Annotated in this window: 42 protein-coding genes, 2 tRNA genes and 1 pseudogene (1 of these 45 running past the window's edge); 28 read left to right on the forward strand and 17 right to left on the reverse strand. The window is 65.2% G+C overall.

The genetic code is table 11. The annotated features are described in order from the left end of the window. Positions 1-271: 271 nt before the first annotated feature. Both HNP98_RS15600 and HNP98_RS15605 read right to left on the reverse strand, forming a co-directional pair. Positions 272-586, reverse strand: coding sequence for a 2Fe-2S iron-sulfur cluster-binding protein (locus HNP98_RS15600; protein WP_173811100.1), 315 nt, complete (start codon positions 584-586; stop codon positions 272-274). Between the two features lie 82 nt (positions 587-668). Further along, the gene (locus tag HNP98_RS15605) at positions 669-1,685 is read right to left on the reverse strand and encodes an NAD(P)/FAD-dependent oxidoreductase (RefSeq protein WP_173811101.1); all 1,017 of its coding nucleotides are present in this window, start codon (positions 1,683-1,685) and stop codon (positions 669-671) included. Positions 1,686-1,922: 237 nt separating this feature from the next. Here HNP98_RS15605 and HNP98_RS15610 point away from each other — a divergent pair, with 237 nt between their 5' ends. From HNP98_RS15610 to HNP98_RS15670, 13 genes are all read left to right on the forward strand, one after another. Further along, positions 1,923-3,227: a hypothetical protein gene (locus tag HNP98_RS15610; RefSeq protein ID WP_173811102.1), complete on the forward strand. Its 1,305-nt coding sequence runs from the start codon at positions 1,923-1,925 to the stop codon at positions 3,225-3,227. A 160-nt stretch (positions 3,228-3,387) separates the two neighbouring features. Continuing rightward, positions 3,388-3,846 carry a hypothetical protein gene (locus HNP98_RS15615; RefSeq protein ID WP_173811103.1) on the forward strand — a complete coding sequence of 153 codons (459 nt, stop codon included), beginning with the start codon at positions 3,388-3,390 and terminating at the stop codon, positions 3,844-3,846. A 172-nt stretch (positions 3,847-4,018) separates the two neighbouring features. Next, positions 4,019-5,485, forward strand: a complete 1,467-nt coding sequence (locus HNP98_RS15620; RefSeq protein ID WP_173811104.1) for a hypothetical protein — start codon at positions 4,019-4,021, stop codon at positions 5,483-5,485. Positions 5,486-5,519: 34 nt separating this feature from the next. Next, on the forward strand, positions 5,520-9,104 hold the full coding sequence (locus HNP98_RS15625) for a hypothetical protein (RefSeq protein ID WP_173811105.1): 3,585 nt from the start codon (positions 5,520-5,522) through the stop codon (positions 9,102-9,104). Then, positions 9,085-10,014 carry a hypothetical protein gene (locus HNP98_RS15630; protein WP_173811106.1) on the forward strand — a complete coding sequence of 310 codons (930 nt, stop codon included), beginning with the start codon at positions 9,085-9,087 and terminating at the stop codon, positions 10,012-10,014. Before HNP98_RS15625 ends, HNP98_RS15630 begins: the two co-directional genes overlap by 20 nt. A 96-nt stretch (positions 10,015-10,110) precedes the next feature. Then, positions 10,111-11,553, forward strand: a complete 1,443-nt coding sequence (locus HNP98_RS15635; RefSeq protein ID WP_173811107.1) for a hypothetical protein — start codon at positions 10,111-10,113, stop codon at positions 11,551-11,553. Positions 11,554-11,950: 397 nt separating this feature from the next. Next, entirely contained in the window at positions 11,951-12,613 is a 663-nt protein-coding gene (locus HNP98_RS15640; protein ID WP_173811108.1) for a hypothetical protein, read from the forward strand. 319 nt (positions 12,614-12,932) lie between these two features. Then, positions 12,933-13,304: a hypothetical protein gene (locus HNP98_RS15645; protein ID WP_173811109.1), complete on the forward strand. Its 372-nt coding sequence runs from the start codon at positions 12,933-12,935 to the stop codon at positions 13,302-13,304. Positions 13,305-13,415: 111 nt separating this feature from the next. Then, the gene (locus HNP98_RS15650; protein WP_173811110.1) at positions 13,416-15,770 is read left to right on the forward strand and encodes a TonB-dependent receptor; all 2,355 of its coding nucleotides are present in this window, start codon (positions 13,416-13,418) and stop codon (positions 15,768-15,770) included. Positions 15,771-16,041: 271 nt separating this feature from the next. Further along, entirely contained in the window at positions 16,042-17,700 is a 1,659-nt protein-coding gene (locus HNP98_RS15655) for a PepSY-associated TM helix domain-containing protein (RefSeq protein WP_173811111.1), read from the forward strand. A gap of 97 nt (positions 17,701-17,797) precedes the next feature. Next, entirely contained in the window at positions 17,798-18,262 is a 465-nt protein-coding gene (locus HNP98_RS15660; RefSeq protein WP_173811112.1) for a hypothetical protein, read from the forward strand. Positions 18,263-18,496: 234 nt separating this feature from the next. Then, entirely contained in the window at positions 18,497-19,273 is a 777-nt protein-coding gene (locus tag HNP98_RS15665) for a hypothetical protein (protein WP_173811113.1), read from the forward strand. Further along, positions 19,273-19,851: a recombinase family protein gene (locus HNP98_RS15670; protein WP_173811114.1), complete on the forward strand. Its 579-nt coding sequence runs from the start codon at positions 19,273-19,275 to the stop codon at positions 19,849-19,851. Before HNP98_RS15665 ends, HNP98_RS15670 begins: the two co-directional genes overlap by 1 nt. A 69-nt stretch (positions 19,852-19,920) precedes the next feature. Here HNP98_RS15670 and HNP98_RS15675 read toward each other — a convergent pair. Continuing rightward, a tRNA-Arg gene (locus tag HNP98_RS15675) sits at positions 19,921-19,994 on the reverse strand. Positions 19,995-20,091: 97 nt separating this feature from the next. Further along, positions 20,092-20,817 (reverse strand): TVP38/TMEM64 family protein, encoded by a 726-nt coding sequence (locus tag HNP98_RS15680; protein ID WP_173811115.1) that lies wholly within the window; start codon positions 20,815-20,817, stop codon positions 20,092-20,094. A gap of 142 nt (positions 20,818-20,959) precedes the next feature. Here HNP98_RS15680 and HNP98_RS15685 point away from each other — a divergent pair, with 142 nt between their 5' ends. The 5 genes from HNP98_RS15685 to HNP98_RS15705 all read left to right on the forward strand — a co-directional run bounded on the left by HNP98_RS15685 (position 20,960) and on the right by HNP98_RS15705 (position 27,851). Continuing rightward, on the forward strand, positions 20,960-22,099 hold the full coding sequence (locus HNP98_RS15685; protein WP_173811116.1) for a trans-sulfuration enzyme family protein: 1,140 nt from the start codon (positions 20,960-20,962) through the stop codon (positions 22,097-22,099). Between the two features lie 149 nt (positions 22,100-22,248). Continuing rightward, positions 22,249-22,950 (forward strand): SGNH/GDSL hydrolase family protein, encoded by a 702-nt coding sequence (locus HNP98_RS15690; protein WP_173811117.1) that lies wholly within the window; start codon positions 22,249-22,251, stop codon positions 22,948-22,950. 89 nt (positions 22,951-23,039) lie between these two features. Next, the gene (locus tag HNP98_RS15695) at positions 23,040-23,777 is read left to right on the forward strand and encodes a hypothetical protein (protein ID WP_173811118.1); all 738 of its coding nucleotides are present in this window, start codon (positions 23,040-23,042) and stop codon (positions 23,775-23,777) included. Between the two features lie 190 nt (positions 23,778-23,967). After that, positions 23,968-24,696 carry a hypothetical protein gene (locus HNP98_RS15700; protein ID WP_173811119.1) on the forward strand — a complete coding sequence of 243 codons (729 nt, stop codon included), beginning with the start codon at positions 23,968-23,970 and terminating at the stop codon, positions 24,694-24,696. Between the two features lie 320 nt (positions 24,697-25,016). Continuing rightward, positions 25,017-27,851, forward strand: a complete 2,835-nt coding sequence (locus HNP98_RS15705; RefSeq protein WP_173811120.1) for a TonB-dependent receptor — start codon at positions 25,017-25,019, stop codon at positions 27,849-27,851. A gap of 86 nt (positions 27,852-27,937) precedes the next feature. Here HNP98_RS15705 and HNP98_RS15710 read toward each other — a convergent pair whose 3' ends face one another. Together HNP98_RS15710 and HNP98_RS15715 are read right to left on the reverse strand one after the other, a co-directional pair. Then, complete coding sequence (locus tag HNP98_RS15710; RefSeq protein ID WP_173811121.1) at positions 27,938-29,071, reverse strand: TlpA disulfide reductase family protein; 1,134 nt, start codon at positions 29,069-29,071, stop codon at positions 27,938-27,940. Positions 29,072-29,199: 128 nt separating this feature from the next. After that, positions 29,200-30,222 carry an OmpA/MotB family protein gene (locus tag HNP98_RS15715; RefSeq protein WP_173811122.1) on the reverse strand — a complete coding sequence of 341 codons (1,023 nt, stop codon included), beginning with the start codon at positions 30,220-30,222 and terminating at the stop codon, positions 29,200-29,202. A gap of 288 nt (positions 30,223-30,510) precedes the next feature. Here HNP98_RS15715 and accD point away from each other — a divergent pair, with 288 nt between their 5' ends. From accD to HNP98_RS22375, 8 genes are all read left to right on the forward strand, one after another. After that, positions 30,511-31,425, forward strand: a complete 915-nt coding sequence (gene accD, locus HNP98_RS15720) for an acetyl-CoA carboxylase, carboxyltransferase subunit beta (RefSeq protein ID WP_173811123.1) — start codon at positions 30,511-30,513, stop codon at positions 31,423-31,425. Positions 31,426-31,532: 107 nt separating this feature from the next. After that, positions 31,533-32,264 (forward strand): OmpA family protein, encoded by a 732-nt coding sequence (locus tag HNP98_RS15725; RefSeq protein WP_173811124.1) that lies wholly within the window; start codon positions 31,533-31,535, stop codon positions 32,262-32,264. A 165-nt stretch (positions 32,265-32,429) separates the two neighbouring features. Continuing rightward, positions 32,430-32,705, forward strand: a complete 276-nt coding sequence (locus HNP98_RS15730) for a YMGG-like glycine zipper-containing protein (protein ID WP_173811125.1) — start codon at positions 32,430-32,432, stop codon at positions 32,703-32,705. Between the two features lie 195 nt (positions 32,706-32,900). Beyond that, a complete protein-coding gene (locus HNP98_RS15735; RefSeq protein ID WP_217425798.1) occupies positions 32,901-33,617 on the forward strand; it encodes an OmpA family protein in 717 nt (238 codons plus the stop codon). 70 nt (positions 33,618-33,687) lie between these two features. Next, complete coding sequence (locus tag HNP98_RS15740) at positions 33,688-34,509, forward strand: endonuclease III domain-containing protein (protein WP_317171126.1); 822 nt, start codon at positions 33,688-33,690, stop codon at positions 34,507-34,509. A gap of 126 nt (positions 34,510-34,635) precedes the next feature. Next, positions 34,636-35,619 (forward strand): radical SAM protein, encoded by a 984-nt coding sequence (locus tag HNP98_RS15745; RefSeq protein ID WP_173811126.1) that lies wholly within the window; start codon positions 34,636-34,638, stop codon positions 35,617-35,619. A gap of 198 nt (positions 35,620-35,817) precedes the next feature. Then, positions 35,818-36,351 (forward strand): gamma carbonic anhydrase family protein, encoded by a 534-nt coding sequence (locus tag HNP98_RS15750; RefSeq protein WP_173811127.1) that lies wholly within the window; start codon positions 35,818-35,820, stop codon positions 36,349-36,351. A 262-nt stretch (positions 36,352-36,613) separates the two neighbouring features. Next, a complete protein-coding gene (locus HNP98_RS22375; RefSeq protein WP_217425799.1) occupies positions 36,614-37,009 on the forward strand; it encodes an NINE protein in 396 nt (131 codons plus the stop codon). Positions 37,010-37,033: 24 nt separating this feature from the next. Here the strand turns inward: HNP98_RS22375 and HNP98_RS15760 are convergent, their stop codons facing one another. Continuing rightward, positions 37,034-38,341: a hemolysin family protein gene (locus tag HNP98_RS15760; RefSeq protein WP_246275166.1), complete on the reverse strand. Its 1,308-nt coding sequence runs from the start codon at positions 38,339-38,341 to the stop codon at positions 37,034-37,036. 175 nt (positions 38,342-38,516) lie between these two features. On the opposite strand from HNP98_RS15760, the gene HNP98_RS15765 reads away from it, so the two are divergent. Next, positions 38,517-40,685, forward strand: coding sequence for a protein-disulfide reductase DsbD family protein (locus tag HNP98_RS15765; RefSeq protein WP_173811129.1), 2,169 nt, complete (start codon positions 38,517-38,519; stop codon positions 40,683-40,685). Between the two features lie 62 nt (positions 40,686-40,747). Here the strand turns inward: HNP98_RS15765 and HNP98_RS15770 are convergent. From HNP98_RS15770 to dnaE, 6 genes and pseudogenes are all read right to left on the reverse strand, one after another. Continuing rightward, positions 40,748-40,865 (reverse strand) — tRNA-Glu (locus HNP98_RS15770). Between the two features lie 151 nt (positions 40,866-41,016). Then, positions 41,017-42,951: an SPFH domain-containing protein gene (locus HNP98_RS15775; RefSeq protein WP_173811130.1), complete on the reverse strand. Its 1,935-nt coding sequence runs from the start codon at positions 42,949-42,951 to the stop codon at positions 41,017-41,019. 140 nt (positions 42,952-43,091) lie between these two features. After that, positions 43,092-43,475 (reverse strand): hypothetical protein, encoded by a 384-nt coding sequence (locus tag HNP98_RS15780; protein WP_173811099.1) that lies wholly within the window; start codon positions 43,473-43,475, stop codon positions 43,092-43,094. A gap of 228 nt (positions 43,476-43,703) precedes the next feature. Next, positions 43,704-44,033 carry a thioredoxin gene (trxA, locus tag HNP98_RS15785; RefSeq protein WP_068235800.1) on the reverse strand — a complete coding sequence of 110 codons (330 nt, stop codon included), beginning with the start codon at positions 44,031-44,033 and terminating at the stop codon, positions 43,704-43,706. A 161-nt stretch (positions 44,034-44,194) separates the two neighbouring features. Continuing rightward, a complete protein-coding gene (locus HNP98_RS22540; protein ID WP_317171127.1) occupies positions 44,195-45,688 on the reverse strand; it encodes a helix-hairpin-helix domain-containing protein in 1,494 nt (497 codons plus the stop codon). Further along, positions 45,665-49,132, reverse strand: a pseudogene (dnaE, locus tag HNP98_RS22545) (DNA polymerase III subunit alpha); the annotation flags it as partial. The gene HNP98_RS22540 and the pseudogene dnaE, both read right to left, overlap by 24 nt. Positions 49,133-49,508: 376 nt before the next feature. Here dnaE and HNP98_RS15795 point away from each other — a divergent pair. Continuing rightward, positions 49,509-50,570: a fatty acid desaturase family protein gene (locus HNP98_RS15795; RefSeq protein WP_173811132.1), complete on the forward strand. Its 1,062-nt coding sequence runs from the start codon at positions 49,509-49,511 to the stop codon at positions 50,568-50,570. A gap of 67 nt (positions 50,571-50,637) precedes the next feature. Here HNP98_RS15795 and HNP98_RS15800 read toward each other — a convergent pair whose 3' ends face one another. The 4 genes from HNP98_RS15800 to HNP98_RS15815 form a co-directional block, all read right to left on the reverse strand. Beyond that, entirely contained in the window at positions 50,638-52,101 is a 1,464-nt protein-coding gene (locus HNP98_RS15800) for a M20 family peptidase (protein WP_173811133.1), read from the reverse strand. 25 nt (positions 52,102-52,126) lie between these two features. Next, the gene (locus HNP98_RS15805; protein ID WP_173811134.1) at positions 52,127-54,364 is read right to left on the reverse strand and encodes a LysM peptidoglycan-binding domain-containing protein; all 2,238 of its coding nucleotides are present in this window, start codon (positions 54,362-54,364) and stop codon (positions 52,127-52,129) included. Between the two features lie 86 nt (positions 54,365-54,450). Continuing rightward, positions 54,451-57,396: a TonB-dependent receptor gene (locus tag HNP98_RS15810; RefSeq protein WP_173811135.1), complete on the reverse strand. Its 2,946-nt coding sequence runs from the start codon at positions 57,394-57,396 to the stop codon at positions 54,451-54,453. A 147-nt stretch (positions 57,397-57,543) separates the two neighbouring features. After that, positions 57,544-57,671 carry the 3' end of an O-methyltransferase gene (locus HNP98_RS15815; protein WP_173811136.1) on the reverse strand. It continues 526 nt past the right edge of the window, so only the last 128 of its 654 coding nucleotides appear in the window; its start codon lies off the right edge, out of view — the gene reads right to left on this strand; the stop codon is at positions 57,544-57,546.

Raw genomic sequence — 57,671 nt, forward strand, 5'->3', positions numbered from 1 at the left:
CTTGCTTCACGGGGCGGAACGAGTTTGGCTGTGTAGGAACTCCAAAGGTCGGGCCGCCCCGTTTTTATGCCTCAAATTTTAGTAGGGTAGAGTAGCCCTGTTCCTCACCACATAAAAAATCCCCGCCAAGTAACTGGCGGGGATTTTTTATGTGGTTGCCTGTAGCGCGAACTTTGTAGTTCGCGACTTTCGCTTCGCCCTATCGGTTGCTGCACGGCCATCGGCAGGACGAAGCGAGCGCCGCGAACTACAAAGTTCGCGCTACAGCGCATTACCCGGCGATGCGCACCACCAAGCCGTCGGTGTGGGGCGCGAGGCGAATCTGGCAGCTCAGGCGCGAGCCTTCGTACACGTGGGGCAGGGTTTCGAGCATGTCCAGCTCGGCGTCCTGGGGCTCGGGGAGGGCGGGGCCGGCCAGCACCTCCACGTGGCAGGTGGCGCACAAGGCCATGCCGCCGCACGTCGCCTGAATGGGGTAGTCGTTGGCTTTCAGCAACTCCATCAGGCTCAGGCCCATGTCGGTGGGGGCCTCCAACTCGCGGCGCTGGCCGGGGGCCTCTTCCACGTAAATGCGGATGTCTTCCATTTTTTAGCTGTTAGCTTAATAGCTATTAGCTGTTAGCCGGCAACTTGAAAAAGCCAGCAGCCAACAGCTAATGGCTAACAGCTTAAAGAGTGGGCACCCCGTTCACCGTCGTGTACTTGAGGGTGTATTTCTTGTCGGGGTAGATGTATTTGAACGCGCCCTGGCACATCAGCGCGGCCTCGTGGAAGCCGCAGAGGATGAGCTTGAGCTTGCCGGGGTAGGTGTTGATGTCGCCGATGGCGAACACGCCGGGGGTGGAGGTGCTGTAATCCAGCGTGTTCACTTGTACCGCGTCGTTCTCCAGGCCCAGGCCCCACTCGCCGATGGGCCCCAGCTTGGGCGTGAGGCCGAAGAGCGGCACGAAGGCGTCGAGCGGCACGGTTTCGGCCGTGCCGTCGTTGCCCGTGATGGTCACCTCCTGCAAGTGACCGTTGCCGTGCAGGTGCGTCACGTTGCTGCTCAGCACGAGCTTGATTTTGCCGGCTTCGTGCAGCTTCTGCACTTTCTCGGCCGAGTCGGCGGCGCCGCGGAAGGTGGTGCCGCGGTGCACCAGCGTCACGTCCGAGGCCACGTTGGCCAGGAAGTTGGTCCAGTCGAGGGCGGAGTCGCCGCCGCCGGCAATCACGATTTTCTTGCCGCGGAAGTGCTCGGGGTCGCGCACCATGTAGTGCACGCCCTTGCCGCCCTCGAAGCGCTCCAGGTTTTCGACGGCCGGCTTGCGGGGCTCGAACGAGCCGAGGCCCCCGGCAATGGCCACGGCCTTGCACTGAATTTCGGTGCCGTCGGTGGTGTAGAGCTGGAAGGTGCCGTCGTCGAGCTTGGCGAAGCGCTCCACCCGCTCGCCCATCGTGAAGGTGGGGTGGAAGGGCTCAATCTGCTTCATAAGGTTGGTTACCAGGTCGCCGGCCAGCACCTCGGGGAAGCCGGGGATGTCGTAAATCGGCTTCTTGGGGTAGATTTCGGTGAGCTGGCCGCCGGGCTGGGGCAGGGCATCGACGACGTGGCAGCGGAGCTTGAGCAAGCCGGCTTCAAACACGGCAAACAGGCCGACCGGGCCGGCCCCGACGATGCAGATATCGGTGGAAATTACGTTGGGCATAAACGAGCTAAGTACCTGAAACAAGCGGCCGCAAAGGTAGCCCCCGCGGCCGGGGCCGCCAATGGCCCCGTGCGAATACAACAACCCGGGGCCCGAAATCGTTGGCTGTTTTGGCGTTGGCCGCGTCGGTTTGGCCTGCTATGTGCAGGGAGCGGCCGGGCCGCGCGCCGGCCCTACCTTGGGCCCGCAAACCCGCGCGGTGCCCGTTGCCTCTTCCTTCAGTCCGTTTCCCGGCGCATGATTTCAGCTTCGATTCTTAGAAAATACGCCCTGCTGCCGCTGAGCGGGCTGGCCGTGGCCTGCGGCTCCGGCGGCGAGCCCGTCAAAATTGCCGGGGGCAAGCCCGCCGCTGGGGCCCCGGCGGCGGCCGATAAAATCGGTCAAATCAACGTGTTGGTAGATGCTTCGGGCGGGATGCAGGGCTTCATGCACGCCAACGCGCCCGGCGAGCCCGGCAGCAACTTCCAGCAAACGGTGGCCGCGCTGCTCTCCGACGTGAACGGCCAGCACGGGGCCCCGGCGGCCTACTACTTCGTGAAGGAAGCCACTGGCGCCGACCCGCGCATTTTGGTGCCCACCAGCTACGGGGCCCTGACGAGCGCCGTGAGCACCGGCATCCAGCGGCCCGCCCTGGGCACCGAGCTGCCCCTGATGCTGGCCGAGGCCCTGAAGCTGCACGCCCAACGCCCCGGCACGGTGAGCCTCATCGTGTCCGACTTCATCTACAGCCCCAAGAATTCCGGCGAAACCTGGCGCGTGAAAACCGACGTGAAGGACGCCCTGGCCACCGCCGACGCGGCCCGGCTGGCCGTGTCGGTGTTTGCCAACACGTCGGAATACCGGGGCAATTTCTACCCCGGCAACCGCACCCGGCCCCAGCCGCTGCACGGCGAAAAGCTGCCCTACTACATCTGGGTGCTCGGGGCCCCCGCGCTGGTGGCCCAGGTCGACGGCACGCTGCTCAAGCGGCTGGCCGGCCAGCCCCAGGCGCACTTCAACACCCGGTTTGCGCCGCCCTACACGGCCCTCGACCACTTCCAAAACAAGGGCGAATGGTATAAAACGGAGCCCGTGGCCGGCGTGCCCACCCTGGGCTTCACCAAGAGCGTGTCGCGCAAGGAGCCCGCCGAAGTCGTGTTCGGCCTCGACCTGAAAGCGGTGCCCGCCGAGTGGCAAAAAGCCGCCGCCCAGGGCCTACGCCTCGACGCCGCCGCCACCGATGCCACGCTGCTGCGCACCTGGCCCGTGGCCCAGGAGCCGGCCGCCGCGGGCAAGCCGTACTTGCAGCAGTACACGTACTTAGCCAAAATTCGGGTGAACCAGATTCCTGGGGCGGGGGCCCTGATGCACCTCACGCTGCCCCGCCAGCAGCCCGCCTGGGTGGCCCAAACCTCCACCGCCAACGACAGCAATATTACCAAGCAAGGTCCAAAAACCTTCCTCCTCGCCGACGTGCTGCAAGGCGTGGCCGACTACTTCGCCGACCAGCCCAGCGCCCAGCTCTCGCTCGATTTGCCCATCCGCGTGCAGCGCGCGGAATAGGACAGCGTACTTGCATTAAGCCGTCATGCTGAGCGCAGCCGAAGCATCTCTACCACTCACTAATCAAGTTTTACTGCTGCGGTAGAGATGCTTCGGCTGCGCTCAGCATGACGGCTTAATACCAACAGCCAATTTTAAAAATAGCCAACCCAAACCACCTATGTTCCAACAGCTTTTCACTTCGCTCTACCAGGCTTTGCTGGGCACGCCGGCGCCGTCGTCGCTCATCCCCGTGTACCAAAAAAGCATTTTCCCCGGCGTGGGCCTCAGCACGTTTTTCGCCGTGGCGCTGGGCATGGCCCTGGTGTACTACGTGGTGCTGAACCGACTGATGACCACGGCGTTGTTCAAAACTTCGCACTGGCTGCTGTTCGTACTGCTTACCGCCGTGGCGGCGGCGCTGCTGGCCTATTCGCAGGCGCACTCGGTCGTCACGGAGAGCCTCAACAGCAGCGGCGTGGCTTTGGAGGGCATCGAGCAGTCGGCCTACAACCGCTACGTGCTGGGCTTTTTGTGCGTGAATGCGCTGTTCGGGGCCTTGTTTTTCGTGTTTTGGTCGTTCGTGGTGAAATCCTTTTCCACCAGCGCCCGCACCACGCCGGTGCGCTGGCCCAATTAGGGCCCCGGGCGGGGGCGGGCTGCCGGCTTTTCGCCGGCTGCCCGCTAATCGTTGCGGCGGTTTGGGGGCCCTAAGCGCTGGTTCAACGATTCAACGATTATCGGGCAGCCGGCGAAAAAGCCGGCAGCCCGGGCCGGGGCCGATCCTTTATCTTCTATCCCATTCTACCTCAATGGCTAAACTGTTTTTATTCGGCATCGGCGGCACGGGCTCGCGCGTTATCCGCTCGCTGACGATGCTGCTGGCGGCGGGCGTCGAAATCAAGAACTGCGACACGGTGGTGCCCATCATCATCGACCCCGACGCCCGCAACGGCGACATGAACCGCACCGTGGAGCTGCTCAAAACTTACGCCCGGCTGCGCAGGGCCCTGGAGCCGGCCCCGGCGGTGGGCGACTTCTTCCACACTGACATCAAAACGCTCTCGGCCATTGCCCAGAGTGGTAGCGGCGACGTGAAGGACGCCTTCGTGTACGACTTCGGCAACATCAACGAGAGCTTTCGCGACTACCTGCACTACGACCGGATGCCGGTGGAAAGCCGCCACCTGGTGGACCTGCTCTTCACGCCCGAAAACCTGGCCAGCCCGCTCACCGTGGGCTTCAAGGGCAGCCCCAACGTGGGCTCGGTGGTGTTGAACGGGCTGATGGGCTCGGCCGAAATTCAGGCCTTTGCCAACAACTTCAACGAGCAGGACGGCGACCGGGTGTTCTTCATCAGCTCCATCTTCGGGGGCACGGGGGCGGCGGGTTTCCCGCTGCTGCTCAAGAACCTGCGCAACCCCGACCTGAGCAGCGGCCAGCGCCTGCCCAACGAAAAAGCCCTGCGCGAGGCCCCCATGGGCGGCCTCTCGGTGCTGCCCTACTTCAAGGTGAACCCCAGCGCGGAAAGCGCCATCGACTCGCGCTTTTTCATCACCAAAACCAAGGCGGCCCTCAGCTACTACGAAACCAACCTGCGGGGCCTCAACTCGTTGTACTACCTGGCCGACCCGGTTACGAAGAGTTACGACAACCAGGAGGGCGGCGCCAACCAAACCAACGGCGCCCACTTCATCGAGCTGGTGGGGGCCCTGGCGGTGTTCGATTTTATGGCCCACAGTAAGTCGGAGCTGCAAGGCCAGGAGCTGTTTTTCGAGTACGGCCTGGAGAAGGACGACCGGCCGGTGCGCTTCGGCTCGCTCGATGCCGACAAGAGCATGCAGCTGCTGGGCCGGGCCCTCACGCGGTTCCAGCTCTTCGCCACCTTCCTCACCTACGGCCTGCCCGGCACGATGGACGCCGTGTTTGCCAAAACCCTGCAACTGCCGGCCGAGTGGAAGCACGACGACTTCTACCGGGCCCTGCGCGAACTGCTCGACAACCCCGCCTACGGCTTCACGCCCTGGCTGAAAGAGCTGAGCGCCAACGACCGCGCCTTTGCGCCGTTCCAGCTCGGCTCGGCCGATTATAACGACCTAGTGTACGGCCAGCGCGTCGAAACTGGCTTTTTCGACAAGGGCATCGTCACCAACTCGCTGCGCAAGTCGCTGGACGACAGCGCCACCAAAGTGAGCCACCCCACCAAGCCGGGCCAGTTTGTGGAGCTGTTCAGCAAGGTGATGCGCGAGACGGTGGACAGCAAAATCAAGGGTTTTTAGCCGTTGAAAATCATTAGTCGATAGATCTAACCTTATGAGCACCATCCTTCGCCTGCACCAGCAGGGCAAATCGTTGCTTCGCGGCTGGCAGCAGTCCGACCGCATCAGCGACAACCAGATTAAGACCATTGCCGACCCCGATGGCGGCTCGGCGCACGTCACGAGCACGTCTATTCCGACGCCGTTTGGGCAGCTGCACTTGCTGGCCGAGGCGTTCGAGTTTGTGCGCCACGAACCGAACGGCACCTCCGTGTACCACCACTTGGTGACGCACTGCCTGGACTTGCTGGAGCTGCTGTTCTTTAAGCAACAGTTTGCTAATTACAGCCTTACGCTGCTGCCCTGGCACAAAGATGATCAGTTGCGGGCCCTGCAAAGCAACGAGGCCACCCGCCTGATGGGCCGCACGCTGGGCCTGTACCTGAACGACCCGCAGTTTGCGGGCGTCGAAACGTTGTTCCTGATTTTTGGGGAGGCGCGGGGCAGCGGGCGGCGCGAGCTACTGGGGCTCACCTCGCCGTTCACGCTGGTGTTTGCGCGGCAGGGGCTGCGGGCGCTGGATATTCAGCGGGTGAACGGCACGGGGCGCTACTTCGACCAGGCCGTGGTGCCGCTGGCCAATAGGGCCCCCGAGTTCCAGAAGTTTCTGTACGGCTGGTTCGACGTGAACAAAAACCTGCGCGATAAGACGTTTGCCAACAGCCTGTTCCGCTACTTGCAGGACACCGACCGGCAGCGCGTGAACGACGTGGCGGGCCAAAACCTGAACTCCACCGAGTTCCTGGCCGACTACGAGCCACTGCCCTACGAGGGCGGCACGGTGCGCATCAAAGGGGCCGAATTGTACCAGGCGCGCATCTCCCAAAAGCCCGGTACCAGCGACTGGTTCATCGCCGCCACCCGGGTGCTGGAGGGCCCCGCGCCGCTCGTGCTCAAGCCCGACCTCGACCTGACGGGCAGCAACTACTACGGCGGCACCAAGGGCGCGGCCGGCATGGGGGCCCAAATCGGCTGGGCCGACGCCGAGGCCAACCTCTCGGCCCGCGTGCTGCCCGCGCTGGGCATCACCTACCCCTACCTCACGGTGAACGACCTGCTGGAAGACTTCCTCGTGGAGCTGCCCTACGGCCTGAACCGCGACAAATTCGCGGCCGGCCGCCAGCCCGTCATTTACGCGCCGGGGGCCCGCAAGGCGTACCAATACACTGATTTTGACACCGATGCGGACTTGCAGTTCCCGTTTCTGCTGCCATTGAAAAAGCAGTTTTTCACCTTCTTCACTCCCGAAGATGTGAACCGCCTGGTGCAGTTCACGGTGGAAATGAACTACGTGACCGTGACGCTGACCGTGCCCGTGCAGCACGGCCAGCCCGTGATTTACGAGCGCCATTACTACCGCAAGCTGCCCAGCGCCGTGAGCCAGCGCCCCGAAAACGGCTTTCTGGTGGAGACGCTCGTAAATCTGGGCGTGTTCCCGTTCTACAAGCACGAGCGGGCCGAAATCAACAACACCTACGAGGTGATGCTGGTGGACGACAACCCCGGCGCGACCCTGGTGGACCTGCATTTCCACGACGCGCAGGGGCCCCGCGGGGCCGAAAAGCAGGTGCGCGTGGCCCGCAACCCGTTCGGGGCGGCCAGCATCTACTACCAGCTGCGGCAGGCGCCGTTCGACTTTGTGGAGCTGGAATGCCCGCTGCCCGATGCGCCCGGTACGCCCTTCCGCACGGTACGCAACGTGGTGGTGCCCCGCTGGAAAGCGGTGACGAGCGGCCCGGCCGCCTTCACGTTCGCCGTCGATTTTGGCACCACCAACAGCCACGTGGCCCTGATGCGCGGCGCCGACACCACGCCCGAGCCTTTCCGCATCGCCACCGAAGACGAGCTGCAAGTCATCACCCTGAACCAGCCGCTGAAACGGGCCAACGCCCTGCCCGAGCGCTACAGCAACAGCTTCGGCAGCCTGGCCTACGCCCGCACGGTGCAAAACCGCGAGTTCGTGCCTGCCTTTATCGGCGTGGACGGGGCCGATTATGCCTTTCCAATTCGGACGGCGACCTGCGAAACGCCGATTTTCGCGGGCCAGATCACCCAGCTGTTTGGCAACGTCAACATCGGCTTCAACATCAACCGCGACGAGCTGAACGCCGCCGCCGGCCACTACCGCACCAACCTGAAGTGGGAAACCAGCGGGGCCGACAACGAGGCCGGCCAGCGCCGGATGCGCGCCTTTCTGCGCGAGATGCTGCTGCTCATCAAGCACAAAACGGCCCTCAACAACGGCGACGTGAGCAAGACCCAGGTGGTTTGGTTCCGGCCGCTGAGCATGAACGCCGCCGCTCAGCTGGTGTTTGAAAACGCCTGGGCCGAGGAGTACCAGTGGGTGTTTGGGGCCCGGCAGCTGCACCCGCCGCGGGTGCTGAGCGAGTCGCTGGCCCCGTACCTGGACCTGGTGAAGCAGGGGGCCATTGAGCCGCGCGACGGCGTGAACGCCGTGAACGTGGACATTGGCGGCGGCACCACCGACGTGCTGTTTGTGCGGGGCGAAAAGCCGGCGGCCATCAGCTCGTTCCGCTTCGCTGGCGACGTGCTGTGGAGCGACGGCTCGCGCCAGACCCGCGGCGGCCGCCTCAACGGCTTCCTGCGCTACCAGACGGGCCTGGTGGGCAAAATGGTACCCGACGAAACGAACAAGGACGCTTTCCAGAAGGCCCGCAACGCCTTCGACAAGGCCGTGCAAAACCCAGATTTCTACGCCTCCGACGTGGTGAGCCTGCTGTTTGGGTTCGACGACCAGCTGCGGTTCAGCGAGAAAATTATCCTGGCCCAGCACCTGCGCGTGGTGCTGCTGCTGCACTTCGCGGCCATTGTGTACCACGTGGGGCAGGCGGCGCAGGCCCAGGGCCTCAGCCCGTTGCCGCGCCACCTCAGCTTCAGCGGCAAGGGCAGTACCTACATCAAGCTGCTCGATTTCCGCCCCGGCCAGCCCACGGCCACCAAGCTGGCGCGGCTGGTGCTGGCGTTTGCCACCGGCCAGCCCGTGCCCGCCGATTTCCGCCTCACCGTGGCCGAGCTGCCCAAAGAGGCCACCGCCAACGGCGGCGCCCGCCTCTTCGCGGCCCAGCAGGGCGAGCACCTGGCCTTGCAGGAACTGATGGAAAATATGAAGGCCACTGCTATCATCGGCGACGCCTTCCCGAAAGAGCCCGAATCGTTGGACGATGTGGTGGCCCCCTACGTCGGGGCCCCCGCGCCGGCCCCGGCCCCGGCCCCGGTAGCCACCGGCCGCGCCGCCCAGCCCACGCTGGCCCAGGCCCGCGAGCGCCGCGACGCGGTGCTCGTCAACGCCCAGCGCCTCATCGACTTCCTGGCCAACGACCCCGACGTGGAGGAGTTGCTGCCGCGCCTAAACGTGGAGTTTGACGCCGAATTCCTGAGCGAGTTTTTCCGGCAGGAGATGGGCGACAGCCTCAACGCGGGCTTCAACCAGCTCGCCGCCGGCACCGCCAAGGAAACCTCGCCGCTGGGCGAAACGCTGTTTTTCTTCCCTTTCCGCGACGCCCTGCCCAAGCTCACCCAACGCCTTTACGAACGCTACTATGCTGCGCAAACTGCTTGATTTCAGTCGCCGGGCCCTGCGTCCGCTGGCCGTGGCCGCGCTGCTAGCGGGGCTGAGTGGGAGCGGGACCCGGGCCCAGGGCATTTCGGACACCGCGCCGGTGCAGCAGGCCCCTGCCAAGGAACCGACGCCGCCAGCGGTAACGGCGCAGTCGGCCGTGGCGGCCCCGGCCGGCCGCGACCTGAGCGAGTGGGCCTTGGCGACGGCAGTGCTGAGTCTGGTGGGAGTGGCCTACCTCATTCTGCGTCCCAAGCCCCGGCGCCGGTCTTCGGCTTCGGGCGCGGCGGGTAGCCCCGTTTCCCAAGCGGCGGCGTTGCCGAATGCGTTGAGCCCCGGCCAGCACGACCAGGTGCATCGGATGATAGAGCGGGCCCTGGCAGAGCAAGCCAAAGCAGCAACTGGCCCAACCGCGCCGGCCCATAGTCTGCCCAAAGCAGCGACGAATAAATCCGTAACCCGGCCTGCCGCGCCACCCGCCGTGCCACCCGCCCCAGCCGCGCCGCTCGTGCCCGTGGCGGCGGCGAGCAACGAAGAGTTCGAGGCTTTTCTGGAGCCGGCCGTCTCGGTGCCGCCCGCGTCCGCTGGCCCGCGCCGCGTGTACGTCAGCTCGGCCCCGGTGAACGGGCGGTTCCGGCGCAACGCCTTGCAGGACCAGCCGGCTCACAACAGCATCTATGAGCTGACCCGCGACCCGGCCCAGCCCGACCAGGCCACTTTCCGGGTGAACCCCGACGTGGCCTCGCACCCGCGCCACATTAGCTCTTACGCCGACGTGCTGGAGCCGGCCTGCGAGTTCAACCTGCCCCAGGGCGCGGCCTCGCGCATCGTCACGGAGGCCCCCGGCCTGCTGCGCCGCGTGGACGGCGACGACTGGGAAATCGTGCGCAAGGCACGCATCCACTTCGCCTGACATATAACCCCACCCCCGGCCCCCACCGGATTCCGCGCATCAAGCGGCGGAGGCCGGGTATGGGGTTGAACCGGTAACGCATTCTAAAAGAACTCCATGCTATTGATAATTGAGGGCCTGGTCGTGGTGCTGCTGATTGGCCTACAAGCGCGGGCCTTTCTGGGGGCCCGCGCCCAGACGGCGCGGTTGGCCACGCTGTTTCCGCAAGCCGGGGCCCTGTTCCTCACCAAAGTCAGCGACCCGGCAACTGGCCGCGAAGTGGACACGGTAGCCAGCACCGCGCCCTCGCCGGAGTTTGCCGACGTGCTGGCCAGCACCAACGTGTACCTGCTCAAAAACAAAGGCACCGCCGATTTCAACATCCTGCAAGACCTGACTGAGCGCCGCGTGGGGGCCCTGGACGGCGAGATTCAGGCCACCACCTCGCTGCCGCTCTACATCGGGCTGATGGGCACGTTCGGCGGGGCCATTCTGGGCCTGGTGAGCCTGGTACTGGGCGACGGCAAGTTCGACGACGTGGCCATTTCGGGCTTCCTGCGGGGCATCACGGTGGCGATGGTGGGCAGCCTGTGCGGGCTGGGCCTCACGCTGTGGGGCAACGCGCTGTACCGCGAGGCCCGCCGCCAAGCTGAGCGTCTGCGCAACGATTACTACTCGTTTTTGCAAGTGGAGCTGCTGCCAATTTTGCACTCTGACATGGCGGGCAGCCTGAGTACGCTTAAAACAGTGCTGGATAGCTTCAACGTTAAGTTCGTCAACGACATCCAGTCCATCGGGCCGGCGTTTGAGCAGCTGCGGCCACTTATTGACCAGATTATCAGCAGCACGGAGGTACAGCGGCGGTTTCTGGAGCGGTTGCAGGGCATCGGCTTCACCGAGATGGCCAACGCCTCGGTTGCCGTGTTCGACCGGATGGACCGCAGCGCGCACATGTTCGAGGACTTCCTGGTGTACCAGGAGAAATTGAACGCTACCCTGGCCGCCGGCGGCGACATGGTGCGCAAGGTCGAAAGCCTGCTGAGCCGCCTCACGGGCCTCGAAGCCGGCCTCAACCAGGTGCCGGCCCTGCTCCAGCAGCACAACGACACGGTGGACCGCCAGTTCCGCTTCTTCAACCAGAGCCAGGAGCGCATGGACCGCATGGGGGCCGACACGGAGCAGTACTTCGACAAGGCCAGCCGCCAGCTCACGGGCATGATGACCACGCGCCTGGCCCACTTCAACGCCGACGCCGAAAATGCCCAAGCCGAGTGGCAGCGCCGCTTCGACACGCTTAAGGCCGACAACATTTACCAGCGCATCGTCGAGTACCTCAACCCGTTCAGCGAGCTACCTGTGCAGCAAAAAGCCCTGAACCAGCTCCAGGAGCGACAGGCCCAGCAAACTGCCCAGGCCATTCAGGCCCTTCAGCAGCGCCTCGACGCCGACATGAATTTGCAGCAGCAGCTGCTGTTCCAGGTTACGCGCACCAACGCGGTGCTGGAGCAGCTTACCGAGCGCAGCTGGTTGCAAAAGGCGCTGGGGCTGAACAAGAAATGAGGTTTTGGTGCTTGGCAAATGGTACTTAATGCTTGGCCGCCTCGGGGCCCCCAGGTCGTCATCTCCAGGCCGTCATTATAACTATTAGAGCAGTTTTCAGGTCAGTGTACAGTCCGGTCCGCCGGCCTTTTCAGCCGGCCGACCGGTTGACTAGCCGCCCCTTGTGCTCCGTAGCGACAATCGGTCGGCCGGCTGAAAAGGCCGGCGGACCGGTAGCGGCTAGACCGTACATCAACCTGAAAACCGCTCTAGGTCGTCATGCTGAGCGAGGTGCAGCGGAGTCGAAGTATCTCTACTGCTGGCTAATCAAAACGATTGAGTTACTGCCGCAGTAGAGATGCTTCGACTCCGCTCAGCATGACGTTCTTTTCCTAAGCACCAAGCACCAAGCACCAACATGAACCAGGACCGCAAAGATTTCTTCTGGCCCAGCTACGTGGACCTGATGACGGCCCTGTTTCTGGTGATGCTGGTGCTGTTCGTGCTCAGCTACAAGCGCTTCCAGGACAAGCAGCGCACCAACGAAAACCTGATTGCCGAGCTGAAAGTGCAGGTGCAGGAAAAGCGCAAGCTCGACGAAATCAAGGACGCTCTGAAGCGCCTGGAGAGCAGCTACTTCACCTACAACCAGCGCTACAAGCGCTACGAGCTGAACTCGGAAGTCACCTTCGCGCCCAAGAGCGACGTGCTGCCCGCCGCCGCCCAGGGGCCCCTGGTGCAGGCCGGCCGCTTCCTGCTGCACCAGATGCAGGGCCTCAACAAGCAGGATAACGTGCAGTACCTCATCGTGGTGGAGGGCCGCGCCGCCAAAGACCTGCGCTACCCCGCCACCGACCCGCACAACCTCGACGGGCCCGCCGTGCGGCAGCTCAGCTACAGCCGGGCCCTGGCCGTGCTGCGGCTCTGGGAGCAGGCCGGCCTGCAGTTTCCGGCCAACCTGGAGGTAGTGGCCGCCGGCAGCGGCTTCCGCGGGGCCGGCCGCTACACCGGGGCCGAGGAAGCCAAAAACAAGCGCTTCATCATCCAGATTCAGCCCAAAATCGGCTCCATCGGCAAATGATAACCTGGGGGTAACAACCGGCCTGGGCTCTTCGCCGTTGCATTTCGACACCCAACTTCCCGCCCCATGAAGTACGACGACATCATCGCCCGCCAAACCCGCGTTGTGTATATTCTCATGGGCTTTACGGCCGCCGGGGGCTTTGTGTGGGCTTTGTGGGAGCACCTGCGCCACGCGGCGCAGTAATAATACTTTTTGTAGGTGGAGATGCCCTTTTCGCTGTGGAAAGGGCCTTTTTTGTGTCCGGCTGGTTTGAGCGGTGCTGGCGGCCTGCGGCCCGGGCAGTACCTTCGCCGCCGCGCACCCGTTTTTTCGCCGCATGAAGTCCTGTTTCGCCTATTTGCTCGTGGCCCTGGTGCTGCTGCAAACCTTCAGCCGGGAGCTGCTGGTGGTGGACTTCGCGCTGAACCAGGCCACCATCACGGCGCGGTTTTGCGTGAACAAGGCCCGGCCCCAGCTGCACTGCGACGGCAAGTGCTACTTCGCCAAGCAGCTCAAAAAGCAGCAGGAGCGGGAGAACAACGCCCCCAGCCCCCTGAAGGAGCGGCTGGAGATGTTGCCCGTGGCCCTTGGGGGCTGGGAGGCGCGGCCCGCCCAAGCCCCGGTACGGGCCACCGTGCGCTACGGGGCCCTGGTGGCCGGGCGCTACGCCGCGCCGCTGGGCCCGGTTTTTCACCCGCCGTTAGGCTAAAAACAACCACCGTGTGGGGAGTTGCCGGCCGCTGGGCCCGGGACGCGTGCGCGTTGCCGGGGCCCCGGGCCTTGCCCCCTTTGGGTTTGTTTTTAGCCTGACTACCAAGGGATGAAATCTATTTTTATAGCCGCCGGGCTGGCCTGGGCCAGCCTGGGCCACGCCTACGCCCAGCAGCCGGCTGCGCTGCGCGGCACCATTCTCGACGCCCAGACGCAGCAGCCGCTGCCGGGCGTCAGCGTCGGCGTGCCGGGCACTGGCCTGGGCACCACCACCGACGCCGCCGGGCACTTTGCCCTGCCTAATGCGCCCGCCACGCGCGAGGTAACTGTCTCGTTCGTTGGCTATAATGCCCAGCGCCTGCGCGTGCCCGCCGACGGCCGGGCCCTGACCGTGCGCCTCGAAGCGGCCCCCGTGACCCTGCAAGGCGTGGTGGTGTCGGCCAGCCGCGAGCAGGAAAAGCGCACCGAGGCCCCGGTCGCCATCGGCACGGTGTCGCCGCAGCTCATGGCCGACACCAAGGCCACGGCGCCCTACCAGCTGCTCAACAAAGTGGCGGGCGTGTACATGGTGGATTTGGGCAGCGAGCAGCACATGATGGCCATCCGCCAGCCCATTACCACCAACGCCGTGTACCTCTACCTGGAGGACGGCCTGCCCATCCGGCCCATCGGCATCTTCAACCACAACGCGCTCTACGAAATCAACCAGAACGGCGTGCGCAGCATCGAAGTGGTGAAGGGCCCCGCCTCGTCGCTCTACGGCTCCAACGCCATCGGCGGGGCCGTGAACTTCCTGACGCGGCAGCCCACGCCTTTGCCCACGGCGGGCGCGTCGGTGCAGGGCGACGGCTTCGGCTACCGCCGGCTTGATGCCAGCGCCAGCGGCACGGCGGGCAAGCTGGGCGTGTTTGTGGGCGGCTACGCGGCCCGGCAGCGCGGCGGCTGGCAGGATTACACCGACTTCGACAAGGAATCGTGGACGGCGCGGGCCGACTACGCGCTGACGGCCAAAACGCGCCTCACCGCCGCCGGCACCTACAACTACCTCAGCACCCAAACGCCCGGCAGCCTCGACAGCGCCCACTTCTACAGCCGCCGCTACCAGAGCAACAACCGCTTCACCAACCGCGTGGTGACGGCCGTGCGCAGCAGCCTGCGCCTGGCGCACGACTGGAGCACGGCCCAGCAAACGGCCTTCACGGGCTTCTACCGCTACAATTCGACCGGCCAGCTGCCGAGCTACTACATCGGCGACGTATACGACAAGGCCACCGGTGCGTACCAAAGCTCGAACGGGCAGGTGAACAACCAGTCGTTTCGCAGCTACGGGGCCCTGGCCCAGCACCGCGCCGACCTGGATTTCCTGCATTCGCGCCTCCTCGTGGGCGGGTATTTCGACTACAGCCCGAGCACGTATTTTGCCCGCTACCTCGCCATTCAGAAGGACCCGGCCAGCAACTTCTACACCGGCTTCACCGACACCGGCCGCTACCTCGACAACTACCGGATTGACCTTTACAACGAGGCCGCCTACGCCCAGTACGAAGTGCCGGCCACCGAGGCGCTGCGCATTGTGGGGGGCCTGCGCTACGACCGGGTGCAGTACAAGTTCGCCAACGAGCTGAGCGGCAGCCAGACCACCAAAAAGGCGGCCCAGAACAACGTGTACAACCTGGTGGCCCCCAAGCTGGGGCTGACCTACGCGCTGGGGCCCAACCGGGGCCTGTACGCCAACTTCAGCACCGGCTTCGAGCCGCCCGAAACCGGCAGCCTCTACAGCTCCCGGCAAAAGGCCGAGCTGACGCAGGCCAACTTTAACAACTACGAGGCCGGGGGCTGGGTGGCCCTGCTCGACCGCAAGGTGTACCTCGACCTGAGCCTCTACCAGCTGGACGGCCGCAACGAGATAATCAGTGTGGGCCTGAACGACAACACCAACAACACCCAGTACGTGAACGCGGGCGCGACCCGCCACCGCGGCGTGGAGTATTCGCTGACCTACGCGCCGGTGTCGGAGGTGAACTTCCGCCTCAGCGGCACCAATGCCCGGCACACGTTTCTGGCGTACAGCGAGTTTGCCCAGGGCAAGGACAAGGACTACTCGGGCAACCGCATGAGCAATGCCCCCGACTGGATTGCCAACGGCGAGGTGTTCTACAAGCCGCGCTTCGTGCCCGGGGCCCGCCTGGGCCTGGAGTGGCAGCACATCGGCGCCTACTTCACCAACACCGCCAACACGAAGTCCTACGCCGGCTACGACCTGTTCAACCTGCGCCTGGGCTACCGCCTGCCGCAAACGGCCCTGCGCGGCCTCGAAGTGTGGGCCAACGCGGTGAACCTCAGCAACCAGCTGTACGCAGTGAACGCCACCACCACCCAGTACGGCACCACCTACTCGGCCGCCGCGCCGCGCACCCTCACGCTGGGCGCGGGCTACACCTTCGCCGCAAAGGCCCGGGAGTAGGAGGCTATTCGAAAGTTGTTTAGAACGGTTTTTAGGTCAGTGCGCGGTCCGGTCGGCCGGCTTTTTCGGCCGGCCGACCGGTTGACCAGCCACCGCTTATTTGCCCTGGCGATAATCGGTCGGCCGGCTGAAAAAGCCGGCCGACCGGCAGGTGAGCATGACAGCGTATTTGGATAGGCTCCAATTCCGCCGAAACGTCAAAATATAGAAAACCAAAGCGCCCGTTCTGCTGAGTTTATCGAAGCAGGACGAGCCATTCCTCCATTCGTTTATGCAATCCAACCCCACTTCCCTCGGGGCCCCCGCGGCCACCCCGGCGCGGGCCGCTTCGCCGGTGCGGCGCTTCGTGGGCCGCAACGTGTACCGCTGGCACCGGGTGCTGGGCCTCATCACCGTGGTGCCCGTCATTATGTGGACGCTCAGCGGGCTTTCGCACCCGCTGATGTCCAACTGGTTGCGGCCCGCCATTGCCCACGAAACCGTGCCCGCCCCGCCGCTGTCCGCCGCCGCGCTGGCCGTGCCCGTGGCGCAGGTGCTGGCCCAACACCACCTGCCCGCCGTGCGTAACCTGCGCGTGGTGCAGTACCGCCACCGGCCGTATTACCAGCTCACCGACGGCCTTGGGCGGCCCCGCTACTTTGCCGCCGCCACCGGCCAGGAGCTGCCCGGGGGCGACCTGGCCTACGCCGAGGACGTGGCCCGCTACCTGCTGGCCGACTCGACCAGCGCCGTGGCCCGCGCCGAGCGCCTGACCCACTACACCGGCGACTACAAGTTCATCAACCGCCTGCTGCCGGTCTGGAAAATCACCTTCGCCCGGCCCGACGGCATGGCCGTGTTCGTCGAAACCGGGCAGAGCCGGCTGGGTACGTTCAACAACCACGCCCGGGCCACCTTCCTATGGGTATTCGGGATGCTGCACAACTGGGATTTTCTCGACGCGCTGCCCCGGCCGCTGCACCTGGGCATCATGCTGGTGTTCACCACCGTTATCTGGCTGTCGGCGCTGAGCGGGCTGGTTATCTACGGCTTCGTGCGGAAGAAGCTGCGGCAGCCCCGCTCGGCCCGGGATGCCACCGGCTGGCTGCGCCGGCGGCACCGCACGGTGGGCCTGTGGGTGGCGTTCGTCTCGTTCACCTTCGCCCTCAGCGCCTCCTACCACCTGTGGCAGAAATTCACGCCCGACCGGCGCGACGACGTGGCCCGCGTCGGCTCCTTCGCGGCGGCGGAGCTGACCTGGCCGCTGGCTGGGGCCCTGGCCAGCCCAGCCGGGGCCGCGCCGGTGGTGCAGGTGTCGCTGGCCCGCGTGGGCGGCCGGCCCTACTACCGCCTCGTGCGCCGGCCCGCCGCTGGAGCCCCCGCCGTGGAGTACCGCAGCACCCGCGACGGCAAGGTGCTGCCCGACGGCGAGTTCCGCTACGCCCGCGAGCTGGGCCAGGAGTTCATGGCGCAGCTGAGCAACCCCGCCGCCCTGGCCGCCGGGGCCGCCAGCGCCGATGGGGCCCCCATGGCCGACTGCTGCGTGGCCCCCGCCCTCGCCGCCGAAACTCCGGCCGCCATCGGCACGCCCGCCGCGGGGCCCGCCCCGGCCCAGGCCAACCTGCTCAGCCCTACCGGGCCCGGCCCTGAATTGGTGACCACCTTTGCCGGCGAGTACGGCTTCGTGAACAAGCGCCTGCCGGTGGTGAAGCTGGCCTTCGCCGGCCCCGGCCACCCGGCCCTGTACGTGGAGCCCGCCACCGGCCGCCTCGCCGCCCTGGTGCGCGACGGCGACCGGCGCGAGGGCCTCTCGTTCGCCGTGCTCCACAAGTTTTTCCTGATGGACTGGGCCGGCAAAAACGTGCGCGACTTCGTGGCCATGCTCTCGGCGCTGGGCGTGCTGAGCGTGACGCTCTACGGCTGCGCGTTGCTGCTGCGCACGCGGCGGTAGGGAGCCAGCGGCAACGTGCAACCTTTTGGTGTAATCGTTAATCCAGAGAGTAGCACCGAGCCCTTTTGCGTCATTCAACTATTTTCCCAATCGTTTCATGAAGCGTTTTCTGTTTTGCGTAGCCACTGCCCTGCTGGCGGGTAGTACCGGCGCCTGTACTAAAGAGGGGGCGGGTCCGGCGGAGGTTTCCGGGACGGAGATTTACGGGGAGTGGGACTGGGTGCACAGCGTCGGGGGCATAGCGGGCCTGACGTACACGCCTGCTTCCACGGGCGTGGCCACTAGGTGGGTGTTCAAAACCGACGGGACTTTTCAAGAGTACGACACGCAGCAGGGGACTACGCGGCTCGTGCAGTCCACAACTTTTGCCATCGGGTCCGCCGGCAGCATCCACACCGGCCAACCGGCCCAAACCCTTATCATCAACCGCCAGGTGCCCGGGCCCACGCCCAACACCACCAGCGTGCAACCCGTCACCTACGTCATCCAGGGCCTGGGGGCCCAGCTGGTGGTGGCCGATAACTACGCCGACGGGTTTGGCAGCACGTACCAGCGCCGGTAAACAAGCGCGGCCATACTTGAACCAATAAAAAAAAGGCCCTCAGCGCATTGCTGAGGGCTTTTTTGTGGTCGTGTAGGGACAAACTTAATACCGGTGCATCCAGAAAACGGTGTGTAAAAACGGCCCGGAAAACCTGCGTTTCCGGGCCGTTTGCGTGGGATAATGGGCTCTCCAAAATACGACCATTTTTTGGAGGATCTTTCGTAAGTTTAAGTTTAATTTATGCCTGATTCTATGAAGCTCGCAATTCCTTGTTCCTCTTGTTTCTATCTTTTGCCAGATAGTCAACGGGGGTTGAACGCTCCTCGGCCTACTTACCTAAGAGAATTGGGTAATACGAGCCTATATGATATGACATGCGACAGGGGACACCAGCAGAGAGGATGGCTCGCAAATCACAAATTTGAAATACTCTTCGAATCAGGTATAAAGGCTTTAAAAGACGAATACTATAGGGAAGCGGTGACGAGTTTTGCTGTCGCCTTAGAGAGATTTTATGAATTCTCCATTATTCTTCTTTTGATGGATAATTTCTTTGATGAAAATCAACGCCTGCGTGGGCTAGACGTCTTACCAAAGTTTGGGAAATTTTGGAGTAAAACCCTAAAGTTTTCAGAGAGACAGCTAGGGGCATTTTGCTCGCTTTATATCAGTGAATTTGGTCAGATACCGCTGCTATTCGATGACAGTGAGTTAAGAAATAAAGTCATACACGCCGGCTACATCCCTACTCTTAATGAAGCTTTAGTTTTCGGTGAGGGCGTTAATAAGTCAATAAAACAATTTTGTAAAAAATACGACGAGAAAGATGTAGGCCGGCCTTACAAACGAGCCACGTATGTGCAAAGAGTCAGTATTGCGCTTGATGGATTAAAGCTTAAATCCCCGTTAATAACTGCCGATTACGGACATATGACGAAAGTATCGTTGTTTGTTGACGCCACAGTCGATTCTTATTTTAATGGTTCGATAACGATAGCTGATTATATAGCGAGCATGCCCACATCTTAATGCGAGTAGCCATTTACGCCCGGGTGTCGACGAAGTCGAAGGGCCAGGACACCGAGAACCAGCTGCACCAGCTGCGGGCCTTTGCTGAGCAGCACGGCACGCTCTATAAGGTATTCACCGATGAGGAGTCAGGTGGGAAGGCCGACCGCACCGAATTCAAGGCCCTGCTGCTCGAGGCCTACCAGAAGAAGTTCGACCTGGTGGTGTTCTGGCGGCTCGACCGCTTCAGCCGCGAGGGGGCCCTGGCCACGCTGAAGTATCTGAAAGAGTTGGCCAGCCACGGCGTGGCCTACAAATCGTTCACCGAGCCGTACCTCGATTCGCTAGGGCCCTTCGGCGACGTCATCGTGTCGATGCTGGCCACCATCGCCGCCCAGGACCTGATCAAGATTCGGGAAAACACCAAGGCCGCCCTCGATAAGAAAAAAGCCGCCGGCATCAAGCTCGGGGGCCCTACCAAAAGCCCAGCCCTCATCGACCAGGTGCGCCGGCTCAAGGCGGGTGGGGCCTCGAACCAAGCCATCAGCCGGGCCCTGAAGGTGTCGCCCAGCACCGTGGCCAAGTACCTGGTCGCTTAATTTCCTGACACGGAAACTGACACGGACTAATAAAAAAGGCCCTCTACATAGCGTAGAGGGCCTTTATCGTGGTCGTGTAAGGAGTCGAACCTTAAACCTTCTGATTCGTAGTCAGATGCTCTATCCAATTGAGCTACACAACCATTTCCCGCGTTGGGAGCACAAAGGTAAGGTAATTGGGCGGGCTGCCGCAAGTTTTGCCCCAACTTTTTAGATAGGCCTAAGCAAACCGATTAATAATCAGGGGGTGATTTTCGGGGCGGCGTCGGCGCTGCGGCGCAGGGCCCGGTTCAGGGCCCGGTTGAACACGAAGTAGAGCCCGAAGAGCGAGGCCAGCACCAGCCCCAGCAGCACGAGCTTGCTCAGGGCGCCCTGGTCGGGGTTGCGGAGCAGGGCCAGCACGTCCTGCGCCTCGGTGCCGAGCCAGTAAAAGAACAGGCTGCGCGGCAGCATCCCCAGCACCGAAGCGGCCAGGAAGCGGCGGCGCGGCACGCCCACCATCGCCAGCACGAACGTCATGAGGGCAAAGGGCAGCACCGGCGAGAGGCGCGTGAGGACAATGAGCGACCAGCTCTGGCCCTGCAGCTCGTCGACCACGGCCCCGGCCTTGGGGAACAGGTGCAGGAACCCGCGCAGCTTGCCGTGGTCGAGGCGCAGGGCCAGCTCATAGCCGAGGGCGGCGGCCACGGCGTAGGCCGCCACCATGCCCGGCAGCCCCGCCCACCCGAAGTAGTAGCCCGTGGCGATGGCCACGAACGTGGTGGGCGTGAGGGCAAAGGCCATCGTGACGGCCGTGAGGGCAAAATACAGCAGCGCCGGCCCCCAGTGCAGCCCCTCCAGCAGGTGCCGGTGCCCGTAGAGCAGCGCCGCCACCGCCGACGAGCCCAGCAGCGGCACGGCCACCAGCAGGAACATGGTGAGCAGGGTGGAAAAATTCTTCTGAAACAGCGCGCGCAAAAAAGCCATCGAAGCCGGGAAAGGGTGGGGCCCCGGGCCCCGCCGGTTGCCCGAACCCCGCCGGGGCCCGCGCTACCTTTGCGCCTCGGCAATGCCTGTGCATAGATACGGGCCGCCGCGCCATCCGTCCCATTCGCCTTTCCGCTTACCCATGAAATTCGCCACCAAAGCCATCCACGCCGGCGTGCACCCCGACCCCGAAACCGGGGCCATCATGACGCCCATCTACCAGACCTCGACCTACGCCCAATCGTCGCCCGGCGTCAACAAAGGCTTCGAGTACTCGCGCACCCACAACCCCACCCGCACCCAGCTGCAAGACGCCCTGGCGGCGCTGGACGACGGCCGGCACGGCCTGGCCTTCGCCTCGGGCATGGCGGCCATCGACTGCGTGATGAAGCTGCTCAAGCCCGGCGACGAGCTGATTTCGACCGACGACCTGTACGGCGGCAGCTACCGGCTCTTCACGAAAGTGTACGAGCCGCTGGGCATCGTGTGCCACTTCGTGCCGATGCGCGACCTGGCCGCGGTGCGCGAGAAAATCAGCCCCCGCACCAAGCTTATTTGGGTGGAAACGCCCACCAACCCGCTGCTCAACGTCATCGACGTGGCCGGCGTGGCCGCCATTGCCAAGGAGGCCGGGGCCCTGCTGGCCGTGGACAACACCTTCAGCACGCCCTACTTGCAGCTGCCGCTGGCGCTGGGGGCTGATATTTCGGTGTACTCGCTCACCAAGTACATGGCCGGCCACTCCGACACCGTGATGGGGGGCCTGGTCTTCAACAGCGACGAGCTGCTCGAGCGCCTGAGCTTCTACCAGAACGCCTGCGGCGGCACGCCCGGGCCCCAGGATTGCTTTCTGGTGCTGCGCGGCCTCAAAACCCTGCACCTGCGCATGCAGCGCCACTGCGAAAACGGCCGCGCCGTAGCCGAGTACCTGCGCCAGCACCCCAAGGTGGAGCACGTGTACTGGCCCGGCTTCGAAACCCACCCCAACCACGCCGTGGCCGCCAAGCAGATGCGCGACTTCGGGGGCATGATTTCCTTCGTGTTGAAGGGCGACAAAAAGGAGGACGCCATTGCCGTACTGGAGAAATTCCAGCTCTTCACGCTGGCCGAAAGCCTGGGCGGCGTGGAAAGCCTCAGCGGCCACCCGGCCACCATGACGCACGCCAGCATCCCGCCCGAGCAGCGCCGCAAGGCCGGCCTCTCCGACTCGCTCATCCGCCTGAGCGTGGGCATTGAGGACGCCGAGGACCTGATTGAGGACCTAGCCCAGGCCATCGGCTAGGGCCCCGCTGCCACTGCCCGCGTCGCGGGGCCCCGCCAGGGCCCCGCGGCGTTTTGGTTTAAGACCGGTGTTCGACAGCCAGGAAGCTGAAAAAACCCGGTTTGCCCCGCGTGCCGTAGGTAGAAACCCATTCGCTGGGCCCCTACGCTATGCGCTTGTTATTTGTATTCATTGTGTTCCTGGCCGCCTGCGCCACCAAAACCCTCGTTACCCCCGTGCCCGCTGCCCCTTCTGTTTCGTTGCCGGCCCACGGGGCCACGTACCTGGCCCTCGGCGACTCGTACACCATCGGCGAAGGGGCGGCCGAGGCCGACCGCTGGCCGGTGCAGCTGGCCCAGCTGGCCCGGCAAAGTGGGCTGGACGTGCAGGCCCCCGACATCATTGCCCGCACCGGCTGGACCACCGGCAAGCTGCAAGCCGCCGTCCGGGCCGCCCACAGCCCCGCCACCTACGGCCTGGTATCGCTGCTGATTGGCGTGAATAACCAGTACCGGGGCCTGGGCCAGGCCGCCTACCGCACCAAGTTCCGGCAGCTGCTGGCCGAAGCCGCGCGGCTAGCCGGCGGGCGGCCCGGCCGGGTGGTCGTGCTCAGCATCCCCGACTGGGGCCAGTCGCCCTTTGCCGAGCGCCGCAACCGGGTCCGGATTGGCCGCGAAATCGACCAGTTCAACGCCGTGGCCCAGGACGAGTGCCGCCGGGCCGGCGTGGCCTACGTGGACATCACGCCCGCCACCCGCGCCGCCGCCGGCGACGCCAGCCAGTTCACCGGCGACGGCCTGCACTACACGGGGCCCCAGATGCGGCGCTGGGCCCAGCAGGCGTTGCCCGTGGTGCAAGGGCTGCTGAAGTAGGCTGCTGCGCAACGACAGACGGGCCGGGGAGCGCTACATTAGCGAGGATAAAACCTCTCCACCTAAAACGCCTGATCTACCGGTTGCGCATGAAAAAAATCTTACTTCTGCTACCATTGCTGGCCCTGGCCAAGCCAGCCGCGGCCCAACACGTCGAATTCTCGGGCCGCGCGGGGCTGGGGCTGCTGCGGTTCGACGGCAACGGCGCGGCGGCGACCACCCTGGCTGCTGACCAGGACAACGACGGCAGCACGGCTGGCGACTTTACGATTAATCCAGTAGGGAAACGCGCGGGGTTCGGCTTCGGGGCCAGTATCCGGGCGCAGCACGTGGGCGGCCGGGGCCTGCTCGCAGCGCTCGAAGTGGGCTACGACCGGCTGCAAAGCCAAACCGACGTCACCGGTTATTACCCTTTCTATGACACCGGCTTCCCGCCGAATGCGGCTAGCGGCACCACCAAGCTGCGCGTGCAAAGCGTGCCAATATTTGCTGGTATCGGGCAGCGCGTGGGCAAGGCCGGCGCAGTGCAACTCGATGCCGTCATCGGTCCGGAGTGGGCGGTGCTGTGGGGTGCCCGCGAAAAGGGCCAGGGCAGCTACACCACGCTGGGCCCCGCCGGCACCTGGCAGACCGACAATGCCGTGCAGCTAACCAAAAAGCACGATTTCCGATTACGGGCCGACCTCACCGCCTGGTACCATCGCCTGGGCCTAACGGCTAGCTACGCCCTGGGCCTGACGGCGCTCCGGAGCGAAAGTGCCTACGTTAGCGATGAGGATGCCCGTTCGCGCACGCTGCGCTTGGGCGTGGCCTACCGGCTGCCCTAGCCGAAGGGTACCGTAAATGGGGCGCCGCCATAGGATGATAGAAACACGGGGGCCTGCTTGCCCCCGTGCCAGCCCCGTGCCAGCCCCACGCCCGCGCCGCCTGCCCGCCGGGCCGATGCAACGGATTGGGAGCTAGCGGACTCATGAAGGATACGCGGCGCTGGAGCCGCGCCCGCACCTGCCCTCCGCTATGAAAAAACTGCTACTCCTGCTGCCGGCCGCCGCGTGGGCCTTGCCGGCGCTGGCCCAACACACCGAGCTAATAGACCGGGCCGGGGCTAGCTTCTCCCAATACCGGGGGAATGGCACCGAGACCACCTCGTTCGTCAATTACAACTACGAAGCCAGCACCGGCAGCGGGCGCGGCTACACTAATAACCCCTACGGCAGCCGCCTGGGGGCCGGTTTTGCCCTGGGGTGGCGGGTGCAGCGCGTGGGCCGGCACCGGGGCCTACTGGCCGCCGACCTGGGCTACGACTGGGCCCGGAGCCGCACGGCCATCGACGCGCTTTACTACTCGGCGGGCTACGTGAACACGGCCTACGCGGCCACCGGCAGCGCGTACCTGCGCACGCAAAGCCTGGCGGTGTTTCTGAGCCTGGGCCGCCGGTTCCAGTGGTCACCGCTTGCCCTCGATGTCCTGGTGGGCCCCGAGCTGGCGGGTAATCTCAGCGTGCGCGAAACGGGCCGCGGTACTTACGGCAGCGGCACGGACTGGACCACAAATACCGACCGCGGCGGCCATCAGGCCTTCGATGCCCGCCTGCGGGCCGATGCTACGGCGTGGCGCGGGCGGGCGGGCCTCAACGCCAGCTACTCGTATGGGTTTGCCAACGCCGAGGCCGGGCTGGTGGGCGGGCCCGTCCGCGAAGCGCACGCCCGCACCCTGCGCCTGGGCCTGGCCTACCGCCTCCGGTAGGGGCAGGAGCAGGTGCCGGGGGAGCAAACCGGCTGGCTTGCTTTAAGCCAGTGGAAATATTGCGGTAATGTTGCGGTAAAGTAAATTGCCCGCGTATTGCGACGCAAACAGCTGTTTTGTAAGCCGTTTGCTATTGACAAGCCGCGACAACGGCTGGTGGAGAGCTGCGACGGGCTGGCTGCGTACGGCCGGTATTCTTGCTTTCTGGGTATAATAATTGGTACATTGCTCAGAACATGGCCATGCGGCACGATGCGGCCACGCACCGCGTACCACCCAGTTTCCACTGCTTTCCGAGTTCTCATTACTTCCTTTTTTGCATGAATAAATTCTTACTTACCCCCCTTTTCGCGGTCACGGCCCTGGCGGTCCACGCCCAGAACATCACCGTGACCGGCCGCGTGCTGGGGGCCCAGGGCGAGGCCCTGCCCGGCGCTACCGTGCTCGAGCGCGGCACCAGCAACGGCACCGCCACCGGGGCCAACGGCGACTTTTCGCTGGGCGTGGCCCCCACGGCCACCATCACGGTGCAGGCCATCGGCTTCGCGGCCCAGCAAATCCCGCTCAACGGCCGCACCCGCCTCGACGTGCGCCTGGTGACCTCGGCCACCGACCTGGGCGACGTGGTGGTGACCGGCTCGCGCGTGAGCGAGGGCCGCTCCAACGTGCTGACCACGGCCCCGGTGGACGTGATTTCGGCCCGCGAAATCAAGGCCTTCGCCCAAACCGACGTGAGCCAGGTGCTCACCTACGCCGCGCCCTCGTTCCAGTCGTCGCGCCAGTCCATTTCCGACGGCACCGACTTCGTGGACCCCGCCAGCCTGCGCGGCCTGGGCCCCGACCAGGTGCTGGTGCTCGTGAACGGCAAGCGCCGCCACAACTCGGCCCTGGTGAACATCAACGGCACCATCGGCCGCGGCTCGGTGGGCACCGATTTAAACGTGATTCCGACGGCCAGCATCAAGCGCATCGAGGTGCTGCGCGACGGCGCGGCGGCCCTCTACGGCTCCGACGCCATTGCGGGCGTGATTAACATTCAGCTCAAGGACGACTCGACGGGCGTGAGCAGCAGCGCCTTGTACGGCCAGACGACGCAGAGCGACGGCAAAACGGAGCAGGTCGATTTCAACGTGGGCATTGGCCTGAACAAGCGCGGCTTCCTCGACCTCAGCGGCCAGTTCCTGAACCGCGGCTACACCAACCGCGCCTTCACCGACACGACCCCGCTTGTTTACCTGGGCAACAACGGCGGCAACTACCCCGCCTCGGCCACCACCGAGCAGAGCCGCCGCGACCTGAAGGCCCAGGACGACGCCTTGGTGGCGCAGAACGGCTTTAGCCGCAACGACTTGCACGTGGGCCAATCGGCCACGCGCAACTTCGGCGGCTTCCTCAACGGCGGCTACCGGCTGGGCGGCGGCTACGAGCTGTACGTGTCGGGCGGCGCTTCGTACCGCACCGGCCGGGGCCCCGGCTTCAACCGCCTGCCCAGCCAAGCCACCCAGAGCGACCTGAACCTGTTCCCCAACGGCTTTCTGCCGTTCATCAACACCACCATCTACGACCAGTCGGCCATCGTGGGCGTGCGCAACAACTTCGCGGGCTTCGCCGTGGATTTGAGCAACACCTTCGGCCGCAACGAGCTGGACTACAACGTGGACGGTTCGGTGAATGCCTCGCTGCCGCAGGGCCCCGCGCTGGTGGGTGTGAATCCGACCAGTTTCTACGCCGGCCGCCTGGCCTTCTTGCAGAACACCACCAACCTGGGTTTTTCGCGCCGCTTCATCGAGGTGGGGCCCCTGGCCAACCTGAACGTGGCCTTCGGCGGCGAGTTTCGCTACGATAACTTCCTGATTGGCAAAGGCGAGTACGCCTCGTACATCAACGGCGGCCGCCTCGTGAACGGGGGCCCCGCGGCCTCGGGCTCGCAGGTGTTCCCCGGCTACCAGCCGCAGGACGAGGTGAACAAGGGCCGTACCAACGTGGCCGGCTACCTCGATTTGGAGAGCGACATCACCGACAAGCTGCTGATTCACGCCGCCGGCCGGGCCGAGAACTACAGCGACTTCGGCGGCAACGTGAGCGGCCAGGTGGGCCTGCGCTACAGCATCATCGACGCGGTGGCTCTGCGCGGCTCCATCGGTAACGGCTTCCGGGCCCCCTCGCTCCAGCAGCGCTACTTCACCAACACCAGCACCCAGTTTGTGAGCGGCGTGGCCAACCAGGTGCTCACCGTGAACAACGACAGCCCCATCGTGCGCAACAGCTACGCGGCCGGCGGCACGGGCCAGCAGGGCTTCGGCGTGGAGCCGCTCCGGCAGGAAAAATCGACCAACTACGGCGTGGGCCTCACCGGCAAAACCGGCGGGTTCACCCTCACGGCCGACGCTTATTTGATTGACATCAAGGACCGGATCGTGCTCTCGGCCCAGTTCACGCGCACCAACCCCACGGTGAACGCCATCCTGGGCACGCTGCCCGTGAGCCGGGTGCAGTTCTTCGCCAACGCTGTGGACACCCGCACCAAGGGCCTCGACATCGTGCTGAACGAGCGCCTGCCGCTGGGCGACAAAAGCCGCCTGACGCTGACGGCCGCCGCCAACTTCAACCAGACGACGGTGACGAACTTCAACAGCTCGTCGGCCACGGTGAACAACGACCAGACCGCCGGCACCAGCAACCTGCAAAACACGCTCTTCGACCGCGCCCAGCGCACCCGCCTCGAAAGCGGCAACCCGCGCAGCAAAATTGCCCTCTCGGCCGCCTACACCTACGGCATCTTCGGCCTTGAGGCCCGTTCGGTGCGCTTCGGCGAAATCAAAACCGCCGACGCCGACCCCGCCCGCGCCTTCCTCGACCAGACCTTCTCGGCCAAGTGGATTTCGGACCTCACGCTGAGCGCCCAAATCACGAAGCAGGTGGGCCTCGTCATCGGGGTGAACAACCTGTTCAACGTGTACCCCGACAAGATCATCGTGAACCCGCGCAACTACGAGGGCAACTTCAACGCGCCCCAACCCACCGGCTCCACCCAGCCCGACCTGAGCTACAACTCGACGCTCGACAACTCGAACCGCGGCCGCTTCCTCTACAGCGCCAACCAGTTCGGCTTCAACGGGGCCTACTACTTCGGCCGCGTGAACATCACGCTGTAGCGCTGTTTGCGCACACAAAAAGCCCGCCCTGGTCATCAGGGCGGGCTTTTTTGCGGCTAGATGGGTTTGGCCAGCGGTGGCCGCGGTTACTTGATAAACTTCGCCAGCACGGTTTGCAGCTCCTCGCCGCGCAGGTTGGCGGCCACAATTTTGCCGCTCGGGTCAATCAGGAAGTTCTGCGGGATAGCCTGCACGTGGTAGCGCTGGGCAGCCTCGTTTTTGAAGCCATGCAGGTCCGATACCTGCGTCCAGGCCAGCTGGTCTTCCCGCACGGCCTTCAGCCACTTCTCGCGGCCGTTTTCATCGTCGAGCGACACGCTCAGGACGTCGAAGTTGCGGCCATTGTAGGCTTGGTAGGCCTTCATGACAGCTGGGTTTTCCTGGCGGCAGGGCTTGCACCAGCTGGCCCAGAAATCGACCAGCACGTACTTGCCGCGGTAGTCCGCCAGGGATACCGTCTTGCCGTCGGGCGTTTTTTGGGTGAAGTTGGGCGCCGGGGCCCCAATGGCCACGTCCTTTAAGTCCCGCACCATCGCGCCGTACCGGCGGCCATCCGGGCTGTTTTGGAGAGCGGGGCTCAACGCCTCGTACAGGGGGCCCTCCACCGCGTACTGGGGCACGGCCATCATGCCCAGGCCGGTTAGCGCGTACAGGCTCACCCAGGAATTGGGGTTGGCCTTGATGAAGTCCCGGTCGGACTGCGCATATTCTTTGGTGGCGGCGTCGAATTGTGCGCGCTTGCGTGCCGCAAATTCCGGCGACTTGCGCTCTTCTGCCGAAACCTTCTTCTCCTCAGCCCCAAACACGTTCATTTTGGCCGTTACGCGCTTGGTTGCGGCCCCCAGCCGCTCGTAGTCTGCGTTGACGGGGCCCCCAACGATGTGGGCGTTCTGCACCGAATCTGGGCTCGTAACGATAATCGGGGTTGGCTCCAGGAACACCCGGACGTACTTGATGTGGCCGAATACGCCGTCGCCCAGCTTGCCGTCGCGCTTCACCAGCAAGTCCACCGCGCGGGGCACGTCGCTCGTGCCCTTCAGTTCAAACGCCCCGTTTTTGAACGTTGCGGAATCCGTGGGCGCCATCCCGCGCATGAGGTAAATTTTGGCCGGCGCGTTCAACTGGCCAATTTTGCCCTTGATGGTGAAGGCGAAGGGCGTCGTCTGGGCGCGGGCCAGCCCCGGGGCCAGCAACAAGCAGCCAAGCAGGTATTTCTTCATAGCAGGCGGGGTAGGGAAAGGATTGAAGATTAAGCTAATGTAGCCATCGTTTCCTGGAAGGAGTACGGCTTCAGGAGAAACGCTTCCCGGCAGTTAGCCGGGCCCGCTAAACGGCTTTCCCAACGGCCTTATTTATCCGGCACCGGGGCCCCGCTGCTGCTCCCCAATATCTGAAACAGCTCGTCCAGCTTAGGCGTCAGAATGATTTCGGTGCGGCGGTTCAGGGCCTTGTTGGGGGCCGTGTCGTTGGGGGCCACGGGCACGTACTGGCCGCGGCCGGCGGCCGTGATGCGGGCCGGGGCCACGCCGCTGGCCGTTAGCAGGCGGGCGATGTCGGTGGCCCGCAGGGCGCTCAGGTCCCAGTTGTCCGTGGCCCCGTTCACCACGCCTCTGATGGGCACGCTGTCGGTGTGGCCCTCCACCACCACGTTCACGTCGGGTTGCTCTTGCAGCACGGTAGCCAGGGTTCTCAGGGCCGCCTGGCCCTTGGGGTCCACTTTGGTCGAGCCCGACTTAAACAATAGCTGCTCGGAGAGCGACACGTACACCTTGCCGTCTTTCAGCTTCACTTGCAAGTCGCTGGCGTTGAAGCTGAGCAGGGCTTTGCTCACGCGGGCCTTGAGGTCGTGCACGGCGCGGTCCTTGTCGGCCAGGGCCTGGGTGAGTTCGGCCAGCTTGGCTTCGCGGGTTTGGAGGCCGGCGGCGAGGCGGTCGTTGTCGGTTTTGCTGGTGCGCAGGCTGGCGTCGAGGGCCCCCAGCTCGGCCTCGCGGCGGGCCAGGTCCTTGGCCATTTTGTTGTAGTCCGACGACTTGCTGGCCAGCTCCTGGCCGCTGTTTTTCAGCAGGTGGTCGTAGCTCTCGTTGAGGTCGTGGTTGAGGCCGCGGGCCTGGCGCAGGGCTTGGCCGCTGGCCAGCGAGTCGTCTTCGAGGCGCTTGTAGTCGAAGCGCAATTGGGCCAGGGCGTCGGTGGCTTTTTGCAGCTCGGCGGTGGCGGCGCGGTACTGGCGCTCGGCCTGGGCCTTGCCCTGGGCATCGGCGGTTTGGCGGGCTTGGAGGTCGGTGTATTTGCGGGCGGGTACGCAGCCCGGCAGGGCCGGGGCCCCGAGCAGGCCCAGGCCGAGTAGGAACGGAACTGGTTTTTTGAAGCGCATCGTACAAGACAAAAGCGGCGAAACACGAAACGCGGGCCCGCCGCGAACCGGGGCGGCCCGCCGCGCCAAGGTAAGGCCCCGGTGGGCTCCCGGGCCCACCGGGGCCGTTTGGGGCCGGCTGTTTTGCGGCCGGTGCCGGCCCGCCCGCCGCGCCGCCGCTGGCGGGGCTACTTTGCGGCCCCGGACTGCCCGCCGCGTCCTCTACCGGCAATGGCGTATTTTTGTCGTCCAGTTTTAACTCTACCGAAGCCCGCGGCCCGCCGCGCACGGCTTGCAGCTCCCGAAGAAATGGCTTGGTTCAAGCGCGAGGAAAAGGGCATCAACACCCCCACCGAACAGAAAAAAGAAACCCCCGACGGCCTCTGGTACAAGTGCCCCGAGTGCAAGACGGTGGCTACCATGGCCGAGCACAAGCGCCTGCTCTTCGTGTGCGGCCACTGCGGCCACCACGACCGCATCGACGCGGCCGACTACTTCGAGCTGCTGTTCGACGAAGGCCAGTTTGAGGAGCTGGACGCCGACCTGACCTCGGGCGACCCGCTGCACTTCGTCGATACCAAGGCCTACCCGCAGCGCGTGCAGGCCACCGAAAAAAATACCGGTTTGAAAGACGCCGTGCGCACCGCCCACGGCCGGAGCGACGGCCAGCCCCTGGTGGTGGCCGCCATGGATTTCAAGTTCATCGGCGGCTCGATGGGCTCGGTGGTGGGCGAGAAGATTGCCCGCGCCATCGACTACGCCCGCCAGCACCGCGTGCCGTTCCTGATGATTTCGCGCTCGGGCGGGGCCCGCATGATGGAGGCCGGCTACTCGCTGATGCAGATGGCCAAAACCTCGGCCAAGCTGGCCCTGCTGGCCGAGGCCGGCGTGCCCTATGTGAGCCTGCTCACCGACCCCACCACGGGCGGCGTCACGGCCTCGTTCGCCATGCTCGGCGACTTCAACATCGCCGAGCCCGGGGCCCTCATCGGCTTCGCCGGGCCGCGCGTCATCAAGGAAACCATCGGCAAGGACTTGCCCAAGGGCTTCCAGAGCGCCGAGTTCGTGCTCGAGCACGGCTTCCTCGACTTCATCGTGGACCGCCGCGACCTCAAGCGCCGCCTGGCCGACCTGCTGCACCTGCTGCGGCCCGCCGCCGTGCCCGCTGCCGCGCCCGGGGCCCCCAGCGCCGCCGCGCGCCGCAGCCCGGCCAAGGGGCGCTAGCGGCCCGGGTGGCAACCCGGCACGCTTCTTGGGAAACCCGCTCCCAGCCCCGGAGCGGGTTTTATCGTATAACGCGGCGGTTGACTGTTCACCTTCTATTTCTTCCCATGACGACTCCCAAATCCCTACTCTCAATTTTCATGGCCTGCGTGCTGCTGTTCAGCTCCTGCGCGTCGTCGCGCCAGCCGGCCGACACGTCGGCCAACGGCACCGGGGTCCGCAAAACCGGTATGAATAAAGCTACCAAAGGCGGCCTGCTGGGCGCGGGCGGCGGTGCAGCGGCCGGGGCCCTGCTGGGCGGGCTGCTGGGCGGCGGCCGGGGCACGGCCATCGGGGCCATTTTGGGCGCGGCGGCGGGCGGCGGGGCCGGGGTACTCATTGGCCGTAAAATGGATAAGCAGGCCGCTGATTTGCAGCGCGACATGCAAAACGCCAAAGTGGAGCGCGTGGGCGAGGGCATCAAAATCACCTTCGATTCGGGCATCCTCTTCGACACCAACTCGGCCACGTTGCGGGCCGCCTCGCAGGCCGACATCGTGAAGATGGCCGCCACGCTGCAGAAATACCCCGACACCAACGTGCTCGTGGAAGGCCACACCGACAACACCGGCACCGACGCCATCAACCTGCCGCTGAGTGAGCGCCGGGCCCAATCGGTGGCCGATGCCACCGTGGCCCAGGGCGTGTCGAGCAGCCGCATCACCACCAAAGGCCTGGGCTCGTCGGACCCCGTGGGCGACAACACCACCGTGGAAGGCAAGCAAGCCAACCGCCGCGTGGAAATTGCCATTTTTGCCAACGAGAAGATGAAAAAGGCGGCCGAAAACGGCACACTGTAGCCCGGCCGGCCACACCAGTGAGCTGCTGTTAAAGCAAAAAAGGTCGCCTGCTGGGGCGGCCTTTTTTGCTTTATTCTCCGCCGGTGGGTGGCAGCAACTCCCTCGCGAGGGCTTGCGTTAAACCCGTTGGGTAGGCTATTCTCCACCTTGCACTCATCTTGCGCCATGAGAAAGTTCACCGCCACATTCGTCTGCTGGCTAACATTTTTTGCGCTGTTGGCCTCTGGGGGGCAGGCGCAGGACCACAAGGGCTGGAGCCGCAAGGCCAAAGGTGCGGCCGTCGGCGGCGGGGCCGGGGCCGTGACGGGGGCCGTGCTGGGCGGTGGCAAAGGGGCCGCGATTGGGGCGGCCGCCGGCGTGGTGGGCGGCGGCCTGGTTGGCCGCAACCAAGACAAGAAAAAAGACCCGGCCCGTTACAACGCGTACCATAACAAAAAATAGCTGGCCAGCCTGCGCGGGGCCCCGCGCCCGCCGGGCTGCCCGGCCGCTTTTGGGTTTGTGCGGGGCCGGGCCGCAGCGGACCAGAGTTTGGCAAGATGGTTGCCAATGGCGTATTTGCTGCCTCGTTGGTGCACCGCACTGCCCGGCTGCGTGCAACGCTGTTTTTTCTTGATACCATCCAATTTTCCTGTACCCATGCAATACTTCCGCTCCTCTTTCACGTTTTTTCTGGCCCTGCTGTTGCTGGTCGGCCACTTCGGGCAAGCCCAAACCAGCACCGTTACCACCGACAAACCCAAGGGCATGAGCAAAACCGTGAAGGGCGGCATTCTCGGGGGCTTGGGCGGCGCGGCCGGCGGGGCCCTGCTGGGCCGCGTCATCGGGGGCAAGTCGGGCACGGCCAAGGGGGCCATCCTGGGGGCCGTGGTGGGCGGCGGCGCGGGGGCGCTCATCGGCCGCAAGATGGACAAGCAAGCCGCCGAGTTGCGCCGCGACCTCGAAGGGGCCACCGTGGAGCGCGTGGGCGAGGGCATCAAAATCACCTTCGCCTCGGGCATCCTGTTCGGCAGCAACTCGGCTACGCTGACGCCCGCCGCCGCCGGCAACATCGACGAGCTGGCCACCACCTTGCAGAAATACGCCGATACCAACGTGGTGGTGGAAGGCCATACCGATAGCTCGGGTTCCGACGCCATTAACCAGCCCCTGAGCCAGCGCCGCGCCCAGGCCGTGGCCAACGAGCTGACCGCCAAGAGCGTGGACGCCGCCCGCATCACGGCCACCGGTTACGGCTCGACGCAGCCCGTGGCCGACAACACCACCGTGGCCGGCAAAGCCGCCAACCGCCGCGTAGAGGTAGCCATTTTTGCCAACGAGAAGATGCAGAAAGCCGCCAAAAAAGGTACGCTGTAAGCGCCGTCTTTGTAACAAGCTGAACGCCGGACCCGGCGGCCCGCACGGGCCGCCGGGTTTTTTGTGGGCCGTGCCCGGCAACCTTCGCCGCCGCGCAACGGTACAACCGGCCATGCCCGTCCCCGCCGTTTCTTACGCCGCTTCGCCCGCCGAAAAAGCCTTCGCCGACCACGAAATTCTGGACCGCTTTTACGGCCACCTGCCGCCGGTGGCGCGGCGCACGCCCATGCGCGAGCTGATTTCGACGGTGCTCTCGCACCGCACTACTCACGCCGACGAAGAGCTGGCCTACGACCGGATGCTGGAAGCTTTCGGCGACTGGCCCGGGGTGCTGGGGGCCCCGGTGGACGACCTCATCTACGCCATTCGCACCACGCGCTGGCCCGCCACGCAGGCCCCGCGCATCCAGGAGATTTTGCGGCGGGTACGGGCCGAAACCAACGGCTCGTTCGACCTCGATTTCCTGGCCTCCTGGCCCACCGAGCGGGCCATGACCTGGCTGACCGACATGCCCGGCATTGGCCTGAAAACGGCGTCGCTGCTGCTGCTCTTCAGCTACCACCACCCGGTGCTGCCCGTGGACGCGCACGTGCACCGCGTGGCCCAGCGGGTGGGCTTCCTGGGCCCCAAGGTGTCGGTAGAAAAGGCCCATGCCGTGCTGCTGGCCCTGCTGCGGCCCCCGCTGGATGCCGAGGGCCTGTTCAATTTTCACAAGCACAACTACTGGCACGGCCAGCAGATTTGCTTTTTCCTGCACCCCAACTGCCCGCGCTGCCCGCTCAAGGGCTTCTGCCAGTACTACCAGGAGCACTTCGGCGAGGCCACGCCCGAGGCCCTGGCCGCCACGCCGGCCGCCTGGGACGCCGCCGCCTGGGGCAAGCTGCCGCATTGATTAAGCTGTTAGCTATTGGCTGTTAGCTGCTAGCTTCGTTGTGGTGGTTGATGCCGACAACAACATAAAAAGCTAACAGCCAGCAGCTAATAGCTAACAGCTAGAATAACGGCTAACAGCCAAAACATGCGCCTCGTCAAGCACCCCGTTCTCTGCAATTATTACGTCACGTACCGCTGCAATGCGAAGTGCGCGTTTTGCGATATCTGGGAGAAGCCCTCGCCCTACATCACGCTCGAAGACGTGAACCGCAACCTGCGCGACCTCAAGCGGCTGGGCGTGTCGGTGGTGGACTTCACCGGGGGCGAGCCGCTGCTGCACCGCCAACTGCCCGATTTCCTGGCGTTGGCGCGGGAACTGGGCTTCATCACTACGGTGACCACCAACGGCTTGCTTTACCCCAAAAACGCGGAGAAGCTGCGCGGGTTGGTGGACATGCTGCACTTCTCGCTCGACTCGGCCGACCGCGCCACCCACGACCGGGGCCGGGGCGTGGCCTGCTACGATTTCGTGCTCGAAAGCATCCGCGCGGCCCAGGCGCTGGGCGAGCGGCCGGACATACTTTTTACCGTCTTTCGCCACAACCTGAAGGACCTGGAGGCCGTGTACCGCGACATTACCCGGCCCAACGGCCTGGTGCTCATCCTCAACCCCGCGTTTGAGTACGGCGACGTGGACACCGGCGAGCAGCTCACGCCCGCCGAGCTGGACTACCTCTCCGCCTTCGGCCGGCGCCCGGGCGTGTACCTGAACGAAGCGTTCATCGCGCTGCGGCGCGACGGCGGCAACCACGTGGCGGCCCCCGTGTGCCGGGCGGCCAGCACCACGCTCGTCATCTCGCCCAGCAACGAGCTGGTGCTGCCCTGCTACCACCTCGGCCAGCAGAAATTTCCCATCGAAGGCCAGCTCTTCGACCTGTACAACGCCCCCGCAACGCAGCGCCTCGCCGCGCTCGAAGGCCGCCTGCCGCAGTGCGAGGGCTGCACCATCAACTGCTACATGCAGCCGAGCTTCGCCGTCGAAACCAGTAAATATTTCTGGCAAGCCCTGCCCAGCACCCTCAAATACAACTGGGACAAGGGCACCTGGAAGCGGCTGCTGCGGGCCTAGCCGGGCGCGGTTCCGCGGGGCCCCGTGATTTGCGACTGCGTCAAAATTTGCTGGATTTCGGCGGGGCGCCGGGTGCCGATGAGCAGGCTCGCGCCTGCGCTGGCTTTCGGCGAAAAGCGGCGGGGGCAGGGGAGGGTTGTCCATATACCGAATGTAGCCGCAGGCCCTACATTTAGGTGCCTTCTAACCCACGTCCTCATGCCCGCCCTCATCCTGCCCGTTCACGGCATTTACCCCGAAATCCCGGCCGGCTGCTTCGTGGCCGACAATGCCACCATCGTGGGCGACGTGGTGCTGGGGCCCGGCTGCACGGTGTGGTTCACGGCCGTGATTCGGGGCGACGTGAATAGCATCCGCATCGGGGCCGGCACCAACATTCAGGACGGGGCCGTGCTCCACTGCACCTACCAGGGGGCCGCGCTGGCCATCGGCGCGCGCGTGAGCATCGGCCACCGGGCCCTGGTGCACGGCTGCACCGTGGCCGACGACGTGCTCATCGGCATGGGGGCCATCGTGATGGACCACGCCGTGGTGGGCGCGGGCTGCATCATCGCCGCCGGGGCCGTGGTGCTGGAAAATACCGTGTGCGAGCCCGGTTACCTCTACGCCGGCGTGCCCGCCCGCCGCGTGAAGCCCGTGACGGAAGCCCAACTGGCGGGCCTGCGCCGCACGGCGGCGAACTACCAGCTCTACGCCAGCTGGTTCACCGCAAACAATGAAGCACATGAGTAAAAAAAGCTACCTCTTTCCTTGCGCATTCTTGCTGGCGGCGCTCGGCTTGGGGGCGTGCAGCCGGGCCGGCTACGTGTTTCATTTCCAGCCAGTATCGCCGGTTCAACTTGAAGCTGCCGGGCCCCCCGCTACGAAAAGCCCGCCTGCCCCTGCGGAAGCGGAAGCCACCGCTTCGGCCCGGGCCCGCCCGGTGGTGCGCCGCCCGCCGCGGCGAAACTTAGCGGGGGCCCCGGCGAGGCCCCCGGCCGCCGCTCGGCAGGTTGTGGCGCGGCTACAGGCGCGTATCGGGGCCAGCCGAGCCGAGCGGCTGGCGGGCCCCGCCCAGGGCGAGCTGCCGCGCCAACGCTCGCGGGGCGTGGCCCTGGTGCTGGCGCTGCTGTTCGGCGGGTTGGGGCTGCACCTGTTCTACTTGGGGTACTACGGGCGCGGCACGCTTTACTTGGTGCTCACGCTGGTGGGCGTCCTCCTGTTCTCGCTGGCCGCCATCGCGTTGGTGGTTGCCGTGGCGGGCGGCTCAACCAGCGGCCTGGTGGGGCTGCTGGTAGCCGGAGCCCTCCTGACGGGCGTGGCCGGGGTGCTGGCAATAATCGACGCCGTGCGGATTTTAACCGGTGACCTCAAACCCAAAAACGGGGAATATAGAAGCCGATTCTTTTAGTGCTGGTACGCGGCCGGCCGGTCACTACACCTCGATACCTAAGTCGCCGCGCGGCTCGGCTTTTTCTTCGACGCGTATCACGCGCAGCTGCACGAGGTCGATGACGCGGCGCGAGCGTTCGAGCACCCGGAACTCGTAGGGGTCGAGCACGGCCACGTCGCCCACTTCGGGGATGCTGCCGTACACCACGTTCAGCAGGCCGCCCACGGTTTCGTAGTCGTCGCTTTCGGGCAGCGGGTAGGGCAGGTACTCATTGGCGTCGGGGATGGACGTGGCGGCGGCCACGCGGTATTCGTCGATAGACACTTTCTCCACCACTGGCACCTCGTTGTCGTACTCGTCCTGGATTTCGCCCACCAATTCTTCCATGATGTCCTCGATGGTGACGATGCCCGCCACGCCGCCGAACTCGTCGCTCACGATGGCCATCACGGTGTGCTTGCGCTGGAAGTTGCGCAGCAGGCGGTTGATTTTCTTGGTTTCGGGCACGAAGTAGGGCACCCGCATGATGCGGGCCAGCTCTACGGGCTCGTTGCGGCGGATGATGGGCAGCAGGTCCTTCACGTTCAGCACGCCCACGATGTTGTCGATGTTGCCCTCGAACACCGGCAGGCGCGAGTAGCCTTCGTTGAACACCGTTTCCAGAATCTGCTCTTCCGAGGCGTGCACGTCGAGGGCCGCGAGCTTGGTGCGCGGCACCATAATCTGGCGCACCATCCGGTCGTTGAACTCGAACACGTTCTCAATCAGCTCGTGCTCCGAGTCCTGGATTTCGCCGCTCTGCTTGCTCTGGTCGAGCAGCAGGCGCAGCTCGTCGGAGGTGTGGGCCTCGGTGCCGTGCGCCTGGTTCACGCCCACGGCCCCCAGCAGCACGCCCGACGCCTTCGACAGAAACCACGTGAGCGGCAGCGTAGCGAGGTAAAACGCCCGCAGCGGCAGCACCAGGGCCAGGCTCACGGCCTCGGGCCGTTGGATGGCCAGCGCCTTCGGCACCAGCTCGCCGAACAGCACGTGCAGCACCGTGATGATGACCAGGCCCACGACCACGGCCGTGCTGTGGGCGGCGGCCGGCGAGATGGTGGTGCCCAGCCGGTTCACCGTGTTCAGGATGATTTCGGTGGCCACTTCCTCGCCCACGGCCCCCAAAATAAGCGAGGTGACGGTAACGCCTAGCTGCGTGGCCGACAAGTAGTTGTAGAGCTTGTGCAGCACGCCAATGGCCTGCGTGGCCAGGCGGCTGCCCTCCTTGGCTTTCAGTTCGAGCTGTGAGAGACGGACGCGGATGAGCGAGAACTCGGCCGCCACGAAAAACCCGTTGGCTATGATAAGCAACAGGGAGATAATAATTTTTAAACCCATGTCGGCGGCCCCGCGACACGGACGGTCTGGGGGCCATTGTAGGGCAAAAGTACGGACTTTGAAGCACGGGGTTGGCCGTTTGAACTTTTAACCCAGCCGTTTGTGCTTAGGGAGCCTAATTTTGCGGGCTGACGTTGTTAAATTTCCTATGAATATTCGCCGGGTTTTTAAATTTCTGCTGCTCTGCGCATTGCCGGCTTTGCCGGCCGCTGCGCAGGTGCTCGTGCCCACCCACCTGAGCACGGCCCTCAGCCAGCCCACCGCCAAGGTGGGCCAGGAAGTGGAGCTGCTGGTCAACGCTCGCATCGACGACAAATGGCACCTCTACGCCACCGATTTCAGCGAAGACGTGGGCCCCGTGGTGTTCACGCTAAAGTTCGCGCCCAGCCCGGCCTACGCCCTGGTGGGCAAGCCGCAGTCCGTCAAGTCGCACCACCAGCAGGACGAGGTGTTCAAGGGCGAAGTGGCCTTCTGGGAAAAAACCGGCCAGATTCGCCAGCGCATCAAAATATTGCAGCCCGGGCCCCTCACCATCAGCGCCGCCGCCGACTACCAAAGCTGCACCGACGTGGACGGCCGCTGCGTGCCCGGCAACGATGCCTTGACCTTCGGGCCCCTGCAAGTGAGCGGTGCGGCCGCGGCTACCGCGCCGCCGGCCGCCACGCCACTGGCCGCCAAGTCCATGGCCGCCGTGGCCCCCGTTGCCAAGGCCCCCGCCGCAGCCCCTGGCCCGGCCAACCCAGCCGCAGCGGCCCCTGAGCTGGCAGCTACATCGTCTCCAGTGGCCGTTGCGTCGGCTCCGGCCGTGGCGGTGGCGGCCGGGGCAGCCGCCGACCCCGTGGGCCAGGCCGGGGGGCTATGGAGCTTCGCGCTGTTGGCCTTCACGTTTGGGCTGGCCGCGCTGCTCACGCCCTGCGTTTTTCCGATGGTGCCCATGACGGTCTCGCTCTTCACGAGCGGCAACGACAGCCGGCGGCGGGGCATCTTCAAGGCCCTCGTGTACGGGGCCAGCATCATCGGCATTTACGTGCTGATGGGCGTGCTGGTAACGGTGCTGCTGGGCGAGGACGGCCCCAACCTCATTGCTACGCACTGGCTGCCCAACCTGATTTTTTTCGTGGTGTTCGTGGTGTTCGGCCTCTCGTTTCTGGGCTTGTTTGAAATCACCCTGCCGCACCAGCTGGTGAACCAGGTCGATACCCAGGCCGACAAGGGCGGCTGGGCCGGCATTTTCTTCATGGCCCTGACGCTGGTGGTGGTGTCGTTTTCGTGCACCGCGCCCATCGTGGGCAGCATCCTGAGCCTGGCCGCCCGTGGCGAGCGGGTCACGCCCATCGTGGGGATGCTGGGCTTCTCGCTGGCGTTTGCGCTGCCGTTCACGCTGTTCGCCATCTTCCCGTCGTGGCTGAAAAGCCTGCCCCGCTCCGGCGGCTGGCTGAACACGGTGAAGGTGGTGCTGGGCTTCGTGGAGCTGATGCTGGCCCTGAAATTCCTGAGCACCGCCGACCTGGCCTACCACTGGCACCTGCTCAACCGCGACGTGTACCTCGTGCTCTGGATTGTGCTCTCGTCGTTGCTGGGCCTCTACCTGCTGGGCAAGTACCGGCTCTCGCACGATTCGCCGCTCGACCACCTCAGCGTGGGCCGCCTGCTGATGGCCGTGCTGGCCTTTGCGTTCGCGGTGTACCTGGTGCCGGGCCTGTTCGGGGCCCCGCTGCCGCTGCTGGCCGGCTACCTGCCCCCCCAAAGCAAGCGCGACTTCACGCTGGCCGCCGGCGGGAACATTCCCGTGCAAACCGCCGCCAACGCCCTGGGCGAAACCCCGCGCTTCGGCGATTTCCTGGAGCTGCCCCACGGCCTGCCCGGCTACTTCGACCTCAAGCAGGCCGTGCGCGTCGCCAAGCAATTGCACAAACCCATTTTCATCGATTTCACGGGGCACGGCTGCGTGAACTGCCGCAAGATGGAAGCCACCGTGTGGAGCGACCCGGCCGTGCTCAGCCAGCTGCAAAACGACTACGTGGTGGTGGCCCTCTACGTGGACGACAAAACCGAGCTGCCCCAGAACGAGTGGTACACCTCAACGCGCGACCACCAGCAAAAGACGTCCCTGGGCAAGCAAAATGCCGACCTGCAAGTAACCCGTTATGGCTTTAACGCGCAGCCGTACTACGTGCTGCTCAACCCCGACGATGCGATGGGCCCGCCGCTGGTGGCCCCCATTGCCTACGAGCCCGACGTGGCGCAGTTCGCAAAGTTCTTGCAGGAGGGGCGGCGCAGATACCAGGCCCGGCACGGGGCCGTGGCGGCCCGGTAGCTGCAAAAAACGTCAAAAGCGAAAAAGGCGACTTTATTTATAAAGTCGCCTTTTTCGCTTTTTGGCTGTAGCGGAAGGACTTGAACCTCCACGAAGTGGTTAGCCGGCCGGGGGGCCGATTTATCCCGAACCTTCACCCTCGAGAGAGGAGGGTGTGTCTGCCAGTTCCACCACACTACAAGTTGTCAGCAGAAGCCTTTCGATTTTGCCGGGTGCAAAGGTAAAAACTTTTTCACGCAGTTCTGGTAACAAAAATGTAAGAAAAACTGTACAACAAACAATTGTTAGTTTTTAAACACCTTATAAACAATAAAATAGGGTTAATTAATTTTTAATTTTGCTTATCGGTTTGCGAATTATTTGCAGCTGAAGACGGGGTAATTAGTGAGCCCGTAACTGAAACAGGTGAGGCCCCGGGGCCCAGCTGCTGCTGGGCCAGCAAGCCGATGAGGGCCTCCACGAGCCCGCCGCCCGCGCCGGCCCCGCCGCCGTTGGCCTGCACTTCGGGCACGATTTTTACCCGGTTGTCGCCGATGATCTGCATCAGCTGCAGGCCCGTGTACTCGCGGGTGCCCAGGCTCTGCACGCCCGCGCGGTAGGCCTCGGCCTTGGCGTTGCCGATGGCGCGGATGGCCTCGGCCTCGCCCACGCCGCGCAGGCGGGTGGCTTCGGAGTCGGCAATGGCGCGGAGGCGGGTGCTTTCGGCTTCGCCGCCGGCCCGCAGCTTGGCAGCTTCGGCCTCGCCGCGCACCTTTTTCACCTGGGCGTTGGCTTGCAGCTCGGCAATGTTTACGCCTTGCTCGCTTTGCACCAATGAGTTCTGGATGTCGGCGATGCTGGTTTCGCGCACCAGCTGCTGGCGCTGGGTCTGGGCGGCCTGCTGCACCTCGTAGGTTTTGCGCTGCTCCTCGGCCAGCTTGCGGTCGGTTTGGGTGGTCATGAGCTGGGCGGGGGGCACGATGTCGCCGATGAGCGTATCGACGGCCTGCACGTTGTAGTCGAGCAGGGCCGCGCGGATGAACGCGGCCGCCTCGCGCTGCCGCTCGGCGCGGTTCGTGAGGTAGTCGAGCACCGTGTATTCCTGGCTGGAGTTGCGGAAGTAGTTGCCCACGATGGGTTCCAGCACGTGGTCCACCAGGTTTTGCATCGAGCCCACGCGCGAGATGACGCGCGGCGCGTCGAGGGCCCCCACGTGGATAATCTGGGCCACGTCGAGGTTGAAGGAGAAGCCGTCGCGCGAGCGCACCGTGATGCTGCTCAGCGAGTCGTCGTAGTGGTGGGCCTCGGTGCGGTTGGCCCAGTTGAGCACGATGTTGGTGGTCGGAATCAGCTCCACCTTCATAATCTGGGTGTTGAGGGGCTGGCGGCCGGGGTAGAGCGGGACGGCCCAGATGCCCTTGTGGCCCACGTCCACGAGGTTGCCGTGGGTAAACTCTGCCCCGCTTACGTCCACGGCCGGCCGGCCCACGAAGGAAATGACCACCCCCACGTGGCCAATGGGAATCTCGGTCATGGGCACCTGCTGCACCCGGCAAAACCAGGGGTTCAGGTTCCAGGAGCCGCTCAGCAGTACTTGTTCCTGCAGGCCGCGGCGGCCCCCGGCGGCCAAAAAGGCCTGCGCGTCCTGAAAATTGTCGTGGGTAGGAATCACGGGGCCCGCGATTTCGCCCGGCTCAATCGGTACGCCGTCGAGGGTCGTTACGATGCCCACCGCCTCGGGGGCCACGCGGTAGATGAACAGCTCCTCGGGCCGCATGCCCATCGTGCCCGCGTTGCGCTGAGTGATGACCGTGAACAGGGCCGTGTTGATGCGGTAGGTGCCGGCGGTAATCAGGCCCAGCTGCCGGCCCTTCTCGCCGCCTTTGGTGAGGAAGGCCCGGCCGTCCTGGTAGTTGTCGCAGTCCACGACCCGGGCCAGGATGTGGCTCGGCGGGATGGGCACGCCGGCGTTGGCCACCACCAGCCCGATTTCGCCCTGCGGCACCACCACCACAAGCTCTTTGGTGACGGCGTACTGCCAGGGCCACAGGAAGAAGTGCCAGCCCGGGGCCAGCGTGTCGGCCTGGTAGCCGGCCTCGCCCTCGAGGGCGATGAGGCGGCCGGCGGCGAGGCTGGTGCGGGCAAATTTCTTGGCCACCACGCCCACCTCCAATTCGCCAATCACGACGAGGCCCAGCAGCGACTTGGCCAGCACCAGCAATATTAGCAGGCCGATGAGGCCCCCGACCACGGTAAAGGCCAGGGGAACGGTAACTTGTAATAGCATCGCAAGGAGTAGGAAAGGAAGGAATTGGGCCGCAAGGTAAGCGCGGTTCTCAGAGCCGGGCGCGGCCAGGGGGCAACCACAAAAAAAGGCCTTTCCCACAGGGGAAAGGCCTTCTAGAAGTACCAAAAGTACTTGTCAGACTACATCGTTTTTTTGGTCGTAGTCGTGGTTTTGTTGGCTTTGTAGCGCATGTCGGGCGTGCCGTCGGCCTTCATCTTGCCGGTGGTCGTGGTGCTGGTTTTGGCCATCTTGTTCTCCTTATAGCGCATGTCGGGCGTGCCGTCGGCCTTCATCTTGCCGGTGGCAGCCATTTTGGTGGAGCTGGTCGTGCCCATCATACCGGTTTTCGACGTGGAGGTCGTCGTGGTTTTGGCCGGGGTTTGCGACATTTTGGTCGTCGTCATTTTCGACGAACTCATTGCGCCGGTGGCCGGGGCGGGCGCAGCGGGCGTAGCGGTTTGGGCATGGGCGGCCGAGCCGCCGAGCAGGCTGAGGGAGAGTAAAAAACCGAGTATGCGTTTCATAAGATGGGGGAAAGAAAAATGAGGAAAAAATGAAGATGATGTGTGCGTCCGGGCAGCTGCTCCAACGCCGGTGGAAATGTAGCACCGTGGCGTTTATTTTCCCGGCCGGTACTAAAACCAGACGCTTTTGGGCTTGGGCAAGGGCCGTGCCAAACGCCCACAAAAAAGCCCGGGCCGTGGGGCCCGGGCTTTGCGCGGTAATTGCACCGAAGCGAGAAAGTGCGGCGCTTAGGCCGTCACCTGGGCTTCGAGTTTTTGGGCGAGCACGTGCTTGGGCACGGCGCCTACTTGCTTGTCAACGATTTGGCCGTTTTTAAACACCAACAGCGTGGGAATGCTGCGGATGCCGAACTTGGCCGAGGTCTGGGGGTTGGCGTCCACGTCAACCTTGCCCACAATGGCCTTGCCTTCGTACTCACCGGCCAGCTCTTCCACTACCGGGCCCACCATGCGGCAAGGACCGCACCATTCGGCCCAGAAATCGACCAGCACGGGCTTATCGGAGTTGATAATGGACTCGAAATTGGCATCGGTAATCTCAATTGCTTTATGTCCCATTTTAGTAAGGGTTCAGTTTAAATGGATTCTGGCGTGTACGGCCAACGGGGTCGCAAGGTAGCAGATTGGGGGCTTAACAACAGGGCTGGCATAAAGTTCAGCCGGCGCTCATGCGGCTTTGCCAACCCTCCCTTCAGCGGGTCTTCGCGGCTGGCGGGCCCTCAAATCAGCTGGCAGGCGTCCATTTCCATCTCCTGCATTTTTTCGATAAACGCCTTGGGCTCAATCTGAAACTTGCGCGAGAACATGTCCACCGCCAGGTGTTCGTGGGGCTCGGCAAACTGGATTTCGAGCCGCTTGCGGCCGGGCGCGGCGGCAATGGCGGCCTCCAGCCGGTCCAGCATGGGGCTGGTCACGGTGCGCAAGTCGAGGCGCACGCGCACGCCCTTGCTCAGCTTCTCGGCCACCTCGCTCAGCGGCTGCATGTTGAGGATGCGCAGGTCCCACTGGTCCTGGGTGCCGCGGCGCAGCTCCTGCTTGAGGCGCACGAACATGGGCGGCACCTGCTCGTTGGCGTAGTTGCGCGGGTTGATGAGCGGCGCAAACCGCGTGTAGTCGTCGCGGAACAGCGCCGGGCTGATGCTCGTCTCGTAGTCTTCGAGGGTGAAGGTGGCGAACGACTGGCCCATTTTGGTGGTTTTGAAGGCCACGTTGGTGATGAGGCCGGCCACGTTAATCTCCTTGTTCTTGTGCTTTTCCACCTGCTCCAGGCCGCAGGTGCAGTAGGCGTCCAGCTCCAGCTTGTAGCTGTCCAGGGGGTGGCCCGAAAGGTAGAAGCCCACCACTTCCTTTTCGCGGCGCAGCTGCTCGGTTTTGGTCCAGGGCTCCATCTCGTGCATCTTGGGCAGCGGCGCGGCCACCGCCCCGAAGGCCGAGGCCCCGAACAGGCTGTGCTGGCTGCTCTCCTTGGCGGCGGCGTGCTGCTGGCCCAGGCGCATGGCCTTTTCGATGAGCGGCTGGTCGCCGGCCGGCGCGTCGAGGTAGAGGCGGCGGTGCTTGCCGAAGTCGTCGAAGGCCCCGGCCTGGGCCAGGCTCTCGAAGGTTTTCTTGTTCACGGTGCGCAGGTTCACGCGCTTGGCAAAGTCGAAGATGTCGGCGTAGGGCCCCGCCTTTTCGCGCTCCTCCACCATGGTTTCCACGGCCAGCTCGCCGGCCCCTTTCACGGCGGCCATGCCGAAGCGGATTTTGCCCTCCTGGTTCACGTTGAACTTCAGCAGGCTCTCGTTCACGTCGGGCCCCAGCACGTCCACGCCCTGCTTGCGGGCCTCCTCGATGAAGAAGGTCACCTTCTTGATGTCGCCCATGTTGTTGGTGAGCACGGCGGCCATGTACTCGGCGGGGTAGTTGGCCTTCAGGTAGCCCGTCTGGTACGCCACCACCGAGTAGGCGGCACTGTGGCTCCTGTTAAAACCATATTCGGCAAACTTCTCCATTACGTCGAACACCTCCGAAGCTTTCTTGGCCGGCACCTTGTGTAGGTCAAACGCGCCTTTCACGAATTTCTCGCGCTCCAAGGCCATTTTCTTCATGTCCTTCTTACCCATCGCGCGGCGCAAAAGGTCAGCCCCGCCCAGCGAGTAGCCCGCCATAATCTGGGCCGCCTGCATGATTTGCTCTTGGTACACGCAGTTGTGAACCAGTACGTTATTGCCCACGAAGTTGTGAATGCCTTCAACAGTGATGTCGTATACCCGCTGCTGACCAGCCGGCTCGATGCTTACGATTTCCTCCCAGCGCACGCGCAGGTTGCGCTGGGTAGCGGGTAGCGCCAGCACGTCCGTAAGAGGGGCCACCAGCGCCGCGCTGACGCGCGGGTTGCGGGCCCGGCGGGCGGGCAGCAGGTGCTGCCGGTCGAAGCCGTGGGCCCGCATCAGGCCTTTGTCGGAACCCGGCCAGGCCCGCCGCAGCTCGGCCACGAAGGTTTCGCGGCACACCGCGTCGGTCGGGCTTGGCGTGGCAGGACCGTCGTAGGCGCGGCGTTTTTCTACGAGGTGGGGGCCCACCATGGCGTCGAAGCGGCGCAATTGGTAGGTGCTGATTTGGTAGGCTGTGGTGTCGGTCGCGTCGCCGGGGTTGCGATAGGCGGTTTCGTAGACCACTGAGCGCAGGCCGAGCCGCAGCAACAAGGTTTGCACGTCGCGGGCCAGCAGGGGCGAAATCGTTTTGTAGAAGCAGATTTTCTCGCCCACGTGCCCGTCGCAGTCCCACAGCGAGGCCACGAAATGGGCGATGCACTCTTGGCTCAGCCCAAACACGAACTCGGGTACGAACTTCTCGCGGGAATTCAAGCCACCTTTTTGCGTCTTCAAGCCCAACGCGCGTAGCCACGTTAGCAAGGTCGTGGGCTCGTGGTAATGGGCTTTGTCGGCCACCTTCACCGACACCCGGGTTACGTCGCGTACCTGCGGGAAGGTGCTCACCGTCAGGTTTTCAAAGCTATGCACGCAGCGTGTGTACTCGGCCACCAACGCCGGGCTCTGCGACACGAAGTCGCAACAGGCCCCCGACGTAAGCGAGCCGTCGGCCAGCAGGTAGGCCAGGGTGCGGAGCTTGCTCAGGTCGTAGTCGGCCTCGTTTCCCACGTCCAGTCTTCGGGGCGTGGCGATAAAGCTGCCCACGCCGAGCCGCTGAATCTCTTGCCAGCCGCTTTCAGTCAGCACCTGGTGGTCGGGCGTCATGGTCACGCAAGAGCCGTCGCGTAGGCGCACCCGCACCACGTCGCGCACGCCGTTGTCGAAAAAGTGCGTTACCGGGGCCACCGCCGGGCGCAGGTCGGTATCCACGCCCTGCACTCGGAAGCTGCCCACGCGCCCGGCCAACTGGTCAATCCGCACCCGGGCCCCGGTATCAGCGTCGTGCACCAGCGTGTCGCCCGTCACGCAAATACCCTGGGAATTTTTCAATATCGGCTCCAGCAGCTCGTGCGGGTACTCAATCGGCTCGCGGCCGTGCTTGCGGTTGATGAAGTTGGGGATGAACTGCATGGGGCCCGGGCGGTACAGGGCGTTCATGGCAATCAGGTCCTCGATGTTGGTGGGCTTCAGGTCTTTGAGGTGCTGGCGCATGCCCTCGGACTCGAACTGGAACGTGCCAATCGTGTCGCCGCGCTGGTACAGGGCGTAGGTTTTCTCATCGTCGAGCGGAATCTCGTCGATGTCGATTTTCACGCCGTGGTTGCGCTCAATCAGGCGCATGGCGTCCACGATGATGGTCAGGGTTTTGAGGCCCAGAAAGTCCATCTTCAGCATCCCGGCGCTCTCAATTACCTTGCCGTCGAACTGCGTCACGAGCAGGTCCGAGTCCTTCGAGGTCGAGACCGGGATGTACTTCGTGATGTCGTCGGGGGCGATGATGACGCCCGCCGCGTGGATGCCCGTGTTGCGCACCGAGCCTTCGAGCTGCACCGCTAGCCGCAGAATCTGGCCCTTGAGGTTGTCGGGGTGCTCGTCGCGCCGGATCATGTCCAGCTCCATGTTCTCGGCGAAGGCCTTGGCCAGGGTGGTGCCCACCTGCTCGGGCACCATTTTGGTGAGGTCGTTGGTCTGGGGCAGGGGCAGCTCCATGGCCCGGGCCACGTCCTTGATGGAGCTTTTGGCCGCCATCGTGCCGAAGGTGATGATTTGAGCTACCTGGGTTTTGCCATATTTCTGCACCACGTAATCGATGACCTTCTGGCGGTTCACGTCGTCGAAGTCGATGTCGATGTCGGGCATCGACACGCGCTCCGGGTTCAGGAAGCGCTCGAACAGCAGCGAGTACTTAATCGGGTCGATGTTGGTGATGCCCACGCAGTAGGCCACCGCCGAGCCCGCCGCCGAGCCCCGCCCGGGGCCCACCGCCACGCCCACCGAGCGGCCGTGGTTGATAAAGTCCTGGGTGATAAGGAAGTAGCCCGCAAACCCCATCGTCTGGATGATGCGCAGCTCGTAGTTCAGGCGCTCCTCCACCTCGGCCGTGCGCTCGGAGTAGCGCGGCTTGGGGCCCTCAAAGGCGCCCTTGAAGGTGAGGTCGCGCAGGAAGTCGTCGGCGTTGGCGAACTGCGCGGGCAGCGGGAAGTTGGGGAGCAGGATGTCGCGCGCCAGCTTGGGCGGCGTGATTTTGTCCACAATCTCGTTCGTGTTGTCCACGCTCTCCGGCACGTCGGCGAACAGCGCGTTCATCTCCGCCTGCTTCTTGAAGTAGAACTGGTCGTTGGCGAAGCCGAAGCGGGTGTGCGGCTTGGGCTTCTGCAGCTCCTCGTCGATGCGGCGCAGCTGCTTCTGGGCCCGCTCGTCGCGGCCGTGGTTCTGGCGCAGGTTGTCGAGCAGGTCGTAGCGCACCGTGCCGTCGGAGGTGAGCAGGGTGTAGTAGTTGGTGCGAATGTCGCCGACCGGGATGCTGTGCTCCTCGCCGGTGTTCACGCACAGCAGCAGGTCGTGGGCCGCGAAATCGGTCTGGTCCACGTAGTGCGAGTCGTTGGTGCAGATGACCTTAACGCCGTGCTTGTGGGCCAGGCGCAGCAGCACCTGGTTCACGTCTTCCTGGCTTTTGCCGGTGCCGTCGAAGTTCATCAGCCCGTGCCGCTGGATTTCGATGTAGTAGTCGTCGCCGAACATATTCAGCCACCACTTCAGCTTTTCCTCGGCTTCGGTTTCGGAGCGGAACAGGATGGTTTGCGGAATTTCGGCCCCGATGCAGCAGCTGGTGGCAATGAGCCCCTCGTGGTACTGCTCCAGCAATTCTTTGTCGATGCGCGGGAATTTCGAGTACGAGCCCTCGATGAAGCTCAGCGAGCACAGCTTGCTCAGGTTGTGGTAGCCGGCCTGGTCTTTGGCCAGCAGCAGCTGGTGGTGGCGCACGTCCCGCTCGCCCTTCTCGCGGCTGAAGGCTTTCTTGTGGCGGTCTTCGACCAAGTAAAACTCGCAGCCCACGATGGGCTTCACGTTGTACTTGTTGGCCTCGGCCACGAAGTTGAAGGCCCCGAACATGTTGCCGTGGTCGGTGAGGGCCACGGCGGGCATGCCGTCGGCCTGGGCCTTTTTCATCAGGGCCCCGATGCTGGCCTGGCCGTCGAGCAGCGAGTATTGGGTGTGGCTGTGGAGGTGCGAGAAAACGGGCATGGCGGCGGGCGAAGCAAAACGAGGGGTATGGGTAAAGATAAGGCCGGGGCCCCCGGGATGGTTCGCCCGGCGGGCTCGGCCCGGGGCCCCCGAAAACTGGCGCGCCCGCCAGCCGATTGATAATTTGAAAGTTGCGCCGCCGGGCCCGCCGTTTGAACTAGTCCCGCCGTTTGAACTAGTCCCGCCGTTTGAACTAGTTTTGTACGGTTGGGTTGTAACAGGAATACTTAGGCATCCCAATAAATACGTAGGCGCGCCGTTGGTCCTGGGCCCGGCGCTCATTTCCTCCTTGCCTCCTTTGGGTCTAGTCGCCTGTGGGTTCGTACCCATCGGCCGTCCGGCGCGCCAGGTAGCGAAAAAAGGCACATTTCGCTCTATGAAAGACCTCGCTGCTTCCACCGACCCGGGCTACGCTCCCATTGCCGCCCCGTCGGGGTTCCACCAGTTTGCGCGGCGCTACGTGCAGGACGAGCGCGACCTGCCTTTTGTACACCTGCTGCTGCAAATTACGGCCACGATGCTACCGCTGGCGGCGCTGTTGTTCGTGCCCGCCGTGCGGGGCGCGGCGTGGTGGGGCGCGGCGGGGCTGTTTTTTGCGCTGGGCACGTTCTACTTCAAGGGGCCCTTCGGGCTGATGATGCACTGCACCACGCACCGGCCCCTGTTCAAGAAAACGCACGGGTGGCTGAACAAGTACGCACCCTGGGTGGTGGGGCCCCTGTTTGGCCTCACGCCGGAAACGTACTTCACCCACCACATGGGCATGCACCACCCGGAAAACAACCTGCCCGACGACGAAAGCTCGACCATGTTTTACCAGCGTGACTCGGCGCGGGGCTTTTTGCGCTACCTGGCCGATTTCCTGGTGATGGGCCTGCCGCGCCTGGGGGCCTACCTGCGCCGCACCCGCAAGCGCACCCTGCACCGCCAGCTGCTGCGCGGCGAGGTGGCCTACGTGGCGGCCGTGGCGGCGCTGGCCTGCGTGAACCTGCCGGCCACGCTGGCCGTGTTCGTGGTGCCGGTGCTCGTCACGCGCTCGGTGATGATGCTCGGCAACTGGAGCCAGCACGCCTTCATCGACGCCAACGCGCCCGATAACTGCTACACCAACAGCGTGACGTGCATCAACACGGCCTACAACCACAAGTGCTGGAACGACGGCTACCACATCAGCCACCACCTGCGCCCCGGCCTGCACTGGACCGACCACCCCGCCAACTTCCGCCAGGACGTGGACAAGTACGCCGCCCACGACGCCGTGGTGTTCGACGGCATCCACTACCTGCACATCTTCGCCTTCCTCATGCTGAAGCGCTACGACCTGCTGGCCCGGAACTTCGTGAACCTGGGCGGCCGCTACGGCTCCGACGCCGACGTGGTGGCCCTGCTGCGCCGCCGCACCCGCCGCATTGCCCGGCCGGTGCTGGTGGCGGCGTAGGGCCCCGGCGCATTTGGCTGCTTCTGGCTGGGCCCGCTCCGCGCATTGCGGGGCGGGCCCAGCTTTTTTATTGGGGCTGAAAGTTTTTGATCAGCGCCACGTAAAACCGGATTGCTCGTTCGTAGTCGGCCACGCCAATCCGCTCGTTGGTGCCGTGCAGGCGCTGGATGTCGGCCTCGGCCATGGGCAGGGGCGAGAAGCGGTACACGTTGGGGCTAAGGCCGGCGTAGGTGCTGGCGTCGGTGGCCCCCACCAGCACGTAGGGGGCCACCAGGGCCCCCGGAAACACGCTGCCGATGGTGCGGTGCAGCGTCTGAAACGCGGCCGCCCCGGGGTCGGACACCGGCGCGGGCTCGTGGCCCGGGCCGAGCAGGCGCACCCGCACCCGCTCGTCGCCGACGATGCGCCGGACTTCCCGCACCACGCCGGCCACCGAGTCGCCGGGCAGGAGGCGGAAGTTGACGGTGGCCGTGGCGTCGATGGGCAGCACGTTGTCTTTGCTGCCGGCCCGGAAGATGGTGGGGGCCGTGGTGGTGCGCAGCGCCGCGTTGCCGGAGGCGGTGCCGGCCAGCGTGCGCTCAATCAGGGGCCCGAACAGCCAGCGGTTGGCAAACACCAGGCGCTTACCGAACGGCACTTCCGAGGCCAGGTAATCGAGCAGGTGGCCCACGCCGCCGTCGAGCCGGGCCGGAAAAGGATTGGCTTCCAGCCGGGCCACGGCCGCCGCTACCAGGCCGATACTGGTGTGGGCGGGCGGCATGGACGAGTGGCCGCCCGCGCCCACGGCGCTGAGTTCCAGGCTCAGGTAGCCCTTTTCGCCGATGCCCACCAGCGCCACCGGCCGGGCCAGGCCCGCCACGCCGTCGGTTTTGATGAGGCCGCCCTCGTCGAGGATGAATTCGGGCCGGACGCCGCGCTGCTTCAAGGCGGCGGCGATGGCGGCGGCCCCGCGCTGGCCCAGGGTTTCTTCGTCCTGGCCAAACGCCAGCAGCACGGTGCGCGCGGGCCGGAAGCCGGTGCCGAGCAGGTACTCTACGGCTTCCAGCTGGCCGAGTACACTCATCTTGTCGTCGAGCGTGCCCCGGCCGTAGAGGTAGCCGCCGGCCGTGCGCCCGGCAAAGGGCGGCTGCTGCCACCGCGCTTCACTGCCCGGCTGCACGGGCACCACGTCGTAGTGGGCCAGCAGCAGCACGGGTTTTAGGGCCGGGTCGCGGCCGGTCCACTCGTACAGCAGGCCGTAGGTATTGAACGTCTGGCGGCGCAGCTGCTGGTGCACCCGCGGGTACGCCCGCCGCAAAAAGGCCACGAACCGCCCGAACTGCGCCGTGTCGGTCTGGGCAAAATCAGTGGTCGACACCGTGGGGATGCGCACGGCCGCCGCCAGCCGCGCCACCGCCGAATCGGGCACGGCCACGGGCGCGGGCGGCGGCTGGGGCCCCAGCTGGTGCCGGGGCACGCGCAGCGTGTTCAGCACCAGCACCGCGGCCAGCCCCAGCAGCGCCCACCCCAACAGTCGAAGAACGAAACGCATAGGGCAGCGGGGTAAAAAGGGAGAATCAGCGGGCCAGGGGGGCGTTCATGCGCAGCACTTCGCCGAGGCGCACGCTGGCGTCGGGCTTTTTATTCCAGGCCTGCAAGTCGCTCACGGTTACCTGGTAGCGTTTGGCCAGAGCGTACAGGGTTTCGCCGGGCAGCACCGCGTGCCATACGGCAGCACCGGGCGCGGGTGGGGCTGGGGCCCCGCCCGCACCGGGCGCGGCGGGGCGCGGCTGGTAGGTGATGTTGCGGGTCGAAGCCGGGGCCTCTGCCACGGGCCCGGGGCCCGGCAGCGCCGGGCGCGGGGTAGCCGTCGGTGCGGCGGGGGCCCCTGGTGCGGACGGTGGACTCAGCCGCAGCACCTGGCCCACGGCGAGGCCGGCGTTGGGCGGCAGCTGGTTCCAGGCCAGCAGGTCGGCGGGGCGCAGGTTGTAGCGCCGGGCAATGGCGTACACGCCTTCGTGGGGCTGCACCTGGTAGCGGCCGGGGGCGGCTAGCCCGGCCGCTGCCGCTGTTGCGGCGGGCTGGGCCAAAGCCTTCGGCGCAGCAGCGGGGGTGGGGCGGACCGGGGCCATTACGGGCCGGGTCGGGGTAGTAACAGGGGTAACGACAGGGCGCACGGCTATTGGCACCGGCCGTACCACGGGTCCGGCCGGCGCGGGGGCCGGTGGCAGCGCGGGCCGCCGCTCGGGCACGGCTGCTACCGGAGCCGGCACGGGCTCGTCGTCAGCGGGCTCGTCAATTACAGGCACGGGGGCGGGGGCTGGCCGGGGCGGTGCGGGCCGGTACACGACGGTGGCGGCGGCCGGAATAGGGGCCGGGCCAGAAGCCAGGGGCCGGGGCCGCCCCGGCCGCGGGGCCGGCCAGCCGCTCAGCGAATCCGCGGAATCGTCGGCGTCGGCGGTGTCGTACCGCACCGGCGCGGGGTTGGGCCCGGCCGCCGGGCGGTAGGCCGGGGCCCCGGCCACGGGGCGGGCGGGCGGGGCGGTTTCGGCCGGGGGGCGGTACTCCACGGCCACGTCGCCGGGGCGGGTGTGGCGCAGCCACAGCACGCGGCCCGGGCGCAGGGCTTCGCGGCCGGCCAGGCGGTTTTTGCTGAGCAGGGCGTGCTGGCGGATGCCGAACCGCTGGGCCACATCGGCCACGGTTTCGTTGGGCCGCACCACGTAGTATTCCACGTCGGCGGCGTCGCGCTTGCCTTCGAGGTAGTAGGGCCGGCCGGGCACCACGCCGTCGAGCGGGCTCAGCTCGTTGTCGCGCAGGAAGCGCGGCAGGCGCAGGCCGCCGCGCCGGGCCAGGTCGCCGGGGGTATCGCCGGGCTGGGCGATGAGGGCCCGCAGGCCGTTGAGGCGCACCTGGCCGGCGTGGCGGGCGTCGGGGGCGGGCGGCGCGGGCAAGGCCGGATCGGCCCCGGCGCTTTGGCGGGCCAGCACGGCGGCGGCCCGGGCGTCGGTGGCCCCGGGCACCACCAAGGTGTAGGCCCGGCCGTCGGCGGGCACGGTGGCGGCCAGCAGCCAGCGGTTCTGGGCGGCCAGGTCGGCCACCGTTACGCCCAGGGCCTGCGCCTGCTGGGCCAGGCCCTGGCCCGGCGCGGCCGGCAGCTCGCGCAGCCGCGCCGGGTGCGGGTTCAGGCCGCAGGCGGGCTCGTAGGCCACCTTCTGGGCCAGGAACATCAGCACGTAGGGCGAGGTGTCGGCCGTGATGGCCATCTCGGTGGCCCCGGCGTCGGTGGGCAGGGTGTAGGGCCGCACGCCGCCCAGGCCGGTGTAGTAGCTCAGCAGCGCGTCGAGCCAGTTGTGCAGGGCGGCGTTGTTTTGGGTGAGGTAGCGGGCGGCCCCGCGGGTGCTGGCGGCCAGGTGCCGGCGCTCGTCCACGGCGGCGTCCACGCGCAGGCCCAGGGCGGTGGCGGTTTCGCGCTTGAACTGCCAGTAGCCCACCGCGCCGTGGGGGCTCTGGGCATCGGGCTGGAGGGCGCTTTCCTGCAAGGCCAGGTAGCGAAAATCGCGCGGCACGCCCGCCTGCTGCAAGGTTTGGTCGATGAGCGGAAACGCGGCGTCGGCCAAATCCACCCGCGCCTGAAACGAGGGCTGGTGCCGGACCAGCGCATCGGCCCGGAGCTGCACGAGGTGCTGGGCCTCTTCAGTCAATACCAGGTGCAGGCCCAGGGCGTCCATTTCGGCGGGCACGGCCGGGCGGGGGCGGGGCGGGCCCTGGGCCGCCGCTGGGCCGCCGGCCAGGGCCAGCAGCGCCAGCAGCAAAAAGCAGGGATTTATTGGGAAATGCAAGGAAGTAGCAGCAAGCGAGCAAAGTACAAAGAACGGCCTTTGCGCTGCTTCCGCGGTGGCTATGCCCCGCCGGGCGGGGGGCCGCCCCCGCCGGGGCCCCCGCCGCCCGGAGGCGGCCCCCCGCCGTCGGGCGGGCCGAAGCCGCCGCGCCGCCCGCCGCCTTCGCCGCGCCCGGGGCGGCCCTCGCCGGGGGCCGTGGGCACCTGCACGTTGCCGCTGCGGATGTTGTAGGTGAACATCAGCATGAAGTAGCGCTGCAAAATGGTGGTGCGCACGTCTTCGTAGTAGGCCTCCGTCACGTTGCGCTGGATGCTGCGGTTCTGGCCCAGCAGGTCGAAGGCGTAGATTTTGATTTCGCCGCGCTGGCCCGGAAACACCTTCTTGCCCAGGCTGGCGTTCCACAAAATGTACTGCTGGTTGTAGCCCGCCGAGAGGCCGGCGTAGGCCTGGTGGGCCACGTCGGTCTGGATGTTGATGCCGGGGCCCACAATCCAGCCCAGGCGCAGGCGCGTTATCTGCGAGTAATAATTCGTGTTGAGGCGGGTTTGCAGCGTGTTGCGCACGTAGTTCTCGGCGCCGTTGGTCGAGAGCGTGAAGTCGAGCTGCGGGCTGATGTTGGAGCTGAGCACGATGCCCGCGCCCAGGGCCGGCGTGCGGGCGTAGTTCAGGCCCCCGTTCACGATGCCCGGGCTCTGGGCGAAGCTGGCGTTCAGGTTCACGTTCAGGTTGGTCTTGATGGCCGTGATGGGCCGGCCGTAGCTGGCCTGGGTGCGCACGTTGTACTCCTGGCTCAGGTTGGTGGGCTGGATGAGTTGGCCGCCGGCGGGCAGCGCCACCGCGCCCGCGCCCTCGGGCATCACGGTGGTGTCGCGGGCGGCCACGATGGTGCGGTTGGCAATCGGGTTCTGGGTGAACGAGCCCGAGAGCAGGGCGAAGAAGTTGCTCGACTTGGCCAGGTTCGAGGCCGAGTAGCGCAGCACCGCCGAGTGGGCGTATTCCTGCCGCAGGTTGGGGTTGCCGATGGTGAGCTGCAAGGGGTTGGAGTTGTTTACCACGGCCTGCAGCTGGCTGATGCTGGGCGGGTTGGTGCTGGTGCGGTAGAAGAAGCGCAGGTTTTTCTGGCGCGAAAACCGGTAGTTCAGCATGGCCTGGGGCAGCAGGTTCACGTAGGTGTAGCGCCCCGTGCCGGGCCGCGGGAACTGCGCCGTGCTCATCAGCTCCGAGTACTGGCCGGCCACGCCCAGGCTGCCCTGGTACTTGGGCGTCACGTGCCGGTAGCTCAGGCCGCCCGCCTGCGTGAGGTAATAGTTCTGAAACACGTTGCTCAGGGCCGTGTCGAGGCGCGCGCTCTGCCGGCCGGCGTCGGCGTAGTCCAGCGTGCGCTTGTCGGAGTTGTTGGGCGCGTAGTTCACGCTGTAGTTGGCCTGGAGCTGGTCGCGCTTGCTCAGCGGCTCGGTGTAGGCCAGATTGGCCCCCGCGTTGCTGCCGTACTGGGCCAGGTCGCTGTGCTGGTTGAGGTTGGCGTTCGGCGAGCCGGTGTTGGTGGTGAGCAGGTCGGAGTTGCCGTTTTTGTTGTTGTAGCCGCCGCTCAGATTCAGCGAAAGGGTGCGGCCCGCGCGGCGGTAGCGGTGGCGCAGCAGCAAGGTGCCGCTGGTGTTCACGCCCCGGTACTTGGCCGCGTAGTCGGAGTTAATCTGGCTTTGGGCCACCCCGCCGCTGGCCGTCAGGCCCTGCAAGGTGCTGGTGCCGTCGTTCACCTGGTAGCTCAGGCGCGGGATGAACAGCAGCGAGTTGGCCGAGTCGATTTGGTGCTCCAGGCGCAGGTTGAAGCGGTTGTTGGTGTTCACGCTGCCCGTGTTGGCGTCCTGGGTGTAGGTGGTGTTGGCCGCCGTCACGTAGTAGCGCTGCGTGTTGCTGAGCACCCGGTTGTCGGCCCGGTTGAAAAAGTAGCTGCCCGTCAGCTCGGTTTTCTTGTTCCAGCTGTTCGAGTAGTTCAGGCCCAGGGCGTTGGTTTTGGTGATGCCGCCGCTCTGGTTCACCAAAAAGTTGTTGGAGGCCCCGCCGCCGCCCCCACCGCCGCCGCCTCCACCCCCGCGGCCCCCGCCGCCCTGGTTCGAGTTGCCCACCACGCCCAGCAGGTCGTCGGTGCCGAAGTTCTGCTCGTTCACGTTGTTGCTCTGCGCCAGCACCGACACGCGCTGGTCGCCGTGGAAGTTGTTGATGTTGCCGTTCAGCCGGTAGCGCACCGCGTCGTTCTGGGCCGCGTCGGTCTGGCCTGAAGGCCCCACGCCGCCCACCACGCGCCCGAAGCTGCCGTTGCGGTACTCCTGCTTCGTCACCACGTTGATGGTCTTGGTGGTGTTACCGTCGTCGAAGCCCGAAAACCGGCTCTGCTCGCTGCGCTGGTCGAACACCTCAATCTTGTCGATGGCGTCGGCGGGCAGGTTTTTGAGCACCGCGTCGGGGTCGGTGCCGAAGAAGGGTTTGCCGTCCACCAGCACCTGCTGCACGGTTTCGCCCTGGGCCTGCACCTTGCCGTCGGTGCCCACCGTCACGCCGGGCATCTTTTGGAGCAGGTCGCCGGCCGTGGCGTCGGGGTTGGTTTTGAAGGCCCGGGCGTTGAACTGGGTCGTGTCGCCCTTCTGGCTCGACAGCCGGGCCTCGGCCGTCACCACCACGCTTTTGAGCTGCACGCCGCCCGCCGCCAGGGCCAGCGTGCCCAGCCGCAGCGGCTCGGTGCCCACCGTCACGGCCTGGCGCAGGCGCTGGTAGCCCACAAACGAGGCGTCGAGCAGGTAGCGCCCGGGGGCCACGTTGTCGAACTGAAACGCGCCCTGGGCGTCGGCCGCCACGCCGCTGCGGGCCGAGTCGGGCAGGTGAATCAGCAATACGTTGGCCCCGATGAGCGGGCTCTGGTCCTTGCCATCGGCCACGCGCCCGCTCACGGGCACGGCGGTGGTTTGGGCATGGGCCGCCGCGGGGCCCAGCAGCAAGAGCGGCAGCAAGGACCACAGATTTAACGGATTTTTAGCGGATTTAACGGATTTTCTGGGGGCCCGCGCCAGTAGGTTCTGTATTGTTTTCATCACGCAAAAGCAAATCGTATAAAGATGCGGAGCCCCAAAAAATCCGTTGAATCCGTTAAAAATCCGCTAAATCTGTGGTCCTTTCTTGCGCAGCAGCAGCAGGCCGTCGCGCAGGGGCAGCAGCACGGGCGCCACGCGCGGGTCGCGGGCCACGTGGTCGTTGAAGGCTTGTACGGCGGGCGTGTCCTTGTCGC

Source organism: Hymenobacter caeli (assembly GCF_013294115.1).
Classification (GTDB): Bacteria; Bacteroidota; Bacteroidia; order Cytophagales; family Hymenobacteraceae; genus Hymenobacter; species Hymenobacter caeli.

Excerpts from the sequence above, each read along its gene's own strand:
- accD (WP_173811123.1), top strand. The coding sequence starts at position 30,511 with ATGGCTTGGTTCAAGCGCGAGGAAAAGGGCATCAACACCCCCACCGAA.
- HNP98_RS15635 (WP_173811107.1), top strand. The coding sequence starts at position 10,111 with ATGCTATTGATAATTGAGGGCCTGGTCGTGGTGCTGCTGATTGGCCTA.
- HNP98_RS15625 (WP_173811105.1), top strand. The coding sequence starts at position 5,520 with ATGAGCACCATCCTTCGCCTGCACCAGCAGGGCAAATCGTTGCTTCGC.
- HNP98_RS15600 (WP_173811100.1), bottom strand. The coding sequence starts at position 586 with ATGGAAGACATCCGCATTTACGTGGAAGAGGCCCCCGGCCAGCGCCGC.
- HNP98_RS15630 (WP_173811106.1), top strand. The coding sequence starts at position 9,085 with ATGCTGCGCAAACTGCTTGATTTCAGTCGCCGGGCCCTGCGTCCGCTG.
- HNP98_RS15750 (WP_173811127.1), top strand. The coding sequence starts at position 35,818 with ATGCCCGCCCTCATCCTGCCCGTTCACGGCATTTACCCCGAAATCCCG.
- HNP98_RS15745 (WP_173811126.1), top strand. The coding sequence starts at position 34,636 with ATGCGCCTCGTCAAGCACCCCGTTCTCTGCAATTATTACGTCACGTAC.
- HNP98_RS15660 (WP_173811112.1), top strand. The coding sequence starts at position 17,798 with ATGAAGCGTTTTCTGTTTTGCGTAGCCACTGCCCTGCTGGCGGGTAGT.
- HNP98_RS15715 (WP_173811122.1), bottom strand. The coding sequence starts at position 30,222 with ATGCGCTTCAAAAAACCAGTTCCGTTCCTACTCGGCCTGGGCCTGCTC.
- HNP98_RS15705 (WP_173811120.1), top strand. The coding sequence starts at position 25,017 with ATGAATAAATTCTTACTTACCCCCCTTTTCGCGGTCACGGCCCTGGCG.
- HNP98_RS15655 (WP_173811111.1), top strand. The coding sequence starts at position 16,042 with ATGCAATCCAACCCCACTTCCCTCGGGGCCCCCGCGGCCACCCCGGCG.
- HNP98_RS15700 (WP_173811119.1), top strand. The coding sequence starts at position 23,968 with ATGAAAAAACTGCTACTCCTGCTGCCGGCCGCCGCGTGGGCCTTGCCG.
- HNP98_RS15730 (WP_173811125.1), top strand. The coding sequence starts at position 32,430 with ATGAGAAAGTTCACCGCCACATTCGTCTGCTGGCTAACATTTTTTGCG.
- HNP98_RS15780 (WP_173811099.1), bottom strand. The coding sequence starts at position 43,475 with ATGAAACGCATACTCGGTTTTTTACTCTCCCTCAGCCTGCTCGGCGGC.
- HNP98_RS15615 (WP_173811103.1), top strand. The coding sequence starts at position 3,388 with ATGTTCCAACAGCTTTTCACTTCGCTCTACCAGGCTTTGCTGGGCACG.
- HNP98_RS15795 (WP_173811132.1), top strand. The coding sequence starts at position 49,509 with ATGAAAGACCTCGCTGCTTCCACCGACCCGGGCTACGCTCCCATTGCC.
- HNP98_RS15680 (WP_173811115.1), bottom strand. The coding sequence starts at position 20,817 with ATGGCTTTTTTGCGCGCGCTGTTTCAGAAGAATTTTTCCACCCTGCTC.
- trxA (WP_068235800.1), bottom strand. The coding sequence starts at position 44,033 with ATGGGACATAAAGCAATTGAGATTACCGATGCCAATTTCGAGTCCATT.
- HNP98_RS15670 (WP_173811114.1), top strand. The coding sequence starts at position 19,273 with ATGCGAGTAGCCATTTACGCCCGGGTGTCGACGAAGTCGAAGGGCCAG.
- HNP98_RS15650 (WP_173811110.1), top strand. The coding sequence starts at position 13,416 with ATGAAATCTATTTTTATAGCCGCCGGGCTGGCCTGGGCCAGCCTGGGC.
- HNP98_RS15775 (WP_173811130.1), bottom strand. The coding sequence starts at position 42,951 with ATGCTATTACAAGTTACCGTTCCCCTGGCCTTTACCGTGGTCGGGGGC.
- HNP98_RS15665 (WP_173811113.1), top strand. The coding sequence starts at position 18,497 with ATGAAGCTCGCAATTCCTTGTTCCTCTTGTTTCTATCTTTTGCCAGAT.
- HNP98_RS15640 (WP_173811108.1), top strand. The coding sequence starts at position 11,951 with ATGAACCAGGACCGCAAAGATTTCTTCTGGCCCAGCTACGTGGACCTG.
- HNP98_RS15695 (WP_173811118.1), top strand. The coding sequence starts at position 23,040 with ATGAAAAAAATCTTACTTCTGCTACCATTGCTGGCCCTGGCCAAGCCA.
- HNP98_RS15725 (WP_173811124.1), top strand. The coding sequence starts at position 31,533 with ATGACGACTCCCAAATCCCTACTCTCAATTTTCATGGCCTGCGTGCTG.
- HNP98_RS15685 (WP_173811116.1), top strand. The coding sequence starts at position 20,960 with ATGAAATTCGCCACCAAAGCCATCCACGCCGGCGTGCACCCCGACCCC.
- HNP98_RS15765 (WP_173811129.1), top strand. The coding sequence starts at position 38,517 with ATGAATATTCGCCGGGTTTTTAAATTTCTGCTGCTCTGCGCATTGCCG.
- HNP98_RS15800 (WP_173811133.1), bottom strand. The coding sequence starts at position 52,101 with ATGCGTTTCGTTCTTCGACTGTTGGGGTGGGCGCTGCTGGGGCTGGCC.
- HNP98_RS15645 (WP_173811109.1), top strand. The coding sequence starts at position 12,933 with ATGAAGTCCTGTTTCGCCTATTTGCTCGTGGCCCTGGTGCTGCTGCAA.
- HNP98_RS15605 (WP_173811101.1), bottom strand. The coding sequence starts at position 1,685 with ATGCCCAACGTAATTTCCACCGATATCTGCATCGTCGGGGCCGGCCCG.
- HNP98_RS15620 (WP_173811104.1), top strand. The coding sequence starts at position 4,019 with ATGGCTAAACTGTTTTTATTCGGCATCGGCGGCACGGGCTCGCGCGTT.
- HNP98_RS15735 (WP_217425798.1), top strand. The coding sequence starts at position 32,901 with ATGCAATACTTCCGCTCCTCTTTCACGTTTTTTCTGGCCCTGCTGTTG.
- HNP98_RS15710 (WP_173811121.1), bottom strand. The coding sequence starts at position 29,071 with ATGAAGAAATACCTGCTTGGCTGCTTGTTGCTGGCCCCGGGGCTGGCC.
- HNP98_RS15610 (WP_173811102.1), top strand. The coding sequence starts at position 1,923 with ATGATTTCAGCTTCGATTCTTAGAAAATACGCCCTGCTGCCGCTGAGC.
- HNP98_RS15690 (WP_173811117.1), top strand. The coding sequence starts at position 22,249 with ATGCGCTTGTTATTTGTATTCATTGTGTTCCTGGCCGCCTGCGCCACC.